Origin of the sequence: Oceanibaculum pacificum, from assembly GCF_001618175.1 — a bacterium.
GTDB lineage: Bacteria > Pseudomonadota > Alphaproteobacteria > Oceanibaculales > Oceanibaculaceae > Oceanibaculum > Oceanibaculum pacificum.
This window is the reverse complement of record NZ_LPXN01000104.1, coordinates 1-41,393: the sequence shown is the minus strand read 5'-3', so window position 1 is coordinate 41,393 and position 41,393 is coordinate 1. Positions and strand designations below refer to the sequence as shown.

Sequence of the window (41,393 nt, the reverse complement as noted above, 5' to 3'; positions counted from 1 at the left end):
GCTGGCGCTGAACGCGACCATTGAGGCGGCGCGCGCCGGGGAGGCCGGCAAGGGCTTCGCCGTTGTCGCCTCGGAGGTGAAGAACCTCGCCACCCAGACCGCCAAGGCGACGGAGGAGATCGGCCAGCAGATCGGCGGCATCCAGAGCGAGACCACGCAGGCGGTGGCCGCGATCCGCGGCATTGGCGGCACCATCAACCGGATCAACGAGATTGCCGCCGCCATCGCCTCCGCCGTCGAGGAGCAGGGCGCGGCGACCCAGGAAATCTCCCGCAACGTTCTTGAGGCAGCGCGGGGCACGCAGGAAGTCTCCACCACCATCGCCAGCGTGACGCAAGCCGCCGGGGAAACCGGCGCCGCCGCCGACCAGGTTACCGCTTCGGCCGGCAATCTGGCGCAGCAATCCCAGCGCCTGCGCCAGGCCGTTGAGGAATTCCTTTCCGGCGTTCGCGCGGCATAGCGTTCCCTCTTGCAGGTCCTCCCGCATTGATTGATATTTTCAGGAATATCCAACCAATGCGATGGAGGGCCGATGCGGCGAGAGACGGCATCGATGCCTTGGCCGCAAGCGGCCGTCCCTTAAGATGGCGCGGCGGATTTTCCTGGCCGGCCACCGCGGCATGGTCGGCGCGGCGTTGCGCCGACGGCTGCGGGGGCGGGCTGATATCGACCTGCTGACGGCGGAGCGATCGACGCTCGATCTGCGGCGGCAGGATCAGGTGGAAGCCTTTCTCGCCGCCCACCGCCCGCAGGAAGTCTGGATCGCCGCCGCGCGGGTCGGCGGCATCGCGGCGAATGAAGCGGCCCCGGCCGATTTTCTCCACGACAATCTGGCGATTGCGACGACGCTTATCCAGGCGGCGCATCGGTCCGGCGTGGAGACGTTGCTGTTCCTCGGCTCCTCCTGCATCTATCCGCGCCTGGCCGACCAGCCGATAGGCGAGGAAGCGCTGCTGACCGGCCCGCTGGAGCCGACGAATGCGCCTTACGCCATCGCCAAGATCGCCGGCATTGCGCTGTGCGAGGCGCTGAACCGCCAGCATGGCCGGGATTATCGCTGCCTCATGCCGACCAACCTCTATGGCCCCGGCGATAATTTCGATGTCGAGGCCGGGCATGTGATCCCGGCGCTGATTCGCCGTTTCCATGCGGCTGTGGAACAGGGCGCGCCGGAAGTGACGATATGGGGCAGCGGGGCGGCCCGGCGCGAATTCCTGCATGTCGACGATCTGGCGGATGCCTGCCTGCATGTCATGGCGATGCCGGCGGCGGCCTACCATGCGCAGGCCTGGCAGGGGTTGCTGAATGTCGGCTCCGGCGAGGAATGCAGCATCCGCGATCTGGCCGGGACGCTTGCCGACATCGCCGGCTATCGCGGCCGTCTCCGCTTCGATGCCGACCGGCCGGAGGGGACGCCGCGAAAGCTGCTGGATTGCAGCCGGCTGCGGGCGCTGGGCTGGAGTCCGTACATCGACCTGCCTGTCGGCCTGCGCTGGACCTATGAGTGGTTCGCGACCGAGGCGGCCTGCTGGGCGGCTGCATAGCCGCCGCCATTCCGGCGTTGCCAGAAGGGCCGGTCGGCAAAGCGCGTCTCGCGGGCGTGCAGCATCAGATGTTGACGGCGGAAATCCGCGACGCCGCGCGCCACGGCGTCGGCATAGGCGGCCAGTGGCTCTATGTCGCCGCGCAGCGCTGACCCGGCGGCGCGGGCGGCGGCGCGGGCCGACCAGAGCGCGGTGGTGATGCCATGCGAGGAAAGCGGGTCGAAAGCCGCAGCCGCATCGCCGGCCGCGGCCCAGCCGGTTCCGGCTGCCCCTTCGGCGGCTGGCTCCAGCCAGGTGGTGCCGGCGCTGGCCAGGGCCGGCGGCGTATCCGGGCTGTAGCCGGCGCTGTCGAGCCATTGCCGGATATAGAGTGTCGTCGCCGCCAGCCGCCGCCAGGAATCGGCGTCCCGCGACAGGCCGCGCGGCAGCAGGTCGGGATCGGAAAAATAGGCCAGGGCCAGCCGCCGGTCGGGCAGCAGTGTGGCATACCACCAGCCATCGGCGACGGCCTCGATCAGCGTTGCCGGTGTCGGCTCCACTTCATTGTCGCGCTGCCGCAGGAAGGCATGGGCGCAGACCAGACGGTCAGCCCGCCTGTGCGCCGCCAGCCGGTGCGCCGCCAGCCGGCGGGCCAGCATGCCCGCCCGGCCGGTGCAATCGATCAGGAAGCGGGCGGTTCGTCGCTGCCCGTCGGCCAGCGTCAGCGCCCATGACCCCGCCGCGCGCTCGACGGTATTCACGGCGCTGTCGATGGGCTGGGCGCCGGCTTCCAGCGCCGCCGCGCGCATCTGGGCCTCGAAGGCCGGGCGGTCGAGCACCAGCCCCGGCCCTTCCAGATGCAGCATGCCGCTGCGCTCCGTCAGCCTGTCGCTGCCCCAGGCCGAGTACACCGCATTGGCCGGCCGGTGGTGCGGCGAGTCGAGCAGGGTGGCCAGACCCAGATCGGCCAGGATCGTGCGGGCGGCCGGTGCCAGCGTTTCGCCGATGCGATCCGCTGCCGGCTTGGCGGGGGCGATCCACAGCGGCGCGTGGCCCAGCCGGGCCAGAGCCACGCAGGCCGCCGCACCGGCGATGCCGCCGCCCAGAACGGCGACATCGCCGGGTTCCTGCGCGGTTGCTTGCACGGTCACTTAGGCAGCATGCCGTCGGTCGGTTTCCAGTTGAACCGCATCTCCATATTGCCACGCCCGACCTCGACGAACAGTTCGGATGGAATCGCCGCCGGCTTGTCCTTGTCGGTCGGGCCGGGGCGCTTCACCACGAAGCCCATGCGCTGCCACAGGGTGATCATGTTGGTGATGCCGTCCCAATAGCTGGCGTCGGCATGGTAGCCGATGCCGGCCACGCCGCGCGACCAGGCGACGCGGTTTTCGTAGAATTTCAAGCGCTGCTCGGCCGGCAGGTCAGCGCGCAGCAGTTCCTGGTAATATTTCTCCGGCAGCACGTCGATGGGCAGCAGGGCGGGCCACCACACGGCGGTGGGGAAATCCTCCTGCATCACCACCTGCTGGCAGCTGAAGGCGTCGCACTGCCAGGGCAGGCCCATCCAGCGCGTCAGGTCGCCCGGCATTTGCGGGCCGATGGGCGGCGGCGCGCCATTGCCGCCGGCGAAGGCGATCTCCGGCGTCAGCAGCCGGCCGACATTCTGTATCAGGCTGGGGCGGTCGCCCAGCGCCAGGCGGAAGGGCTCGGGGTCCTGGCCGTTGGCGCGGGCATACATCGGCTTCAGCCGCAGATAATAGGTCAGCTCCACACCGGGATGGAACGCGCCGCCGGAGCAGGGTTCCAGCGCCGCCTCGGTCAAGGCGAAGGGCTGGTCGGCCAGCGGCACCTGCTCGATGGCCTCGATGGCGTCGGCGGCGGAATCGTTCAGGTCGTTCACGAAATCGCCGGCCGCCCATTGCTCCAGATAGGAATATTGCAGCGCCGGAAACTGGAACCATTGCAGCGGGCTGCCATCGTAATTGATGCCATCGCCCAGCATGTAGGGCAGCTTCAGCCGCTCCTCCTTATAGGCTTCGTCGCCATGGTTGTTCGGATTCCGGAATTTGGAGAACACATGCGCGCGCAGCGCCCGGTTCGCCGGGCTGGGATCGGCCAGCCGGGCGATATAGGCAGGGTCGGAGAAATCGCCGATATCCAGCCAGCCGGCCTGCAGATTGGCGGAGCTGGCCACCCATTCCATCAGCGCCAGCCGGCGGAAGGTCGGGTAGATATATTTGCGGAACGAAAGAGGCGTGGCGGGGCGCGGGCTCCAGCCCTCGGCGACGTTCAGATCCTCGATCACGTCATAGAGGGTGGTGACCGGCGGAATCTCCGGCGCGAAATTCGGGCCGACGCTGGCGACCCATGCGGAGGCGGCCTCGCGCTTCACGCCATCGGCCAGCGTGACCGTCGCCTTCACCGGGCCGTCGCACCAGTCATCGTGCCAGCCATCATTGTCGGCGAAGCTGGTGATGCCGCTGCCGACCGGGCTGTTCGACACGCCGTCGGGCGGGAAGACCAGCAGCCGACCAGCCGAATCGGTGCGCAGATGCCCCAGCCCGACCGGCTCGGTGCCGTAGAACACACCGCCCATGGCGTGGGCCGCATCGGTGCCGGCGGGATTGGTGCTGGCCCCCGTAATGCTGTGCTGGCCGCCGTCGATCACCAGCATCTCGGCGCGCTGCTTGTCGGAGACGAAGTACTGGTTGCGCATCTGCCCCGGCAGGCCGGGGGCCAGATCGCCATTATCCAGCGGGTTGTTGAAACCGTACCAGGCGGCCTTGGTGTTGGCGACATGCACGGTCCATTCGATGGTCGCCTCGGCGGCGGTGATCTCGCGGATCACCCGGCCCTGATCGTCGAACGCATAGACGCGGAAGCGCTGCACCTGCTTCTTGATGAGTTGCTCGCCATCCTTGAAGCCGCCTTCCGGCCGCGAGGGCAGGCCCGGCACTTCGGGGGCCAGGAACCATTGCTGGCTGCCGCCAACCCGGCAGATGCCGATGGCCGGATAGATCGCCAGCCGCGCTATCGCGGCCCCGGCCGGCGCCGCCTCTCGCGCTACCCGCGCCACCGCCGCTTTCGGCAGCAGCGGCAGCCCCGCCAGGCCCAGCCCCAGCGCGCTTGCGCCGGCCAGGAAATCGCGCCGCGCAATACCCGGCTTCCCATTTCGCTTGGTCATTGCTCTCCCCCTCCCTTTTTGAACCCCACCTCATGCTAGGTGAACTTCAGGCCGCCTGAAACTCAAAATACATCCCAAAAGGTGTATGTCAGAATTGGTTTCAATCCGATTGCGAGCCGCTGGCTATTTGCTTTTCGCCTTTCAATGACGGCCCTCCCAGGGGGACTTGTGCGGCGCGCGGTTCGTCCGTAAGAACGCAGGCGGAATGTCACAGCCGCTGCGGGGACCGATGCTGCGCCTAGAAGACGAAGCCCTTCTAACCGGCAAGGGAAACTATGTCGCCGACCGTCGCCCGGCGGGCACGCTGACCATGGTGGTGCTGCGGTCCAGCAGCGCGCATGGCACGATCCGACATCTGGATGTCTCGGCGGCGCGCGGCCTGCCCGGCGTGCGGCTGGTGCTGACGGCGTCCGACCTGGCCGGGCTGGGCGTCGGCCCGCTGAAGCCGGCGGCGGTGACGCCGAACAGCGACGGCACGGCGATGGTTGCGCGCGACCGGCCGATCCTGGCGGACAAGGCGGTGCGCTATGTCGGCGAGCCGGTGGCGGCCATCGTCGCCGAGACCGAGGAGCAGGCGCTCGACGCGCTGGAAGCCATCGTGCTGGATGTCGACGAGCTGCCGGCCGTCATCGATGTCGAGGCGGCGGCGGAAGGCGGGCCGAAAGTCTGGCCGGAGCTGCCGGACAACATCTCGTTCGACTGGGATATCGGCAACCGCGAGGAGACCGAGCGCGCCTTCGCCGCGGCTGCCCACGTGGTCGAGCTGACGGTGCGCCATCCGCGCATCGTCATCGCCCCGATCGAAACGCGCGGCGCGCTGGGCGTCTATGATGAAGCCACCGGCCGCTACAGCCTCACCACGCCGAGCCAGGGGGTGGTCGGCATCCGCGCGGCCATGGCCGATTGCCTGGGCGTGCCGACCGACAAGGTGCGCGTTGTCACCGAGGATGTCGGCGGCAGCTTCGCGGTGAAGATCTGGCCCTATCCGGAGCAGGTTCTGGCGCTGGTGGCCTCCAAGGCGACCGGCCGGCCGGTGCATTGGATGTCCAGCCGCACCGAGGGCATGGTGTCCGACATTATGGGCCGGGGCCGCGTCGACCGGGCGGCGCTGGCGCTGGACAAGGATTACAAATTCCTGGCCTTCAGGATCGACGCGCTGGCCGATATGGGGGCCCATACCAACCATGTCGCGGCCAACACCTCGACCAAGGGGGCGGTGCGGGTCTTCGGCCATTGCTATAGAATTCCGGGCCTGCATTACCGGGTGCGCGGGCTGTTCACCAACGCCGTGCCGACCGACGCCTATCGCGGTGCTGGCAAGCCGGAGACGGTCTCCACCACGGAACGGCTGATCGATGTGGCAGCCGACCGGCTGGGCATCGACCGGCTGGAGCTACGCCGCCGCAATCTGGTGACGCCGGCCGACCTGCCCTATCGCACGGCGATGGGCGAGACCTACGATGGCGGCGACTTCCCGACGATCATGGAGCGCATCCTGGCGGCCGGCGATATTGCCGGCTTCCCGGCCCGCAAGGCGGAGAGCGCGGCGCGCGGGCTTAAACGCGGGCTGGGCCTGACGTTCCACATGCACGCCACCGGCGGCTCGACCGCGGAGCGCAGCGAGGTCATCGCGCAACCCGACGGTACGGTGATCGTGCGCAGCGGCACGCAGGATTCCGGCCAGGGCCATCGCACGGCGCTGGCGATGGTCGCGGCCGAGACGCTGGAAATCCCGGTCGGGCGTATCCGCGTCGAGCAGGGAGACAGCGATTACCTGGCGAAGGGCGGCGGCACCGGCGGTTCCAACCTGATGCCGATTGCCGCCAACACGGTGCACCGCACGGCGTTGCAACTGATCCAGCAGGCCAAGGCGGTGGCCGGGCATCTGCTGGAAGCCTCGGCGCGCGACATCGAATACGGGTTCGGCGAATTCCGTATCGCCGGCACCGACCGCAAGATCGCCCTGGGCGAGGTTGCCGCCGGGTGGGACAGCCTGCCGGCGACGGCGCGCGACGAGGAGATGGGGGCCGGCTGCATCGCCCAGCTCGATTTCGAGGGGCTGCACACCACCTTCCCAAACGGCGCTTACGCGGTGGAGGTGGAGGTCGATCCCGAGACCGGACGGGTGAAAATCCTGCGCTGGACCGGCGTGGACGATCTGGGCCGCGTCATCAACGAGGCGACGGCGCTGGGTCAGATTCATGGCGGTATCGGCCAGTCGGTCGGCGAGGCGCTGCTGGAGGCGGTGCGCTACGACCCGCAGAGCGGCCAGCTGCTGTCCGGCAGCTTCATGGATTACACCATGCCGCGCGCCGACGATGTGCCGGCCATCGCCCATGGCTGGGCCCCGACAGCCAGCCCGAACAGCCTGATCGGCGCGAAAGGGGTGGGCGAGGTGTCCTCGATCGGCGGGCCGGGGCCGATCATGAACGCCGTCCTCGACGCGCTGCGCCCGCTGGGCGTCGAGCATATCGATATCCCGCTGACCCCGGAGACGGTGTGGCGGGCGGTGCGGGACGCGCAATAAAAACGCCTGGCGGATATTCTTTAAATCACACCAGGGAACCGTTTCGCATATCCAGGCGTTATAGGCTCGATTGGACGATTACCGGTCAACGGGTGGGGTTTATCTGCCTGTCGGGTTTCCGAAGGCGCGCAGGACACCAGGCAATCAACGCGCGTCGTCACTAATTCCAGGAGCTAGAAATGAAGAAATTCATCTTGTGCGCTTCGCTTCTCGCCGTTGGCGCCTGCGCCGGCCAGCCGGAACCGTTGGGCCCGCCGGTCAACCTGCCGCCCGGCCCGCCCTTGACCGCCGCCGAGGTGCAGAGCCTCGTGGTTGGCAACACCGGCACCGGGCAGATGAGCGGCTCGCGCGCGACCTACACCATGTACGTCGCCCCCGGTGGCGCGGCAGAGTTGAAGCGCCCGACCGGCGTGGAGAAGGGCAAGTGGCAGATCATGCCGGATGGCCAGATGTGCATGACCTGGGAGCTGTTCCGCGATGGCGACCAATACTGCCAGAACGTGTATAAGGAAGGCGTGGTCTACCAGTTCCGCAACAACAACTCCGTGGAATTGCTGACCTTCGCCCCCGGCAAGCAGTTCTGACCCGGCCCATCTGAGCTTCCAGGAAAGGTAGCATCATGTATCGCATCCTTATCGTCGTGTTGGCCGTGGGCATGCTGAGCGCCTGCGGCGGCGGCCGCTTCGCCGGCTTGAACACCTGCTCGGCCGACGGCTCCGTCGTGCTGGTGGAATATCCCAACGCCCAGGGGACTTATGACGGGCTGAACAACGGTCCCTGCGACCGTCCGTAAGCGAAGAATATCCCGGCCGCCGGCGCTTCCGCGTCGGCGGCCGTTTTCATGCCGGGAAGCGGCTTGCCGCCTGTCATGATCCGCCGCGAACTGGAACAATTCCGCCCGTAGCCAATTGTTGCTCCATGCCCGCCTGGGAGCATATCGACACCCAATCACCCGATCTGCTCGATCTCCTTGCGCGCTGGGAAGCGTTGCGGGGCGAACGGCGTTATCCCGCCCGCGCCGATATTGATCCGGCCGCGTTCAGGCCGCATCTGGGCACGGTCATGCTGATCGCGCCGCACCAGGGCGATCGGCTGCAATTCCGCTATCGCCTGATCGGCGACTTGATCGCCTCAAGGGCCGGCTACGATCTGACCGGCCGCACCTTCGACGATTTGCCCGATCCTGCCTTCCGCGATTTTTGCCAGCACCTGTTCGAGCGCGCCCTGGCGCTGGGCGAGCCGATCTCCGCCACCGGCCGGCGGTTGATTGCCGGCGAGCCGTTTTATTTCGATTCCCTGGTTCTGCCGCTGTCGACAGACGGCGTTGCGATTGACATGTTCCTGGCCAAGCTGATCTATCCTGCCGAGATGAATCCGGCCGGACCGCCCGCCGCCCCCTGGAACTGGCACAAGAAGGAATCGACATGACCGGCACGTCGGCGCCTGAATATACTCCAGCCCACGCCCCTGCCACGCTGCGCAACCGCGCGCCGCTGCTGGCGGTGCTGCGCCGCTTCCTGCCGGCCGAGGGGCTGTTGCTGGAGATCGCCAGCGGAACCGGCGAGCATGCCGCCTATATGGCCCCGCAGTTGCCGGGCCTGGAGTGGCAGCCGACCGATTACTCGCCTGACGCCCTGGCTGATATCGACGCCCATGCCCGCGCCAGCGGCTGCGCGCGCATCCGCCCGGCGCTGCGGCTGGACGTCACTGCCGATCCCTGGCCGGTGACGCGGGCCGACGCCATCTTCTGCTGCAACATGATCCATATCGCTCCCTGGGAAGCCGCCGAGGGGCTGTTCGCTGGCGCTGCCCGCCTGCTGCCGACTGGCGCGCCGCTGGTGCTCTATGGCCCGTACCGACGCGAGGGCCGGCATACAGCGGAGTCCAACGCCGCCTTCGATGCCAGCCTGCAAGCCCGCGATCCGCGCTGGGGCGTGCGCTGCCTGGAGGGCGAGGTGGTCCCGCTGGCGACGCGCAGCGGCTTCCGCCTGGAGGAGATCGCCGTGATGCCCGCGAACAACCTGACACTGCTGTTCAGGCGTGTATGATCTGCCGAAAGAATTGCCAGCCAGGAGTATCGAAATGCAAGTCCGCGCCGCCGTCGCCTTCGAGGCCAAGAAGCCGCTCAGCATCGAGACCATCCATCTCGAAGGCCCCAAGGCAGGCGAGGTGCTGGTGGAGATCAAGGCCACCGGCGTCTGCCATACCGACGCCTACACCCTGTCGGGTCTGGACAGCGAGGGCATGTTCCCCTGCATTCTGGGGCATGAGGGGGCCGGCATTGTGGTCGATATCGGGCCGGGCGTGACCAGCGTGAAGAAGGGCGACCATGTCATCCCGCTCTACACGCCGGAATGCCGGCAGTGCGAATATTGCCTCAGCCAGAAGACCAACCTGTGCCAGGCGATCCGCGAGACCCAGGGCCGCGGCGTGATGCCGGACGGCACCAGCCGATTCCGCCTCGACGGGCAGGATGTCTGGCACTATATGGGCACCTCCACCTTCTCAAACTATACGGTGCTGCCGGAGATCGCGGTGGCGAAGATCCGCGAGGACGCGCCGTTCGACAAGGTCTGCTACATCGGCTGCGGCGTAACCACGGGGGTGGGCGCGGTGATCCATACCGCCAAGGTGACGCCGGGTTCCAACGTCGTGGTGTTCGGCCTGGGCGGCATCGGCCTGAACGTCGTGCAGGGCGCGCGGCTGGCCGGGGCCGACATGATTGTCGGCGTCGACATCAACCCGAACCGCAAGGCGATGGCCGAGAAATTCGGCATGACGCATTTCGTGAACCCGAAGGAGGTCGAGGGCGATCTGGTGCCCTACCTTGTCAGCCTCACCAAGGGCGGAGCGGATTATTCCTTCGAGTGCATCGGCAACGTCACCACCATGCGCCAGGCGCTGGAGTGCTGCCACAAGGGCTGGGGCCAGTCGGTCATCATCGGCGTCGCCCCGTCCGGCACGGAGATTTCGACCCGGCCGTTCCAGCTGGTCACCGGGCGGGTGTGGAAGGGCTCGGCCTTCGGTGGTGCCCGCGGCCGCACCGACGTGCCGAAGATCGTCGACTGGTACATGGAGGGGAAGATCAATATCGATGACATGATCACCCACACCATGCCGCTGGAGAAGATCAACGACGCCTTCGACCTGATGCATGAGGGCAAGTCGATCCGCAGCGTCGTGACCTTCTGATGAGCCTGGAAATCCTGAAGAAGCATGCCTGCTTCGGCGGCGTGCAGGGCGTCTACCGCCACCCGTCGGCGGAGACCGGGACGGCGATGGATTTCGCCGTCTATCTGCCGCCCCAGGCCGAGGCGGGCGGCACGCTGCCGGTGCTGTATTTTCTCTCCGGCCTGACCTGCAACTGGGAGAATGTCACCGTGAAGGCCGGCGCGCAGCGCTACGCCGCCGAGCATGGGCTGATCCTGGTCGCGCCGGACACCAGCCCGCGCGGGCTGGACCTGCCGGGCGAGCATGACAGCTACGATTTCGGCTCCGGCGCCGGCTTCTATGTCGATGCGACGCAGGAGCCCTGGTCGCGGCACTACCGGATGTACAGCTATGTGACGCAGGAGCTGCCGGGGCTGGTCGCGGCGGAATTTCCGGTTGATACGGCACGCCAAGGCATCACCGGCCATTCCATGGGCGGGCATGGCGCGCTGGTCTGCGCGCTGCGCAATCCGGGCAAGTACCGCTCGGTCTCCGCCTTCTCGCCGATCGTCGCGCCCAGCCAAGTGCCATGGGGGCAGAAGGCGCTGGGGCAGTATCTCGGCCCGGATCGCCAGGCCTGGCGGGCCTATGACGCCACTTGCCTGGTTGAAACCACGGCCTGGGACCGGCCGATCCTGATCGATCAGGGCACGGCGGACGAATTCCTGGCCGAACAGCTCCGCCCGGAGCTGCTGGTCGGCGCGGCGGCCGCGGCCGGCATTCCGCTGAATGTCCGCCACCAGCCGGGCTACGACCATAGTTACTATTTCATCGCCAGCTTCATCGGCGATCATATCCGCCATCATGCGGAGCAGTTGAGGTAAGGGCGGCGCTGGATATCGCCGAAAATCGAGGCTGCGTTCTTCGGTTGACGCTTGCCTGCGGGCAGGCGATTGATGGCGCATGTTTCCGTCGATTCCCCATCCGGCGCTCGCGCAAATTCTGAATGTCGTCGACCAGTTCCGCCAGTTCGAGCGGCTGTCGGTTGCCGAGCAGCGCCAGCGGCAGTTGATCAATCTGCGTGGGCTGCTGCGCCATGCCTGGCGCTATTCGCCGTTCTGGCAGGCCCGCTTGCGGGCGGCGGGGTTCCAGCCGGAGGAGGGGAGCGACATGAGCGCCTTCGCCCGGCTGCCGATCCTGACCCGCGCCGAATTGCAGGAAAATGCCGAGACGATACGCGCGCACAGCCCGGAGATGACGGCGCAGACCCTCTCCACCGCCCGCAGCTCCGGCTCGACCGGCCGCCCGGTGGCCGTGGAGCGTTATAAGCCGACCTATCGGCCGCTATACCAGGCGATGTCGCTGGTGGAGAATTACTGGCATGGCCGCGACGGCAGCCAGCCGCTGGCCGTGGTGAAGGACATGCCGGACGGCACGCAGCCCCATTGGGGGCCGCTGTTCCAGATGCTGGGCAAGACCGGGCCGTCCCATATCCGTAATTTGCTGAAGCATTCGCCGGAGGATATCGCCGCCTGGCTGCAGGATCTGCGGCCGCCCTATCTGCTGACCACCCCGGCGATGGCGGCCCGGCTGGCCGAGCTGGCAGGCGGCGAGCTGTCGCTGCGCCAGATCATCACCTTCGGCGAGACGGTGACGCCGGAACTGCGCGCCCGGGCGGCGCGCGCGTTTGGCGGCGCGCGCATCGTCGACCGCTATTCCTGCGAGGAGCTGGGCTGGATTGCGCTGCAATGCCCGAAGCATGCGCATTACCATGCGCTGTCGGCCCTGCTGCTGGTCGAGATCGTGGACGATGCCGGGCGGCCCTGCGGTCCCGGCATACCGGGGCGGGTGCTGCTGACCGGCCTGCACGGTTTCGCCATGCCGCTCATCCGCTATGACATCGGCGATGTGGCGGAATGGGGCGCGCCCTGCGATTGCGGGATAAACCTGCCGGTGATCGGCCGGCTGTGGGGGCGCCAGCGCAGCTTCCTGCAACGGCCGGACGGCTCGCTCTACCTGGCCCCGCTGACCGGGGAATATTGGCGCAAGGTCGCGCCGATCCGCGAACATCGCCTGGTGCAATATGCCGATGGGCTGATCGAGGCCTTCGTGGTGCCGGAGCGGCCGCTGACCGAGGAGGAACACGCCGCCCTCCGCGCCATGTTGCATCGCGAGCTGCATTTCGCCTACGACATCATCGTCACCGAGACCGGCGGGATCGACTGGGGCGCGCAGTGGAAGCGTGTCGACGTCATACGGCTCGACCGGCTGCGCGACGCGCCCCCTGCGGCGCAGAGCTGAAGAATATCCGGAGAAAAATAAAGGAAGCCGCCATGATCGCCAGCCGACGCACCCTCCTGCGTGCCGCCCTCTATGGCCTGCCGTTCGCCACCTGCCCGGCAATTTGGGCGCACGCCGCCCCACTGACCCAGCCGGCCCCATCGCCGGAGGATGCGCCCGGCCGCCTCGCCGCCGTGCTCGACCGGCGGCTGGCCCTGGGTGTGGAAGTCGCGCGCGCCAAATGGAACAGCGGCCAGCCGATCCAGGACGTGCCGCGCGAGCAGGCGGTGATCGAGGCGACGGTGAATCGCGCCACCGCGGAAGGCATCGACCCGGCGCTGGCGCGCGCCGTCATCGTGGCGCAGATCGCCGCCAGCCGCGCCTTGCAGGAATCGCTGCATGCCGATTGGAAAGCCGCCGGCCAGGGCCGTTTCGCCGATGCGCTCGACCTCGGCCGCGATCTGCGTCCGCAATTCGATGCGCTGGGCAGCGACCTGCTGGCCGCCTTGAAGGACGCGGAACCGGCGCTGGCCACTCCCGCCGGCCGCCGCGCCATGCTGGAAGCCGGCGACCGCTTCATGGCCCTGCGCCCCGCCGCCGCCCGCGCCGCCGCGCTGGCGCCGTTCCGCTGAGATGGCCAAATCGCCTAATTTTTAATCGCTGTATAAAAAATAGGCGGTTGTTTTATTTTGAGGCGGCGAGGTGACTTAAGATCGTTTCGCATAATATATTGAAAATATTATATTTTATCCTCTCATAGAAATTGGCCCAATAAGTGCATGCACTTCGATGCAGAACAACAGTCGAAGGGGTACTGCACATGAAGCGGAGAGATTTTCTGAAGGCCGGAACGGCGACCGCGATCGGGGCGGGGATGCTGCCGTTCCTGAAGGTTCTGCCGGCCTCGGCGGCGGTGGCCGATACGCTGGTCGTGGTGACCGGCACGACGATCAACAGCCTGGACCTGCACCGCACCGGCACCAACCGGCCCAGCTATCAGGTGTCGGTCAATTGCTATGACCGGCTGCTAACCTTCGGCACCAAGACCATGCCGGACGGCACGCTGAGCTACGATTATTCCAAGCTGGAAGGCGAACTGGCGGAAAGCTGGGAGATCGCGCCCGACGGCAATTCCGTCACCTTCAAGCTGAAGGATGCGACTTTCTGGGACGGCAGCCCGGTGACGGCCGAGGATGTGAAATGGTCGCTCGACCGGGCGGTTACCGTGGGTGGCTTCCCGACCGTGCAGATGAAGGCTGGCTCGCTGGAAAAGCCGGAGCAGTTCGAGGTTATCGACGCCAAGACCTTCAAGATCAATTTCCTGCGCCAGTCGAAGCTGACGCTGCCCGACCTCGCCGTGCCGGTGCCCTTCATCATCAACTCGAAGCTCGCCAAGAAGAACGCGACCGAGAAGGACCCCTGGGCGATGGAGTATCTGCATCGCACCCCGGCCGGCTCCGGCGCGTACAAGGTGGAGCGCTGGGATTCCGGCCAACAGCTTGTCTATAGCCGCAACGATGCCTGGAAGGGCGGGCCGTTGCCGGCGGCCAAGCGCATTATCGTGCGCGAAATCCCCTCGCAATCGACCCGGCGTGCCCTGATCGAGCGCGGCGATGTGCATCTGTCGCACGATATTCCGGCGAAGGACGCCAAGGAATTGGCGGCGATGAAGAGCGTGAAGGTGGTCGGCGCGCCGATCGAGAATTGCCTGCACGTGCTCTGCACCAACTTCAATTTCGAGCCGTTCAAGGACAAGAAGGTGCGCCAGGCCGTCGCCTATGCGGTGCCCTACGCGGAAATCTTCCAGAACGCGGCCTATGAGCGCGGCGCGCAGATGTGGGGCGGCAAGAGCTTCGAGCCGTCGGATATTTCCTGGCCGCAGCCCTTCCCCTACACCACCGATTACGACAAGGCGAAGGAGCTGCTGTCGCAGACCGCCTTCAAGGACGGGTTCGAGGTGCCGCTCTCCTTCGATCTCGGCACGGCGGAATGGGGCGAGCCGACCGCGCTGCTGATCCAGGAAGGGCTGGCGAAGATCGGCATCAAGGCCAGCATCGACAAGATTCCGGGCGCCAACTGGCGCACCGTGGCGCTGGTCGAGAAGAAGCTGCCGCTGCATCTCGACAATTTCGGCGGCTGGCTGAACACGCCGGACTATTACTTCTTCTGGGCCTATGTGAAGGGCAACCTGTTCAACTCGTCCAACTATGACGATGCGGAGATGATGCAGCTGGTGAACGAGACGCTGCACATGCCGATGGACAATCCGGACTATGCCCCGAAGATCAAGCGCATGATCGCCAAGGCGTTCGAGGAAGTGCCGCGCATCCCGCTGTATCAGCCGAACCTGGATGTGGCCATGCGGCCGGGCGTCGAAGGCTACGAGGCCTGGTTCCACCGCATGCCGGATGTCCGCACGCTGACCTTCAAGACCGCGTAAGGGACCGGCATGGCTATCGCGATCCCGCCCAAGGCCCGGCTGATCGGGCGTCGCCTGCTGCAGGCGGCGCCCGCCATCGCGGGCATCGTGATCATCACCTTTCTGCTGACCCGGGCCTTGCCGGGCGACCCGGCGGTGTATTTCGCCGGGCCGGCGGCGGACGAGGCGTCGATCGCGGAAATCCGCAAGCAGCTTGGGCTGGATCGCAGCCTGCCGGTGCAGTTCCTGGCCTATCTGGGCGATCTGGCGACCGGGAATCTGGGCACCTCCATCTCCACCGGTCAGCCGGTGCTGACGGAGCTGATCACCCGGTTGCCGGCTTCGCTGGAGCTGACGCTGATAGCATTGCTGCTGTCCATTGCCGTGGCGGTGCCGCTGGGCGTGCTGGCGGCCACCCGGCCGGATAGCTGGATCGACCATCTGTGCCGCTTCGTGGTGACGGCCGGCGTGTCGCTGCCGACCTTCTTCACCGGCCTGGCGCTGGTCTATCTGTTCTACTACCTGCTGGGCTGGGCCCCGCCGCCGATGGGGCGGCTGGACATCCTCTATCTGCCGCCCGACCCGGTGACCGGCTTCTATCTGATCGACACGGTGATCGCCGGCGACCTCCAGGCGACGCTGAGCGCCCTGCAGCATCTGATCCTGCCGGCGGTGACGCTGGCGCTGTTCACCCTGGCCCCCATCGCCCGCATGACCCGCGCGGCCATGCTGCAGGTGCTGGCCAGCGACTTCATCCGCACCGCGCGGGCGGCCGGCTTGTCGCGCCGCAAGGTGTTGTTCGGCTATGCCTTCCGCAACGCCGTGCTGCCGGTCATTACCACGCTGGGCATGGTGTTCTCCTTCGCGCTGGGGGCCAACGTGCTGGTGGAGAAGGTGTTCGCCTGGCCGGGCATCGGCTCCTACGCCATCGAGGCGTTGGTGGTCTCCGACTATGCCGCCGTGCAGGGCTTCGTGCTGGCGATGGCGCTGCTGTTCGTGGCGCTGAACCTGACCATCGACATCATCTACACCCTCGTCGACCCGCGCCTGCGGCTGGAGGATTGAGCCATGGCGAGCATCGCCGACCATCCGACCCCCGCGTCGCGGCGCAACAGTTTCTGGCGGCATTTCCGCTATGTGCTGGCCAGCAACCCGGTCACCGCCGTGGCCTTCGCGCTGTTCATGATGTTCGTGACGGCCGCTTTGTTCGGCCCCTGGCTGGTGCCCTACGATCCGCTGGCGACCGACGGGGCCAGCGCCTTGCAGCCGCCCTCTTGGAGCCATTGGTTCGGCACCGACCATCTGGGCCGCGATGTGTTCTCGCGCGTCGTTGTCGCCACCCGGCTTGATCTGTCGATCTCCGTCGCCGCCGTGGCGCTGTCCTTCGCCGCCGGCTCGGCGCTGGGCTCGCTGGCCGGCTATTATGGCGGCTGGACCGACCGCGTCGTCGGGCGCTGCCTGGACACCATCATGGCCTTCCCACTGTTCGTGCTGGCGATGGGCATCGTGGCGGCGGCCGGTAACACCATCGAGAACGTGATCTACGCCACCGCGCTGATCAACCTGCCCTTCTATGCCCGCATGGCCCGCGCCGAGGTGAATGTCCGGCGCGAATCCGGCTTCGTGCAGGCGGCCAAGCTGTCGGGCAACAGCGATCTGCGGGTGCTGGCGATGCATATCTTCCCCAACTCGCTGCCGCCGATGATGGTGCAGATCTCGCTGAACATGGGCTGGGCGATCCTGAATGCCGCCGGGCTGTCCTTCATCGGCTTGGGCGTGCGCCCGCCGACGCCGGAATGGGGCATCATGGTCGCCGAAGGGGCCAATTTCATCGTGTCGGGCGAATGGTGGCTGGCGCTGTTCCCCGGGGCCGCGCTGATGCTGGCGGTGTTCACCTTCAATCTGCTGGGCGACGGTCTGCGGGACCTGGTCGACCCGCTGCGGCGCACGTAAAGGGAGGGGGCATCATGAACGCCATTCCGTTGCTCGACGTGCGCGACCTGACGGTGGAGTTCGCCACCCGGCGCGGCACGGTGAGGGCGATCGAGCGGGTGAATATCGCCGTCGGCAAGGGAGAGACGGTCGGCATCGTCGGCGAATCGGGGTCCGGCAAGTCGGTCACCTCCTACGCCGTCATGCGCATTCTGGACCGCGCCGGGCGGATCGCCGAGGGGGCCATCACCTTCGGCGGCATCGCCATCGATAAGGCGCCGGAAAAGGTGATGACCGAGCTGCGCGGCCGCGAAATGTCGATGGTGTTCCAGAACCCCCGCGCGGCGCTGAACCCGATCCGCAGTATCGGGCGGCAGATCGAGGATGTGCTGATCGAGCATGCGCTGGCCGTGCGCTCCACCGCCAAGCAGGCGGCGATCGAAAGCCTGCGCGCGGTGAAGATCGCCAATCCGGAGGAGCGCTACCACGCCTATCCGTTCGAGCTGTCCGGCGGCATGTGCCAGCGCGTGGTCATCGCCATCGCGCTCGCCTGCCGGCCGCAATTGCTGATCGCCGACGAGCCGACCACCGGCCTGGATGTGACCACGCAGAAGACGGTCATGGATCTGATGGTGGAGCTGACGCAGGCGCGCGGCATGTCGACCATCCTGATCACCCACGATCTGGGATTGGCCGCCGCCTATTGCGACCGCATCGTGGTGATGGAGAAGGGCAAGGTGGTGGAGCAGGCGCGCGCCGCCAGCCTTTTCAGCGACCCGGCGCACGCCTATACCAAGCGCCTGCTGCGGGCCACGCCGCGCCTCGATTCCAACGTCCGCGACCTGCTGCCGGAGCCGAAGCCGGCCCCGCCGCCGATGCCGCAGGGCGCGCCGCTGCTGGAGGTGCGCGACCTGGTAAAGGAATTTTCCGGCCGGCGCGGCGCTGCCGCCTTCCGCGCCGTCGACGGCATCTCCTTCACCGTGCATGAGGGCGAAAGCCTGGGGCTGGTGGGCGAGAGCGGCTGCGGCAAATCCACCACCTCGGCGATGGTCATGCGGCTGCTCGACCCGACCTCGGGGGCGATCCGCTTCGCCGGGGAGGATATCGCCGCGACGCCGGCCGCGCGCTTCGCCCGCTCGCCGCTGCGCGGCAAGCTGCAAATGGTGTTCCAGGACCCGACCGACAGCCTGAATCCGCGCTGGAGCGCCTTCGATTCCATTGCCGACCCGCTGTTCCGCCTGGGCGGCATCCGCCGCGACGCCGCGCGCGGCCGGGTGGAGGAGCTGGCGCGCCTGGTCGGCTTGCCGCAGGAATTGCTGGACCGGTTCCCGCATCAGCTCTCCGGCGGGCAGAAGGCGCGCGTCGGCATCGCGCGGGCGATCGCGCTGGACCCCAAGCTGCTGATCCTGGACGAGCCGACGGCGGCGCTGGATGTCTCGGTGCAGGCGGTGGTGCTGAATCTGCTGGCCGACCTGAAGGTCGAGCTGGGAATGAGCTATCTTTTCATCAGCCACGATCTCAACGTGGTGCGGCTGATCTGCGACCGGGTGATCGTCATGCGCCAGGGGCGTATCGTGGAGGAGGGGCAGACCGAAAGCGTGCTGCACGATCCCCAGCATCAGTATACGCGCACGCTGCTGGAGGCGATTCCGCATCCGCCGGCGATTTACCAGGGGGAGGGGCTGCCGGCATGATGCAGCAGCAAAGGCGCGCTCTGTTGCGCGCCGGCACCACGGTGGACGAGATGGTGCGCGTCCTGGCCGACGATATCCTGAAAGGACTGCTGCCGCCTGGCGAGAAGCTGGACGAGCCGAAGCTGGCGGAGCGATTCGGCGTTTCCCGCACGCCGGTGCGCGAGGCGCTGGGCCAGCTTTCCGCCATGGGGCTGGCCGAGCGCCGGCCCAATCGCGGCTGCGTCGTCGCCACCATCACCGACCACCGCCTGACCGAGATGTTCGAGGCGATGGCGGAGCTGGAGGCGGCCTGCGCGCGCCTCGCCGCGCAGCGCATGAGTGCCGGCGAGCGCCGGGCGCTGAGCGATCTGCACCAGCAATCGGCCGACCTGGTGCATAAGGGCGCGCTGGACGAGTACGCCGCCTTCAACATGCAGTTCCACAGCCTGCTCTATGAAGGCTGCCATAGCGGCTACCTGGCCGATCTGGTCTCCACCACGCGCAGCCGGGTGGCCCCGTTCCGCCGCGCGCAGTTCAACGTGCTGGGCCGCCTGCGCAAGAGCTGGGACGAGCATGACGCCATCGTCACCGCCATCCTGCGCGGCGAGGCGGAGACGGCGGACCGGGCGGCGCGCGCACATGTCATCGTGGTCAGCGCCGCCAGCGCCAGCTTCGTCAGCGACCACCGCAGCTCCACCCCGGAAGAGATGTCCGATGCTTGATTTATCCTTCGATCTGGCGGCCCTCGCCGAATTCTATGCCGGCGGCGGCGACCCCCGCGCGGTGGCGGCCGAGGCGCTGCGCCGCGCCCGCGCGCTGGAAGCCAACAATGCCTGGATATTGCTGCGCGACGAATTCGACGTGTTGGCCGATGCCGGCCGGCTCATCGGCCGCGACCCAGCCAGCCTGCCGCTCTATGGCGTGCCCTTCGCGGTGAAGGACAATATCGACGTTGCCGATCTACCGACCACCGCCGCCTGCCCGGAATTCGCCTATGTGCCGGCCGAGGACGCCGCCTCGGTCGCCGTGTTGCGGGAAGCCGGCGCCATCCTGATCGGCAAGGCTAATCTGGACCAGTTCGCCACCGGGCTGGTCGGTGCGCGCTCGCCTTATGGGCCGGGCCGTAATCCGTTCGATCCGGCCTATGTGTCCGGCGGCTCCAGCTCCGGCTCGGCCATTGCGGTGTCGGCCGGGGCGGTCAGTTTTTCGCTGGGCACCGATACGGCGGGCTCCGGCCGGGTGCCGGCGGCGTTCTGCAACATCGTCGGCTGGAAGGGCAGCCTGGGCCTGGTCAGCCCGCGCGGCGTGGTGCCGGCCTGTCGCTCGCTGGATTGCGTGACCGTGTTCGCGCTGTCCTGCGCCGATGCGGCCGCGGTCGCCGCCGTCGCCGGGCGATATGATGCGGCCGAGCCGTTCTCGCGCCAAGCTCCCGCCGCGCCGCCCGGCCTGCCGGGCTGGGGCAGCCTGCGGCTGGGTGTGCCGCGCCCGCAGGATCTCGCCTTTTTCGATAATCCGTACACGCCGGGCCTGTTCGAAGCCGCCATGCGGCGCTGCCAGGCGCTGGGGGCGACGCTGGTGGAGGTCGATCTGCAACCCTTCCTGGCCGCCGCCCGGCTGCTCTATGACGGCCCCTGGGTGGCGGAGCGCACGGCGGCGGTCGGCGCGTTCCTGGCGGAGAATCCGGTGGCCGGTCATCCGGTGGTGCGCGACATCGTCGAGGGCGGCCATCGCCATAGCGCGGTGGACGCCTTCCAGGCCAGCTATGCGCTGCGCGCCCTGGCGCGGCAGGTCGCCCCGGTGTGGGACAAGGTCGACGCCATCCTCACCCCGACCGCCGGCACGATCCACCGGATCGATGCGGTGGAGGCCGATCCGGTGCGGCTGAACAGCCAGCTTGGCTACTACACCAACTTCATGAATCTGCTGGATTACGCTGCCGTGGCGGTGCCGGCGGGTTTCCAGCCGGACGGGCTGCCCTTCGGCGTCACCCTGTTCGCCCCGGCCTTCCACGATGCGGCGCTGCTGTCGCTGGGCGGCGCGCTGCATGCCGCCGTCGGCGTGCCGATGGGCGCCACGAACCGGCCGCTGCCTGCCATGTCTGGTGCGACGGGGACGGCGCTTGCCGCCGACCGGATCGAGCTGGCGGTTTTCGGCGCGCATATGCGCGGCCTGCCCTTGAGCGGCGACCTGGCGGGGCGCGGCGGTCGGCTGATCGGCGAGATCGAGACCGCGCCGCGCTACCGGCTCTACGCGCTGGACCGGCTCGATCCGCCGCGCCCCGGCCTGCTGCGGCGGGAGAGCGGCGGCGCCGGCATCGCCGGGGAATTGTGGGAATTGCCCGCCAGCGCCCTCGGCGGCTTCATGGCCGGCATCGCCGCGCCGATGGCGATCGGCAAGGTGGAGCTGGCAGATGGGCGCTGGGTCACCGGCTTCCTGTGCGAGGCGCACGCCGCCGCTGCCGCGCCGGACATCACCGATAGCGGTGGCTGGCGGCAATGGCTGGGCCAGGTTGCGGTGGTCGGCTGACAGCCGCGCGCAAGGTGTGGGATTTCTTCTGGTCATGCCAATCCAAGCCGTTTACGCTGCCGGGCTTGTTTATCGAAGTGACAACTTCCGCCGCCGAGAACGAAGAATTCAATCGCAATGCGGCGCGCTGTCGGTACCCGGCGGCGGTGAATGGAACAACGGTTCGACAGGAGGCACGTAAGTGACCAAGGGACATATTTCCAAGATCAGATATCTGGCGCTGGCTGGCGCCGCGGCGGCCGCGCTGTGCTTCGGCGCGCCCACGGCCCAGGCGGGCAAGGCGGACGACACGCTCAATATCGCCTGGGATGTCGAGGTGCCGAACGCCAACATGTATTTCGACACTTCGCGCAATGGCGTCATCATCGCCCATCATGTCTGGGACGCGCTGGTCTGGCGCGATCCGGCGACGGGCGACTTCAAGCCGGCGCTGGCGACGGCCTGGAATGTCGTTAACGACAAGACCATCGAGCTGGAAATCCGCCAGGGCGTGAAGTTCCACAATGGCGACCCGATGACCGCCGACGATGTGGTCTACACCTACAATTACCTGGCCCAGCCGGATAACGGCATCCTGAACCGCAATTTCAGTAACTGGATCGCGAAGGCGGAGAAGGTCGGCGACAACAAGGTGCGGATCACGGCGAAGGACACCACGCCGCTGATGATGCTCTACATCACCGAGCTCGGCATCTATCCGGAGAAATACTACAAGGAAGTCGGTCCGGACGGCATGGGGCTGAAGCCGGTCGGCACCGGCCCGTACAAGATCACCGCCGTCGAGCCCGGCAAGCGCCTGGAATTCGAGGCGTTCGCGGATTACTACGACAGCCCGAAGGGCAAGCCGTCGATCAAGAAGATCGTTCAGCGCACCATCCCGGAAATGAACACCCAGGTGGTCGAGCTGGCCAGCGGCCGTCTCGACTGGATCTGGCGCGTGCCGCAGGACCAGGCCGAGCGGCTTGAGAAGTCCGGCCGGGTGCAGATCATCAACGCCGATACCTTCCGCGTCGGCTATCTGGCGCTGAATGCCGCCGGCGGTCCGGAGGATTCCCCGCTGCGCAAGCAGAAGGTGCGTCAGGCGATCAACCATGCCATCGACGTCGAGGGCATCGTGAAGAACCTGGTGCGCGGTTCCTCCCAGGTCATTCACTCGGCCTGCTATCCGGAGCAGTTCGGCTGCACCGACGATGTGAAGAAATACCCGTATGATCCGGCCAAGGCGAAGGCCCTGCTGGCCGAGGCGGGCTATCCGAACGGCTTCAACACCACGCTCTATGCCTATCGCGACCGGCCGCAGAACGAGGCGATGCTGTCCAACCTCGCCGCCGTCGGCATCAAGGCTGATCTGCGCTATGGCCAGTACGCGGCTACCCGCGATGCGCTGCGCAAGGGCGAGGTGCCCATCGCCAGCCTGACCTGGGGCTCCAACTCGGTGCCCGATGTGGACGCCATCCTGCCGATCTTCTTCGGCGGGCTGCCGGACGACCTCGCCAAGGATACCGAGGTGCAGGGCTGGCTGAAGGATGCCGCCTCCACCCTGGACCAGGACAAGCGCAAGGCGCTGTACAAGCAGGCCCTGCAGAAGATCGCCGAGCAGGCCTATTGGGTGCCGACCTTCACCTACACCACCAATTACGCCATCTCGAACACCCTGGACTTCAAGCCCACGGCCGACGAGATTCCGCGTTTCTGGACGGCTAAGTGGAAGTAACGGACTTCGGTCCGTTCGCGTAACCCACCTGGACTGAGCAAACGGGCGGCGTGCCGGCACGCCGCCCGGATCGGTTTATGGAAGGCGATTATCCGGTTTCATGCTGATCTATACATTGAAAAGACTGGTCGTCGCCCTGCTGGTGGCGCTGACCATATCGCTCATCAGCTTCGGGCTGCTGTATTTGTCCGGCGACCCGGCGACGACGATCGCCGGCGAGAGCGCCAACCAGGCCGCCATCGAGGCGATCCGCGAGCAGTACGGCTTCAACCGGCCGCTCTATGAGCAGTATTTCGCCTGGGTCGGGCGGGCGCTGCAGGGCGATTTCGGCACCAGCTTCTATTTCAAGGTGCCGGTCACCGATCTGATCTTCGAGCGGCTGCCGGTGACGCTGGGGCTGGGCCTGTCGGCCATTGCCTTCGCCATCGTGCTGTCGATCCCGCTGGGCGTGCTGGCGGCGCGCTATCCCAACAGCATCGTCGACCGGCTGGCGCTGACCATCTCGGTGATGGGCCAGGCGATGCCCAGCTTCTGGTTCGCGCTGCTGCTGATCATGGTGTTCTCCTTTATGTATCCGCTGCTGCCCTCCTCGGGCTCGGAGACATGGGTGCATTTCATCATGCCGACCGTAGTGCTGGGCTATTACGCCACGCCGGCGATCATGCGGCTGACCCGCACCGGCATGCTGGAGGTGCTGGGGGCGGATTATATCCGCACCGCCCGGGCCAAGGGGCTGCGGCCGCGCGTTGTGCTGTTCAAGCACGCGCTGCGCAACGCCATCATCCCGGTGGTCAGCCTGTCGGCCGTGCAGTTGGGATTCATGCTGGGCGGCTCCATCGTGGTGGAGACGATCTTCGCGCTGCACGGCACCGGCTACCTCGCCTGGGAGTCGATCCGGCGCTACGATTTGCCGACCGTGCAGGCGATCCTGCTGGTCTTCTCCCTGATCTATATCGTGCTGACGTTCCTGGCCGACCTGCTGAACGCCTGGCTCGATCCCCGTATTCGCGTGGGCTGACGCATGGCCGCAATCACCATTCCCGCCGCCGAGGACATTGTCGGGCCGACGCCCGGCCAGCGGCTGCGCAAACGCATCATCGGCCATCGCGGCGTGATGATCGGCGCGGTCATCCTGGCGATCATCGTGCTGATGGCGCTGCTGGCCCCGCTGCTCGCGCCGCACGATCCCTACACACAGAATCTGGGCAACCGCATCGTGCCGCCGGTCTGGACCGACGGCGGCAGCTGGGTGCATCCGCTGGGCACCGACGGGCTGGGGCGCGACTATCTGTCCCGCCTGATGTATGGCGCGCAGATCTCGCTGTTCATCGGCTTCGCCACGGCGCTGATCTCCGGCGTCATCGGCACCGTCATGGGCGTGGCCGCCGGCTATTTCGGCGGCCGGGTCGATCTGGTCGTCACCTTTCTGATCACCTGCCGCCTGTCGATGCCGGTGATCCTGGTGTCGCTGGCCGTCGTCGCCCTGGTCGGCAGCTCGCTGACGGTGGTGGTCATGGTGCTGGGCGTGCTGTTGTGGGACCGCTATGCCGTGGTCATGCGCAGCGCCACCATGCAGGTGCGCTCGCTGGATTATGTCGCCGCCGCCTCGGCCGCCGGCTGCTCGACCTGGCGCATCCTGGTCTCGGAAATCCTGCCCAACGTGATGAACCCGCTGATCGTGGTGGCGACGCTGGAAGTAGCGCATGCCGTGCTGCTGGAGGCGGCGCTCAGCTTCCTTGGCCTCGGCGTGCAGCCGCCGCTGCCCTCCTGGGGGCTGATGATCTCGGAAGGCAAGGACTACCTGCTGTTCGAGGCCTGGCTGATCACCATTCCCGGAATCTGCCTGTTTGCGTTGCTGCTGGCCATCAATCTGCTGGGCGATGGCGTGCGCGACGTGACAGCCCCCGAAAACCGGAGCTGACCCGATGGCAGCCCTTCTCGAAGTCGAAAATCTCCGCGTCGACATCCCGCTGGGCGCCGGCGATCTGCATGCCGTGCGCGGCATCAGCTTCCAGGTGGATCGCGGCGAAACGTTGTGCATCGTCGGCGAATCCGGCTGCGGCAAGTCGCTGACCTCGCTGTCGCTGATGGATCTGTTGCCGCCCAAGGCGCGGCGCAGTGCCGACCGGCTGGCTTTCGACGGCATCGATCTGGCGAAGGTCGCGCCGTCCGCCATGTCGGACATCCGCGGCAACCGGATGGCGATGATCTTCCAGGAGCCGATGACCAGCCTGAACCCGGCCTACACAATCGGAAACCAGCTGGAGGAGGCGCTGCTGCGCCACCGCAACGTCTCCGGCCGGGAAGCGCGGGAGCGCGCGGTGCACCTGCTGGAGAAGGTGGGGATCACCGGTGCGGCCAGCCGCCTCGGGCAGTATCCGCACCAGCTCTCCGGCGGGCTGCGCCAGCGCGTCATGATCGCCATGGCGCTGATGTGCGGGCCGGAGCTGATTCTGGCCGATGAGCCGACGACCGCGCTGGACGTGACCATCCAGGCGCAGATCCTGCATTTGATGATCGAGCTCCAGAAGGAGTTCGGCATGGGCATGATCCTGATCACCCACGATCTCGGCATCGTCGCCCGCGTGGCTGACAAGGTGGCGGTGATGTATGCCGGCCAGATCGTCGAGAGCGGCACGGTGAACGAGGTGTTCGAGAACCCGATGCACCCGTACACGCAAGGGCTGCTGCGCTGCATCCCCGTGCCGGGCAAGACCCGGCGCGGCGAGCCCCTGGGCTCGATCCCCGGCATCGTGCCGTCGCTGATCGGCGAGATGAAGGGCTGCGCCTTCGCCAATCGCTGCCCCTATACCTTCGAGGCCTGCCTGACCACCGACGTGCCGCTGTTCGAGACGGGGAGCAACCCCAATGCGGGCCGGGGCTATCGCTGCCTGTTGAGCGAGCAGCAATGCATCGAGAATGCCAAGGAGGTTGCGTGATGGCCGACACCACCATCCCGCCGGTGCTGGAGACCCGCGACCTCCACTGCACCTTCCAGGTGCGCCAGGGCATGTTCAAGCCGAAGAAGCCGCTGCATGCAGTGAACGGCATCTCGCTGAAGGTGCATAAGGGCGAGGTGCTGGGGCTGGTCGGCGAATCGGGCTGCGGCAAGTCGACTTTCGCACGCATCCTGCTGGGCCTGCAGAAGCCGACCCAGGGCGATGTGCTAATCGACGGGCAGGCGACCAGCGCCTTCACCCGCAAGCAGATCGCCCGGCGCATCCAGCCGATCTTCCAGGATCCCTATTCCTCGCTGAATCCGCGCAAGACCATCGGCACCATCATCACTCTGCCGCTCAGCGTGCATGGCGTCGGCGACCCCGCCTCCTGGCGCGGCACGGTGGAGCGGATGATGGATTTGTGCGGCCTGCCGAAGCGGGTCTATGACAGCTATCCCAACCAGCTTTCCGGCGGCCAGCGCCAGCGCGTCGCCATCGCCCGGGCGCTGGTGATGCAGCCGGAAGTGGTGATCTGCGACGAGCCGACCTCGGCGCTGGACGTCTCGGTGCAGTCACAGATTCTGAACCTGCTGCAGGATCTGCGCGCCGAGCTGGGGCTGACCTATGTACTGATTAGCCATAATCTCGCCGTGGTCGAACATATGGCGACCTCGGTGGCGGTGATGTATCTCGGCCGCATCGTCGAGCAGGCCGATACCGACACGCTCTACCACGCGCCCAAGCATCCCTATACCGAGGCGCTGCTGGCCTCCGTGCTGACGCCGGAGCCGGGCAAGGGCGTGCCGGATGCGCAGTTGGGCGCCACCTTCCCCAACCCGATCAACCCGCCGCCGGGCTGCACCTTTCACACGCGCTGCCCGAAGGCGATGGATGTGTGCCGCAAGGTCGCCCCGCGCCCCTTGATCGTCGATGGGGCGGAGGTGGAGTGCCATCTGCATGACGACAGCATCCGCAGCGCGGCGTAGCCGCCGTGGCTGATCAGATCGCGCGTCGCCAGGCTTCCCATTCCAGCCGCTGGTGTAGGCTCGCCACTGATTTTTCACTGCCGACGAGACGGAGACGATGGGCACTGTGACAGGCTGGCGCACCCGCGCCGGAACGGATTTCGCCTGCGAGAAGACACCGGTGACGGCCGCGCGCGGCATGGCAGTGACGAACCATCCACTGGCTTCCGCCGCGGCGGTCGAGATGCTGGCGATGGGCGGCAACGCCATCGATGCCAGCATCGCCGCCTTGTTCGCGCTGACCGTGGTGGAGCCGATGATGGTCGGTATCTATGGCGGCGGCACCGCCCTGATCCGCCTGGCCGACGGGCGCGAGACCATCATCGACGGGCTGGCGACCGCGCCGGCCGGGGCGAAGCCGGACAGCTACACACCGATCTCCGACAGCTGGCCGACCTATATGGAAACCGAGGGCCGGCGCAATCGCGTCGGCGCTTCCGCCGTGCCGGTGCCGGGCAATCTGAAGGCCTGGTGCGAGGCGCTGGAGCGCTTTGGCAATCTCACCCTGGATCAGGTGATGGAACCGGCGATCCGGCATGCCGCGCGCGGCTTCCGGGTGACGCCCTATCTGGCCGCCTGCATCGCCGAGACGGCGGAGGATCTGGCGCTCGACGAGACCATCGCGGCGATGTTCCTGCCCGGTGGCAAGCCGCTGCCGGAAGGCGCGCTGCTGGTGCAGGCCGATTACGCCGAGACATTGCGCGCCATCGCCCAGCATGGCCCCGGCCATCTCTATGGCGGCGCGCTGGGCGAGAAGGTGGCTGGCTATCTGCGCTCGGCTGGCTCCTACGTCTCGCTGGACGATTTGAAGCATTACAGCACGGTGGAGCGCACGCCGGTGCGCACGAATTATCGGGGCGTCGATATCGTCGGCGTGGCGCCGCCCTGCACCGGCGGCGTGCATATCGCGCAGATGCTGAATCTGCTGGAGGCGTTCGATGTCCGAGCCATGGGCTTCGGGACCGCCGAGACCATGCATCTGATGCTGGAGGCGTTGAAGATCGCCGCCGTCGACCGCCGCGCCACCACCGCCGACCCCGCCTTCGTCGATGTGCCGGTGGAGCGGCTGATCAGCAAGACCTATGCCGACCTGCGCCGGCCTGAGATCAGGCCGGATCGCGCCAGCGCCTATGAGGCGCGCATCCTGGAGGTGGAATCGGCGAACACCACCCATGTCACCATCGCCGATGGCGACGGCAACATCGTCACCTCGACGCAGACGCTGAACAGCCTGTTCGGCGCGCGCATCATGGTGCCGGGCACCGGCATCATCCCCACCAACTATATGTATCTGTTCGACCCGCACCCCGGCAACGCGCTGTCGCTGGAGCCCGGCAAGCGCATCACCAGCGGCATCTCGGCGACCATCGGGCTGCGGCAGGGCAAACCCTATTTTGCCGTCGGCCTGCCGGGCGCGCATCGCATCCCGTCAGCCGTGTTCCAGTTCATCGTGAACATGGTCGATCACGGCATGAGCCTGCAGGAGGCCGTGGAGGCCCCGCGCCTGTTCAGTTGGGGGCAGGAGGCGGAAATCGAGGAAGGCTTTCCCGAAACGGTGCGCGACAAGATCGTCGCGCTTGGCCACAAGGTGTTGCCGACCGGCCATGTCGCCGGCGGCATGGGCGCGATCCAGTTCAATCCGGATGGCAGCCTGACGGGCGCTTCCTGCTGGCGGGCCGATGGCACGCCAATGGGCGTCGGCGGCGGTCTGGCCCGTCGCCAGACCAGCTTCTGGGCCGATCCGACGCGCGGCCGGCTGGCCCGCTAACCTACTCCGCCGCAGAGCGGGTTGGGCCGCTGAAGGCGGGCGGAGGATCGAAGGCGCGGATGGCCGGCAGCGGGCCATCATATCGCTCGCATTGCACGATGGTGGTCTCGCCGCAGCAGCCTTGGGCGAGGCGCGAGGTTCCGATGTCGCGGGTCAGCACGTTCGGGTTGCCATGCACGCACATCGGGCGCGCATCGCCGCCAGGCTGCGGGTCGTACCAGGCCCCAGTCGGCAGGTGGATGACGCCGGGCTTCATCTGCTCCGACAGTTCCGCCGCGGCCAGGCAGGCGCCGCGGGCGTTGAACAGGCGGACGATGTCGCCGTCCCGGATGCCGCGCTCCGCCGCGTCGTTCGGGTGCAGGCGCGCGACTTCCCGTCCCTTGCGCTTCTGGGCCTGGCTGTAGCCGCCGAAATCAAGCTGGCTGTGCAGGCGCGTCGCCGGCTGGTTGGCGATCAGCGCCAGCGGATGGGCCGGGGTCGGCCGCTCGGTCGGTTCCAGCCAGACCGGATGGCCGGGGCAATCGGCATAGCCGAACCCGTCTATGGTGGCGGAGAACAGCTCAATCCGCCCGCTGGGCGTCGGCAGAGGATGGGTCTCCGGCGCCTCGCGGAAGGCGCGCAGGATGCCGCCATCGTCCGGCTCAGAGGGCAGCGGGATTTCGCCGCGTTGCCAAAATTCGTCGAAATCCGGCGCTTCCAGACCCCGGTCGGCCAGCGCCTGGCGGGTCGGGGCGTATAGATGGCGCAGCCATTCCTCGGCCGAGCGGCCCTCGGTATATGCCTCGGCGACACCCAGCCGCGCCGCCAGGTCGCTGAAGATGGCGTAATCGTCGCGTGCCTCGCCAATCGGCGGGGCCGCCTTGCGCATGGCGATGAGCAACGGGTCGGTCGCCGCCGCGCCGATATCGTCACGCTCCAGCGTCATGGTGGCGGGCAGCACGATATCAGCGTGCCGCGCCGTCGCCGTCCAGGCGCTTTCATGCACCACAAGCGTATCGATCCGCGCGAAGCCGTCGCGCAGACGGTTCAAATCCTGATGATGGTGGAACGGGTTGCCGCCGGCCCAATAGACCAGCTTGATGTCCGGGTAGCGCAGCGACGCGCCGTTATACTCGAACGCGGCCCCCGGATTGAGCAGCATGTCGACGATGCGGGCCACCGGGATGAACGGACGCACGCCGTTCTTGCCCTGCGGCAGGGTGGGAATCGGCACCGCATTGTTGCGCCGGCCATAATGCGCTAGCGCCCCAAGGGCATAATTATAGCCGCCGCCGGGCAGGCCGATCTGCCCCAGCATCGCCGCCAGCGCGGCCGCCGCCCAGACCGGCTGTTCGCCATGTTCGGCCCGTTGCAGGGCATGGGCCACGGTGATCAGGCTGCGTCCGCCCGCCAGCCGCCGGGCCAAGGCCACGATGTCGGCCGCCGCGATGCCGGTGATCGAGGCGGCCCAGGCCGCATCCTTCGGCTGGCCGTCCGGCTGGCCTTGCAGATAGGCCTCGAAAACCGGATAGCCGACGCAATAGCGATCCAGGAAGGCGCGGTCGTGCAGCCCGTGCGCCATAAGGCTATGCGCCAGCCCCAGCATCAGCGCCACGTCGGTTCCCGGATTGACCGCCAGCCAGTGCGCCTTTGCCTCGACCGGCAGGTCGTCGCGAATCGGCCCGACCAGATAGAAATGCGTGCCGCGCTGCTGAGCCGCGCGAATCGCCTCGCTCTCGATATGCCGGCTGACGCCGCCGCTGGCGACCATCATGTTCTTCAGCGCCATGCCGCCGAAGCTGAGCACGGTGTCGGTATGCGCGCAAATCTGCTCCCAGGTGACGTTGCGCCGGCACACCAGCTCCAGCGGGCCCAGAATATGCGGCAGGATCACGGTGGAGGCCCCGGCGCTGTAGCTGTTGACCGAGCGCACATAGCCGCCGAAGGCGACATTCAGGAAGCGGTGGATCTGGCTTTGCGCGTGATGGAAGCGCCCGGCGCTCGACCAGCCATAGGAGCCGCCGAACACTGCTTCCGCGCCATGCCGGTCGCGGATGCGGACCAGTTCCTGGGCCAGCAGGTCCAGTACCGCGTCCCATTCCATCTCGACGAAATCGTCCTGGCCGCGCGCCGTGCTGGGGCCAGGGCCATCCCGCAGCCAGCCGCGCCGCACCATCGGCTTCAGGATGCGCGCCTTGTGCCGCAGGGCCTGCGGGAAATTATCCAGGATCGGCGACGGGCACGGGTCGGACGGGTGCGGCGTCACGGCGAGGGTGTGGCCATCCCAGGCGGCGCTGAAGGCTCCCCAATGCGCGCTGTGCGGCACGCCGCCCTTGGCCGAAGAATGCTCGCTCATATCGTCTCGCTCCGTATCGGGACGCGCATGATGCGACAGGACAATCCCGATGACGACAGCGAAATGGCGCGTAGCGAGGAGGAGCGGGGCGGAGAGTCCGGGTCGGTCAGTATGGGCTGTCGGGAATGCCGACCTGGCCCTGCATCCAGGGCGCAAGGCGGAGGATGCGGGGGACGCAATGCTGGATGGTCGCCTGCCGGGCAGCCGTGGCGATTCGTTCGATAAGGTCGACATTCTCGGTGTGTTGCGCGACCAGCCAGAGCTTGCGCTTCAGGGGCGCGCCATTCAGCGGGTAGCAGCGCAGATTGCCCGCTGACTGCATGCTTTTCAGCACCACAAGCGGCGTCGCGATGGTCCAGCCGAGCCCGGCGCTGACCATCGCCAGCACGGCGTCCGAGGTGTCCAGCTCATAGCGGTGCTGCGGCGCCAGCGCGCGCTCCCGCAGATAGGCGTCGACCTGCCGGCCAAAGAAGGAGCTGCGCGAATAGCGGATCAAGGGCATGTCCATCATCAGCTCCTCGGCGGTCTTCTCCTCCGGCGCGTCGGTCGGCGGGGCGACCAGGAAGAACGGCTCCTCGAAGATCGGGATGGCGATCAGGTCGAACTGATTGTGCGAATTGTCCGACGTGATCATGAAATCCACCCGGCGCTCCATCAGCGCCCGGATGCTGGTCTCGTTCACGCCGGACATGACCGACCATTGCGCGGCGATGGTGTCGAGCTGCTTCACCAGATGGGGGCCGACGGTCGCCGCGAAGGAATCGACCATGCCGATGCGCAATAGCGGCAGCAGCTTGTTCAAATCCAGATCGACGCTCTGCTCCAGCTCGCGCACCCGGCCCAGCAGGTCGCTGGCGCCCTTGTAGAAGGTGGTGCCCAGCAGCGTCAGCTTGGCCGGCCGCACCGCCCGGTCGATCAACTGGCCGCCCATGGCGCGTTCCAGCGCGGCGATGGCCTGTGACACCGCCGACTGGGTAAGTCCCAGCCGCTCGGCGGCGCGCGACATCGTGTCCTCCTCGACGGCGGCCACGAAGATTTCCACCGACCGCAGATTCATCCAGCTCTTCATCGTGCCTCCCGGCAGCGTGTTTCGGCATGAAAAGGCGTTGACCAGAGCAATCTTATATCTTATTATAATTATAAGTAAAACTAATAATGCGAATTCCCGTTCAACAAAACAGTTAGGCTAGGGGCTTAACGCAGGAGGCTAAAATGTCTCGAATCCTATTATCCAGAATGCTTTTGGCAGGGGCCGTGCTGTTCAGCGCGGCAGCCGTCGCGCCGGGGGGCGCGCTGGCCGATACGGTGACGCTGCGCCTGGGCAACATCACCGATCCCAAGCACTCCGAAACCAAGGCGCAGGAGTATTTCGCCAAGCTGGTGGAGGAGAAGACCAACGGCCAGGTGAAAATCCGCATCTTCTCCGGCGGGCAGCTTGGCGATGCGCCGAGCCAGCTGGAGGCGATCCGCCTCGGCGCGCAGGACATGTATGGCGGCGGCACCGGCAATTTCGGCAAGTATGTGAAGGATTGGAACATCACCTCGGTGGGGTTCGTCTTTCGCGATACCCCCCATTTCCTGAACGTGCTGGACAGCGCGCCCTACAAGAAGATGGAGCAGGAGCTGCTGGACAAGACCGGCTTCCGCATGGTGCTGCGCAACGGCGCGCGGCCGGGCAAGCCGATCATCTCGACCAAGCCGATTATGGGGCCGGACGATTTCAAAGGCCTGAAGGTGCGGGTGCCGCCATGGGAGGGTTTCGTGAAGACCTTCGAGGCGATGGGCGCCAAGACCGTCAGCGTGCCCTGGGGCGAGACCTACCTGGCGCTGAAGCAGGGCGTGGCGGAAGTGGCCTGCGCCACCGTTTCCGGCTTTTACGGCCAGTCGCTGCATGAGGTCGCCCCCTATCTGACGCTGGTGGATTTCTTCAACGACAGCTTCACCATCGTCATCGGCGACAAGAAGTTCCAGACCCTGTCGGCGGAGAATCAAAAGGCGCTGATGGAGGCCGGGCACGAGGCGGGCGAGTATTATTCCAAGCTCGCCGTCGAGGACCAGGCGGAGGTGATCGAGAAGATGATCGCCGAGGGCGCCATCGTGATCCGCATGAGCCCGAAGCCGTTCATCGACAAGATGACCCCGGTGATCGACTCGATGGAATCGCAGAAGGTCTGGACCACCGCCGGCCTGTTCAAGCAGTTGCAGGCGGTCGACTGACCCTTGTTATCGGCCCCGGCATCCGTGCCGGGGCCGCTTTTTCCCGACCTTTCCCTTCTTACGACGCCGTGCCGGCGCGGGCTTTGCCATGCGCGCACGCAGGAGCCTTACATGGACCGATCCGCCTTACCGCCGGTGAGCCGCACGCTCGCCGAATTCGTCGCCGCGCAGAGCTGGGACACGCTGCCCGAGGAGGCGAGGGAATGTTCCAAGCAAGCCATTGCCGACTGCATCGGCGGCGCGCTGGCCGGCCTGACCGAGCCGCCCAGCAAGGTTGTCCTGGCGCTGGCCAGCACCGAGCCCGGCAATACGCCGATCTGGGGCGCGAAGATGGCGACGACGGAGCGCACGGCGGCGCTGGTGAATGGCACGCTCGCCCATGCCCACGATATTGACGACACCAACGAATCGATGCGCGGCCACCCTTCGGCCCCGGTTGTGCCGGCGATCTTCGCCATGGCCCCGGCGGCCGGCGTGGACGGCAAGGCGCTGATCGCCGCCTATGCGGTCGGCGTCGAGATCGAGGCCAAGCTGGGCCGGGCGATGAATATGGAGCATTACGAGCGCGGCTGGCACACCACCTCCACGCTGGGCACGCTGGGCGCCGCAGCCGCGGCGGCGAACCTGCTGCGGCTGGATGTCGACGGCTGCGCGCGCACGCTGGCGATTGCCGCCACCATGGCCTGCGGCCTGCGCTCCAACTTCGGCACCATGACCAAGCCGCTGCATTCCGGCCTGGCGGCCGAGCATGGCGTTTCGGCGGCGCGGCTGGCGGCCGCCGGCCTCAGCGCCAACCCGAACACGCTGGAGGCCAAGGAAGGCTTCATCGACCTGTTCTGCGGCTTCGATCATGTGATGGCCGACAAGGCGGTGACCGACCTGGGCGCGCCGTTCGACGTCGTCAGCCCGGGCATCCTGTTCAAGATCTACCCGACCTGCTCGCTGACCCACCATGTGCTCGACGTGCTGCTGGAAGGGCTGCGGAACGGCGATATCCGCCCCGAGGCGATCGAGCGGCTGAATTGCGGCATCGGCTATCGCTGCACCAACACGCTGCCCTACCACCAGCCGGAAACCGGGCTGGAGGGCAAATTCTCCATGGAATATTGCATTGCCGCGGCTTTGCATTACGGCAAGGTCGGCTTCGCGGAGTTCACCGACGCGGCGGTGCAGGCCCCGGCGATCAAGGCGATCTATCCGAAGCTGAACATCTATATCCATGACGAGCTGCGCGCGCGCGAATCGGTGTTCAACGATTTCGCCGATATCGAGGTGATCCACACCGACGGCACCGTCTACAAGAAGCGCCTGTACAAGCCGAAGGGGCATCCGACCAATCCGCTCTCCTGGGCGGAGCTGGAGGCCAAGTTCCGCGGCTGCGCCGATCCGGTCGTGGGCGACGCCGCCGCCGCGCATGCCTGGACGGGCCTGCGCTCCCTGGACACGCTGGGGTCGAAAGAGATCATCTCTCTTCTCTAGTCCCTGTAACCGGCGGTGACGGTGATGACACAGTTCGAAAAATGGCTGCAGCGCGGTGAGGAGGGGTTGGCCACCTTCCTGGTCGGGATACTGACCCTCACCATCGGGGGGCAGATCGTCTTCCGGTACTTTCTCAATTCCCCGCTCTCCTGGAGCGAGGAGCTGTCGCAGTTCCTGCTGATCTGCCTCTGCTTCGTCGCCGCCACCGCCGTGCTGAAACGCGGCGAGCACTATTCGATCGACGCCTTCATCAACATGCTACCGGCGCATCTGCGGCGCATGGTGGAGGTGTCGGCCGGGCTGGTGCAGTTGGCCCTGTTGCTGGGGCTCGCCTATTACTCCTTCAGCATCGCGCAGCTTTATATCGGCACGGCATCGCTGATCCTGCGGATACCGGAGGAGATCAAGGCCTATCTGATGGCCTATTGCTTCCTGTCGATGGCGCTGCACATCGCCCTGCGGGTCGCCCGAACCTTGAAGCGGGAGGCCTAGGATCATGGAAGGCATCGTCTTCGCGCTGATCCTGGTCGTCCTGTTCGCCGCCAACGTGCCGGTGGCGCTGACGCTGACGGCGGCCACCGTCGGCTTCATCCTGGTCGGCAGCGACTTCCCGCTGGAGATCGTCCCGCAGCGCATGTGGGGCGGCGTCAAATCCACCGTGCTGTCGGCCATTCCGATGTACATTCTGGCCGCCATCCTGATGAACAATATGGGCGTGACGGAGCGCATCTTCCGCTTCGCCCATGCGCTGGTCGGCCATCTGCGCGGCGGGCTGTATTACGTGAACGTGCTGGGCAGCGTGATCTTCGCCGGCATGTCCGGCTCCAACACCGCCGACGTGGCCGGGCTGGGGCGCATCGAAATCCGCGCCATGATCGATGCCGGCTACAACCGCGCCTACAGCGCGGCGATCACGGCGGCCTCCTCGATCATCGGCCCGATCATCCCGCCCAGCATCATCCTGGTGGTGTATGCGCAGCTCGCCAATGTGTCGACCGGGCAGCTCTTCCTGGCCGGCATCCTGCCCGGCTTCGTCATGGCGCTCTGCCTGGCGGCGATCATCTTCGTCATCGTGCGGACCCGCGACATCGCCGGCGTGCCGTTGCAGCGCGCCACGCTCCGCGAATTGCTGGTCAGTGCCCGCGACGGCTTCTTCGCGCTGATGGCGCCGGCGATCATCGTCGGCGGCATGACGCTGGGCATCGTCACCCCGTCGGAGGCCGGCGTTCTGGCGGTATTCTATTCGCTGCTTCTGGGGCTGATCTATCGCAGCCTGTCGGTCGAGGTGGTGGTGCGCTCGCTGCGCGAGGCGGCCTTCTTCACCGGCGCGATCATGCTGGTGATCGCGGCCTCGGGCGCGTTCGGCTGGGCGGTGAACATCATGGAGGTGCCGGAGACCATCGGCACGGCGATCCAGGCAATCACCACCAACAAATGGGCGGCCCTGGCGCTGATCAATATCGGCCTGCTGCTGCTAGGCGCGCTGGAGGCAGGCTCGGCGGCGCTGATCATCGTCGCCCCGGTGCTGATCTATCTGGGCGACCTGTACGGCATCGACCCGGTACATCTGGGCATCATTACCGCGATCAACCTGACGCTTGGCTCGATGACGCCGCCGGTCGCGCTGTCGTTGTTCATCTCGGCGCAGATCGCCGAGGTGCCGATGCGCCGCGCGGTCTATGCGGCCATCCCGTTCTTCCTGGCGCTGGTCTCCTCGCTGATGATCGTCACCTATGTGCCGGACTTCTCGCTCGCCTTGCCGCACTGGCTGATGGGGGGAGGGCGCTGACATGCTGCAGCTCGAGATTCGCGACGACATCCTGCTGCTGCGCCTGAACGAGCCGCGCAAGCTGAACGCCTGGAGCCAGGCGGTGCGCGAGGAGGTGCGGCTGGCGCTTGCCTCGGCCGACGCCAACCCCGCGATCAGGGCGGTCGTCATCACTGGCGCGGGGGACCGGTCGTTCTGCGCCGGGGCGGATCTGGCCGACCCAACGATGGGCGTGCCGGAAGCCGCCCAGGGCCGCATGGACGCCTTCCGTGCGATGTATTACGGCATCCAGTCCTTCCGCAAGCCGCTGGTGGCGGCGCTGAACGGCTTCGCCTTCGGCTCGGCCTTCCAGGCGATCCTGCTGATGGATTACCGGGTCGGCCATCCCGGTGTGACGGTCGGGCTGCCGGAGATCAATTCCGGCATGCCCTGCATCACCGGCTCGGCGATCCTGTCCTGGTCGGTCGGGCCGATGATGGCCCGCACCATCGCCACCACCGGCCGCCCGATCGGCGCGGAGGAGGCGGTGCGGCACGGGCTGATCGAGGAGATCGTGCCGCCCGAGCAGGTGCTGGACCGGGCGATGGATGTCGCCCGCGAGCTGGCCGGCAAATCGCCGGAGGCCTTTGCCGAGACCAAGCTTTGGCTGCGCGATCTGACCCTGCCGGCGCTCGACGCCGCCTTCGCCCGCGCCGCCGAGGTGCGCGGCAAGGAGAATGTGGCGCATTCGGTGCGCGCCGGCATCGGCGACTTCTTCGGCCAAGACAAACCGACCCGGGCCTAGCCCTTCCCTGGAGAGACGATGATGAGCTGGAACGACACAGCCGGTTTCCGCCTGCGCGACGAATGGCCGGTGCCGGGCGAGGGTACCTTCCGCACCATCCTGGAGGCGCGCGCCAGGCGCGATCCCGAACACCCGATCTGCATCTGGGAGGGCGGCCAGCTCACCATCGGCGAGTTGCATGCCAAATCCACCCGGCTGGCCAACGCCTTCCTCGATCTCGGGCTGAAGAAGGGCGATCTGGTCGCGCTGATGCTGGACCAGCATGCCGAGCATATCGTGGCGCTGTATGCCTGCGCGCAGATCGGCCTGATGCGCACCTCGGTCAATGTCAGCGCCAAGGGCGACTATCTGGCCCTGCTGCTGGCCGACGCCAAGCCCGCCGCCATCGTCGCGGAGACCGGCTATCGCGATGTGCTGGGCGCGGCGATGGCGGCCTATCCGGTGCGCCACACAATCTGGAACGAGCCGGGCGAGTCGGGCGCGCTGAAGGCGCTGATCGCCGGGGGCGCGGACACGCCGCCCGCCATCGCCGCAGCACCGGACGACCCGCTGGTGGTCAACTACACCTCCGGCACCACGGGCGCGCCGAAGAAATTCACCCGCTCCGACCGGGTGCTGCAGATCGGCTCCATCGGCTGCCTGCTGATCGGCGACATGGAGCCGGGCGATGTCTGGCTGTTCTGGGAGCCGCTGTATCACGGGGCCGGCCACCAGACCGTATTCGCCGCCATCATGGAAAAGGTGACGCTGGCCCTGGTGCCACGCTTCAGCGCCTCGCAATTCTGGGATCAGGCGCGGCGCTACGGCGCCACCAAGATCCATTATATCGGCGGCATCCTGCCGATCCTGCTGAAGCAGCCGGCGCGCGACAATGACCGCGACCACAAGGTGAAGATCGCCTGGGGGGCCGGCTGCCCGGCCGATATCTGGGAGGAGTTCGAGACCCGTTTCGGCGTCGAGGTGCATGAGGGCTATGGCCTCAGCGAGGTGGCGAATTACGTGACGATCAACAGCGGCGGGCCGCGCGGCTCCATCGGCCGGCCGCTGCCCTGGTTCTCGGTCCGCCTGGTCGACGACGCGGATCGCGACGTGCCGCCGGGCGATACCGGCGAGATCGTGGTGAAGGGCAAGCAGCCGGGCTACACCTCCGCCTCGCTGAACAAGGTGCGCACCACGACGGCGGATGGCTGGATCAAAACCGGCGACCTGGGCCGGTTCGACGCCGACGGCTATCTGTTCTTCACCGGCCGCAAGAGCGACAGCCTGCGCCGGCGCGGCGAAAACATCTCAGCCTGGGAGGTCGAGCGCATCGTCGCCCGCCATCCGGCCATCGAGGAATGCGCGCTGGTCGGCGTCGATAGCGGTCTGGGCGCCGGCGACGACGATCTGAAGCTGTTCGTGAAGCTGAAGCCCGGCGAGGCGCTGGAGCCGCTGGCGCTGATCCAGTGGTGCGAGGGCAAGATGCCCTATTTCCAGATTCCCCGGTATGTCGCCTTCACTGACGATTTCCCGAAAACCCCCAGCCAGCGCATCCGCAAGGCTGAACTGTCGCGCGCCCTGACCGATTGCTGGGACATGAACGCCACGGGATACACCCTGCGCCGCTAGCGGCCCGACCCTCAACGCCCCAGCGCCATGGAAGCCCGCACCCTCCGGGGTGAGGAGGTGTGCCTGTGTTTGCAGTCTATGGCTGGGTATGGGGCCCTGGGGCAGGTAACTGGCGGAGGGAGCGTCCGTTGATGGGTTGGTCGCTGAGTATCAGGGAAGGGTGTGTATCGTTATTTATCAGTTAATTAAGCCTTAACTTGGGTCGCTGAAGAGTTAGAAGGACCGCTGGCGATGACAAAAATGGGATGGTGGAAAAGATGGGTGAGATTGGCTTGACTCCCCTGTAGTTCACTGCCGAAATAGCCTTCGACGGAGAAATCGATGGCCAGACGATATCAGCGCCTCAATGCCCTCGCCGTAACGCATGCCAAAACGCCCGGCATGCACCCGGATGGCGACGGGCTCTATCTGCAGGTTGCGCCTGGCGGCAGCAAGAGCTGGATATTCCGTTACCGGCTTAATGGGCGTAAAACGCCGCGCGATATGGGGCTGGGCCCGGTCCGGCTGGTGGGGCTCGCGGAAGCCCGCAGCAAGGCGCAGGAGGCACGGAAGCTGCTGCTGGAGAAAATCGACCCGCTTGAACAGCGCCGGCAGGGGCGGGCGCAGCGGGCGGCCGATGCGGCGGGAACCATCAGCTTCCGGGATGCGGCCGAACGCTACATCAAATCACAAGCCCCTGGCTGGAAGAACGAGAAGCACAAGGAGCAGTGGGGCGCCACTCTGGAGAATTATGTCTATCCGGTCATCGGCGCCCTGCCGGTCAACCTCGTCGAGGTTGGCCATGTGATGAAGATCCTGGATCCGATCTGGCCGGTGAAGACCGAGACGGCAAGCCGGGTCAGGGGCCGTATTGAATCCGTCCTCGACTGGGCCGACGCGCATCGCTACCGGAAGGGCGACAATCCGGCACGATGGAAGGGCCAACTCGAGAAGCTGCTGCCGGCGCCGACACGGGTGAAGCGGGTAAAGCACCACCCGGCGCTGCCCTACAGGGAATTGCCCGGATTTATCGATCTGCTCCGCAAACAGGACAGCATCGGCGCTCTCGCTCTGGAATTCACGATATTGACGGCGGCACGGACGGGAGAGGCTATCGGGGCCACCTGGGATGAGGTCGACCTGTCCGCGCGCGTCTGGACAGTGCCGGCCGAGCGGATCAAGGCCGGCAAGGAACACCGGGTGCCGCTCTCCTATCGGGCGATGGAGATACTGTTCATGATGCGCGAAGGACGGATGAACGCGTTTGTCTTCCCTGGCCTGCGCAAGGGCAAGCCGCTGTCCAACATGGCCATGCTGGGCGTTCTGAAGCGGATGGGATGCGGCCATCTGACGACGCACGGGTTTCGGTCTACCTTCCGGGACTGGGCGGCGGAGTGCACCAACTACCCGAGCGAAATGGCGGAGATGGCGCTGGCGCATACGATCGGCAATAAAGTCGAGGCCGCGTATCGCCGGGGCGATCTGTTCGACCGTCGCCGCCAGATGATGCGGGACTTCGCCTCCTATTGCGGCGGCGTGGAAGGTCCTGCCTGACGATGATCCACCCGCCATCGTGAGTACTGGCGGCCGAGCCCGACACCGTGCAATGGGTGGCCAGCGGTTCAAGCGACCCTGATGCCGGGATTATGGGGCGTCCGTCCCCAAGGCGCAGCGCCAGGGGGCGCAGGGGCAGGGGGCGCCGCGATAGGGGCCTACTCATCGCGGGCCGGCGGGCAGCTCGTGAGAAACTCGATCGCGGCTTTCAGGGGGATCAGGACTCTTCCACGGAGCTTGATGGACCGGAGTTCACCGTTTTCGATCAGCTCCTTCACGAGCGTCTTGCCCAGGCTCGTGGCCTTGCAGAAACCGTCGATGGAATAACAGAGCCACGGAATCTTCGGTCTGGTGTCCTTTCGACCGAGGGGGCGTTGGCGGATATGGGTGTTGCGGCGCGGCTGTGCGGTAGCTTGGGAGAGGTCAGAAATTTTGTCGTCTTTGCGCATCGGAGTTTCCTTAGGTCAGATCATTGATCTAGGAAGCCTCTCATAGGTTATCTCTCATTCAGGTAAAGCCCGATTGATTGGCCATAAGCTACTGGGATATAAAAACTATTCCGTCTGATATGGGTCTGGCGTTATTGATTTTCCGGGCGTGCTCGCGTTCTCTTCCTAGTTCCGGCCGGCCAGTCCGACGAGCAGGCCGGGCCAGTCGATTCGGTCGAAAGTGATCCTGTCGAGCCCTGCTAGGATGGGTGATGGATGGTCTGGAACAGGGCGCCGGGGAAAAGGGGGCATAGCCGCGCAGGAGACAGATATCGAATTCTGGCCCCGGTAAGCGTGTCGCGGCCGAGGCCGCTGCTAGAGCGTCGCTGGCGACTATTTTGCCCGTCGCTGGCGACAATTTTTGACGTCGCTGGCGACTATTCTGTATGGCGGCCGGCCCAGGAAACCGGTCCACAGGGCGACACGGCCTCTATTGCTAGGGGCGGAGATCGCCAATAAACCTGGGCCTGCGCGGCACCCAATCCGAGGCGGGGCGGCGCCAGTCTGGGGCGGTCTCG

At 66.6% G+C, this 41,393-nt stretch carries 35 protein-coding genes; 30 read left to right on the top strand and 5 right to left on the bottom strand.

The genetic code is table 11. The annotated features are described in order from the left end of the window. Positions 1 to 460 (top strand): methyl-accepting chemotaxis protein (locus tag AUP43_RS09230; protein ID WP_232314984.1); only part of this gene is annotated, 460 nt, incomplete at its 5' end. Positions 461 to 584: 124 nt separating this feature from the next. After that, positions 585 to 1,544 (top strand): GDP-L-fucose synthase family protein, encoded by a 960-nt coding sequence (locus AUP43_RS09225; protein WP_067555570.1) that lies wholly within the window; start codon positions 585 to 587, stop codon positions 1,542 to 1,544. Here AUP43_RS09225 and goxB read toward each other — a convergent pair. Further along, the gene (gene goxB, locus AUP43_RS09220; protein WP_067555567.1) at positions 1,499 to 2,674 is read right to left on the bottom strand and encodes a glycine oxidase maturase GoxB; all 1,176 of its coding nucleotides are present in this window, start codon (positions 2,672 to 2,674) and stop codon (positions 1,499 to 1,501) included. The two genes, AUP43_RS09225 and goxB, sit on opposite strands and share 46 nt — an antisense overlap. Continuing rightward, a complete protein-coding gene (gene goxA, locus AUP43_RS09215; protein ID WP_198154865.1) occupies positions 2,671 to 4,710 on the bottom strand; it encodes a CTQ-dependent glycine oxidase GoxA in 2,040 nt (679 codons plus the stop codon). Before goxA ends, goxB begins: the two co-directional genes overlap by 4 nt. A gap of 205 nt (positions 4,711 to 4,915) precedes the next feature. Between goxA and AUP43_RS09210 the strand changes: the two genes are divergently transcribed. From AUP43_RS09210 to ggt, 21 genes are all read left to right on the top strand, one after another. Then, the gene (locus AUP43_RS09210; protein WP_232314982.1) at positions 4,916 to 7,237 is read left to right on the top strand and encodes a xanthine dehydrogenase family protein molybdopterin-binding subunit; all 2,322 of its coding nucleotides are present in this window, start codon (positions 4,916 to 4,918) and stop codon (positions 7,235 to 7,237) included. A gap of 179 nt (positions 7,238 to 7,416) precedes the next feature. After that, positions 7,417 to 7,821, top strand: coding sequence for a hypothetical protein (locus tag AUP43_RS09205; RefSeq protein WP_067555559.1), 405 nt, complete (start codon positions 7,417 to 7,419; stop codon positions 7,819 to 7,821). Between the two features lie 35 nt (positions 7,822 to 7,856). Further along, positions 7,857 to 8,030 carry a hypothetical protein gene (locus AUP43_RS18975; protein ID WP_157089295.1) on the top strand — a complete coding sequence of 58 codons (174 nt, stop codon included), beginning with the start codon at positions 7,857 to 7,859 and terminating at the stop codon, positions 8,028 to 8,030. 125 nt (positions 8,031 to 8,155) lie between these two features. Continuing rightward, the gene (locus AUP43_RS09200) at positions 8,156 to 8,665 is read left to right on the top strand and encodes a PAS domain-containing protein (protein WP_067555556.1); all 510 of its coding nucleotides are present in this window, start codon (positions 8,156 to 8,158) and stop codon (positions 8,663 to 8,665) included. After that, positions 8,662 to 9,285: a DUF938 domain-containing protein gene (locus AUP43_RS09195; RefSeq protein ID WP_067555552.1), complete on the top strand. Its 624-nt coding sequence runs from the start codon at positions 8,662 to 8,664 to the stop codon at positions 9,283 to 9,285. Before AUP43_RS09200 ends, AUP43_RS09195 begins: the two co-directional genes overlap by 4 nt. Before the next feature lie 34 nt (positions 9,286 to 9,319). Beyond that, a complete protein-coding gene (locus AUP43_RS09190; protein WP_067555550.1) occupies positions 9,320 to 10,429 on the top strand; it encodes an S-(hydroxymethyl)glutathione dehydrogenase/class III alcohol dehydrogenase in 1,110 nt (369 codons plus the stop codon). Next, positions 10,429 to 11,271 carry an S-formylglutathione hydrolase gene (gene fghA, locus AUP43_RS09185; RefSeq protein WP_157089294.1) on the top strand — a complete coding sequence of 281 codons (843 nt, stop codon included), beginning with the start codon at positions 10,429 to 10,431 and terminating at the stop codon, positions 11,269 to 11,271. The genes AUP43_RS09190 and fghA overlap by 1 nt, the downstream gene beginning before the upstream one ends. 79 nt (positions 11,272 to 11,350) lie before the next feature. Further along, a complete protein-coding gene (locus AUP43_RS18970; RefSeq protein WP_067555548.1) occupies positions 11,351 to 12,688 on the top strand; it encodes a phenylacetate--CoA ligase family protein in 1,338 nt (445 codons plus the stop codon). Between the two features lie 32 nt (positions 12,689 to 12,720). Continuing rightward, entirely contained in the window at positions 12,721 to 13,299 is a 579-nt protein-coding gene (gene aroQ / locus AUP43_RS19225) for a gamma subclass chorismate mutase AroQ (RefSeq protein ID WP_067555544.1), read from the top strand. Positions 13,300 to 13,487: 188 nt separating this feature from the next. Next, positions 13,488 to 15,107 (top strand): ABC transporter substrate-binding protein, encoded by a 1,620-nt coding sequence (locus AUP43_RS09170; RefSeq protein ID WP_067555541.1) that lies wholly within the window; start codon positions 13,488 to 13,490, stop codon positions 15,105 to 15,107. A 9-nt stretch (positions 15,108 to 15,116) separates the two neighbouring features. Beyond that, positions 15,117 to 16,151 carry an ABC transporter permease gene (locus tag AUP43_RS09165; RefSeq protein ID WP_067555537.1) on the top strand — a complete coding sequence of 345 codons (1,035 nt, stop codon included), beginning with the start codon at positions 15,117 to 15,119 and terminating at the stop codon, positions 16,149 to 16,151. A 3-nt stretch (positions 16,152 to 16,154) separates the two neighbouring features. Continuing rightward, positions 16,155 to 17,039 (top strand): ABC transporter permease, encoded by an 885-nt coding sequence (locus AUP43_RS09160; RefSeq protein ID WP_067555535.1) that lies wholly within the window; start codon positions 16,155 to 16,157, stop codon positions 17,037 to 17,039. A 14-nt stretch (positions 17,040 to 17,053) separates the two neighbouring features. Then, positions 17,054 to 18,712 (top strand): dipeptide ABC transporter ATP-binding protein, encoded by a 1,659-nt coding sequence (locus AUP43_RS09155; RefSeq protein WP_067555529.1) that lies wholly within the window; start codon positions 17,054 to 17,056, stop codon positions 18,710 to 18,712. Then, positions 18,709 to 19,413, top strand: coding sequence for a GntR family transcriptional regulator (locus tag AUP43_RS09150; protein ID WP_067555526.1), 705 nt, complete (start codon positions 18,709 to 18,711; stop codon positions 19,411 to 19,413). The genes AUP43_RS09155 and AUP43_RS09150 overlap by 4 nt, the downstream gene beginning before the upstream one ends. After that, positions 19,406 to 21,217, top strand: a complete 1,812-nt coding sequence (gene atzF, locus AUP43_RS09145; RefSeq protein WP_067555522.1) for an allophanate hydrolase — start codon at positions 19,406 to 19,408, stop codon at positions 21,215 to 21,217. The genes AUP43_RS09150 and atzF overlap by 8 nt, the downstream gene beginning before the upstream one ends. Before the next feature lie 181 nt (positions 21,218 to 21,398). Then, complete coding sequence (locus AUP43_RS09140) at positions 21,399 to 22,931, top strand: ABC transporter substrate-binding protein (RefSeq protein ID WP_232314980.1); 1,533 nt, start codon at positions 21,399 to 21,401, stop codon at positions 22,929 to 22,931. 100 nt (positions 22,932 to 23,031) lie between these two features. After that, entirely contained in the window at positions 23,032 to 23,949 is a 918-nt protein-coding gene (locus AUP43_RS09135; RefSeq protein ID WP_067555518.1) for an ABC transporter permease, read from the top strand. A gap of 3 nt (positions 23,950 to 23,952) precedes the next feature. Next, the gene (locus tag AUP43_RS09130) at positions 23,953 to 24,852 is read left to right on the top strand and encodes an ABC transporter permease (RefSeq protein WP_067555515.1); all 900 of its coding nucleotides are present in this window, start codon (positions 23,953 to 23,955) and stop codon (positions 24,850 to 24,852) included. A 4-nt stretch (positions 24,853 to 24,856) separates the two neighbouring features. Next, a complete protein-coding gene (locus AUP43_RS09125) occupies positions 24,857 to 25,870 on the top strand; it encodes an ABC transporter ATP-binding protein (RefSeq protein ID WP_067555511.1) in 1,014 nt (337 codons plus the stop codon). After that, a complete protein-coding gene (locus tag AUP43_RS09120) occupies positions 25,870 to 26,856 on the top strand; it encodes an ABC transporter ATP-binding protein (RefSeq protein ID WP_067555508.1) in 987 nt (328 codons plus the stop codon). Before AUP43_RS09125 ends, AUP43_RS09120 begins: the two co-directional genes overlap by 1 nt. A 97-nt stretch (positions 26,857 to 26,953) precedes the next feature. Beyond that, positions 26,954 to 28,663 carry a gamma-glutamyltransferase gene (gene ggt / locus AUP43_RS09115; protein ID WP_084462676.1) on the top strand — a complete coding sequence of 570 codons (1,710 nt, stop codon included), beginning with the start codon at positions 26,954 to 26,956 and terminating at the stop codon, positions 28,661 to 28,663. 1 nt (position 28,664) lies between these two features. On the opposite strand, the gene AUP43_RS09110 is transcribed toward ggt, so the two are convergent. Together AUP43_RS09110 and AUP43_RS09105 are read right to left on the bottom strand one after the other, a co-directional pair. After that, a complete protein-coding gene (locus AUP43_RS09110) occupies positions 28,665 to 30,998 on the bottom strand; it encodes a molybdopterin guanine dinucleotide-containing S/N-oxide reductase (protein WP_067555505.1) in 2,334 nt (777 codons plus the stop codon). Between the two features lie 106 nt (positions 30,999 to 31,104). Further along, the gene (locus tag AUP43_RS09105; protein ID WP_067555502.1) at positions 31,105 to 32,067 is read right to left on the bottom strand and encodes a LysR family transcriptional regulator; all 963 of its coding nucleotides are present in this window, start codon (positions 32,065 to 32,067) and stop codon (positions 31,105 to 31,107) included. Between the two features lie 185 nt (positions 32,068 to 32,252). On the opposite strand from AUP43_RS09105, the gene AUP43_RS09100 reads away from it, so the two are divergent. The 7 genes from AUP43_RS09100 to AUP43_RS09070 all read left to right on the top strand — a co-directional run bounded on the left by AUP43_RS09100 (position 32,253) and on the right by AUP43_RS09070 (position 40,387). Next, positions 32,253 to 33,215 carry a TRAP transporter substrate-binding protein gene (locus AUP43_RS09100; protein ID WP_198154864.1) on the top strand — a complete coding sequence of 321 codons (963 nt, stop codon included), beginning with the start codon at positions 32,253 to 32,255 and terminating at the stop codon, positions 33,213 to 33,215. 111 nt (positions 33,216 to 33,326) lie between these two features. Beyond that, positions 33,327 to 34,694, top strand: coding sequence for an MmgE/PrpD family protein (locus AUP43_RS09095; protein WP_067555500.1), 1,368 nt, complete (start codon positions 33,327 to 33,329; stop codon positions 34,692 to 34,694). Positions 34,695 to 34,718: 24 nt separating this feature from the next. Continuing rightward, a complete protein-coding gene (locus AUP43_RS09090; RefSeq protein WP_067555498.1) occupies positions 34,719 to 35,186 on the top strand; it encodes a TRAP transporter small permease in 468 nt (155 codons plus the stop codon). 4 nt (positions 35,187 to 35,190) lie between these two features. Continuing rightward, a complete protein-coding gene (locus tag AUP43_RS09085) occupies positions 35,191 to 36,483 on the top strand; it encodes a TRAP transporter large permease (RefSeq protein WP_067555495.1) in 1,293 nt (430 codons plus the stop codon). A gap of 1 nt (position 36,484) precedes the next feature. Further along, positions 36,485 to 37,246 carry an enoyl-CoA hydratase/isomerase family protein gene (locus AUP43_RS09080; RefSeq protein ID WP_067555492.1) on the top strand — a complete coding sequence of 254 codons (762 nt, stop codon included), beginning with the start codon at positions 36,485 to 36,487 and terminating at the stop codon, positions 37,244 to 37,246. A gap of 18 nt (positions 37,247 to 37,264) precedes the next feature. Then, a complete protein-coding gene (locus AUP43_RS09075) occupies positions 37,265 to 38,854 on the top strand; it encodes an AMP-binding protein (RefSeq protein ID WP_198154863.1) in 1,590 nt (529 codons plus the stop codon). Positions 38,855 to 39,175: 321 nt separating this feature from the next. Further along, positions 39,176 to 40,387 carry a tyrosine-type recombinase/integrase gene (locus tag AUP43_RS09070; protein ID WP_067555486.1) on the top strand — a complete coding sequence of 404 codons (1,212 nt, stop codon included), beginning with the start codon at positions 39,176 to 39,178 and terminating at the stop codon, positions 40,385 to 40,387. Positions 40,388 to 40,545: 158 nt separating this feature from the next. Here the strand turns inward: AUP43_RS09070 and AUP43_RS19220 are convergent, their stop codons facing one another. Then, the gene (locus tag AUP43_RS19220) at positions 40,546 to 40,836 is read right to left on the bottom strand and encodes a MerR family transcriptional regulator (protein WP_067555483.1); all 291 of its coding nucleotides are present in this window, start codon (positions 40,834 to 40,836) and stop codon (positions 40,546 to 40,548) included. Positions 40,837 to 41,393 lie beyond the last annotated feature (557 nt).

Coding starts and splice junctions, on each gene's coding strand:
- AUP43_RS09105 (WP_067555502.1), bottom strand. CDS start 32,067: ATGAAGAGCTGGATGAATCTGCGGTCGGTGGAAATCTTCGTGGCCGCC.
- atzF (WP_067555522.1), top strand. CDS start 19,406: ATGCTTGATTTATCCTTCGATCTGGCGGCCCTCGCCGAATTCTATGCC.
- AUP43_RS09085 (WP_067555495.1), top strand. CDS start 35,191: ATGGAAGGCATCGTCTTCGCGCTGATCCTGGTCGTCCTGTTCGCCGCC.
- ggt (WP_084462676.1), top strand. CDS start 26,954: ATGGGCACTGTGACAGGCTGGCGCACCCGCGCCGGAACGGATTTCGCC.
- AUP43_RS09110 (WP_067555505.1), bottom strand. CDS start 30,998: ATGAGCGAGCATTCTTCGGCCAAGGGCGGCGTGCCGCACAGCGCGCAT.
- AUP43_RS09160 (WP_067555535.1), top strand. CDS start 16,155: ATGGCGAGCATCGCCGACCATCCGACCCCCGCGTCGCGGCGCAACAGT.
- AUP43_RS09210 (WP_232314982.1), top strand. CDS start 4,916: ATGTCACAGCCGCTGCGGGGACCGATGCTGCGCCTAGAAGACGAAGCC.
- AUP43_RS09205 (WP_067555559.1), top strand. CDS start 7,417: ATGAAGAAATTCATCTTGTGCGCTTCGCTTCTCGCCGTTGGCGCCTGC.
- AUP43_RS09075 (WP_198154863.1), top strand. CDS start 37,265: ATGATGAGCTGGAACGACACAGCCGGTTTCCGCCTGCGCGACGAATGG.
- AUP43_RS09070 (WP_067555486.1), top strand. CDS start 39,176: ATGGCCAGACGATATCAGCGCCTCAATGCCCTCGCCGTAACGCATGCC.
- AUP43_RS09195 (WP_067555552.1), top strand. CDS start 8,662: ATGACCGGCACGTCGGCGCCTGAATATACTCCAGCCCACGCCCCTGCC.
- AUP43_RS09080 (WP_067555492.1), top strand. CDS start 36,485: ATGCTGCAGCTCGAGATTCGCGACGACATCCTGCTGCTGCGCCTGAAC.
- AUP43_RS18975 (WP_157089295.1), top strand. CDS start 7,857: ATGTATCGCATCCTTATCGTCGTGTTGGCCGTGGGCATGCTGAGCGCC.
- aroQ (WP_067555544.1), top strand. CDS start 12,721: ATGATCGCCAGCCGACGCACCCTCCTGCGTGCCGCCCTCTATGGCCTG.
- AUP43_RS09135 (WP_067555518.1), top strand. CDS start 23,032: ATGCTGATCTATACATTGAAAAGACTGGTCGTCGCCCTGCTGGTGGCG.
- AUP43_RS09225 (WP_067555570.1), top strand. CDS start 585: ATGGCGCGGCGGATTTTCCTGGCCGGCCACCGCGGCATGGTCGGCGCG.
- AUP43_RS19220 (WP_067555483.1), bottom strand. CDS start 40,836: ATGCGCAAAGACGACAAAATTTCTGACCTCTCCCAAGCTACCGCACAG.
- AUP43_RS09090 (WP_067555498.1), top strand. CDS start 34,719: ATGACACAGTTCGAAAAATGGCTGCAGCGCGGTGAGGAGGGGTTGGCC.
- AUP43_RS09170 (WP_067555541.1), top strand. CDS start 13,488: ATGAAGCGGAGAGATTTTCTGAAGGCCGGAACGGCGACCGCGATCGGG.
- goxA (WP_198154865.1), bottom strand. CDS start 4,710: ATGACCAAGCGAAATGGGAAGCCGGGTATTGCGCGGCGCGATTTCCTG.
- AUP43_RS09150 (WP_067555526.1), top strand. CDS start 18,709: ATGATGCAGCAGCAAAGGCGCGCTCTGTTGCGCGCCGGCACCACGGTG.
- AUP43_RS09120 (WP_067555508.1), top strand. CDS start 25,870: ATGGCCGACACCACCATCCCGCCGGTGCTGGAGACCCGCGACCTCCAC.
- AUP43_RS09095 (WP_067555500.1), top strand. CDS start 33,327: ATGGACCGATCCGCCTTACCGCCGGTGAGCCGCACGCTCGCCGAATTC.
- AUP43_RS18970 (WP_067555548.1), top strand. CDS start 11,351: ATGTTTCCGTCGATTCCCCATCCGGCGCTCGCGCAAATTCTGAATGTC.
- AUP43_RS09130 (WP_067555515.1), top strand. CDS start 23,953: ATGGCCGCAATCACCATTCCCGCCGCCGAGGACATTGTCGGGCCGACG.
- AUP43_RS09155 (WP_067555529.1), top strand. CDS start 17,054: ATGAACGCCATTCCGTTGCTCGACGTGCGCGACCTGACGGTGGAGTTC.
- AUP43_RS09125 (WP_067555511.1), top strand. CDS start 24,857: ATGGCAGCCCTTCTCGAAGTCGAAAATCTCCGCGTCGACATCCCGCTG.
- AUP43_RS09165 (WP_067555537.1), top strand. CDS start 15,117: ATGGCTATCGCGATCCCGCCCAAGGCCCGGCTGATCGGGCGTCGCCTG.
- AUP43_RS09190 (WP_067555550.1), top strand. CDS start 9,320: ATGCAAGTCCGCGCCGCCGTCGCCTTCGAGGCCAAGAAGCCGCTCAGC.
- fghA (WP_157089294.1), top strand. CDS start 10,429: ATGAGCCTGGAAATCCTGAAGAAGCATGCCTGCTTCGGCGGCGTGCAG.
- AUP43_RS09200 (WP_067555556.1), top strand. CDS start 8,156: ATGCCCGCCTGGGAGCATATCGACACCCAATCACCCGATCTGCTCGAT.